This window comes from Nocardiopsis sp. CNZ308, from assembly GCF_004217075.1.
In genome coordinates, this window is record NZ_SHKJ01000001.1 from 5971590 (window position 1) to 6029058 (window position 57469).

The window sequence follows — 57469 nt, forward strand, 5'->3', positions numbered from 1 at the left end:
AGCGGTTGACCCTGACGCCGCGTCAGGCCCTAGCTTCGAGCACACGTCACCACCAGCGAGGAAGCACCAGGACAGATGGGACACACCGTCGGCGAGGCCGCCCGGATGAGCGGGCAGACCGTCCGGACCCTGCACCACTACGACCGGATCGGACTGCTCGTTCCCGCCGAACGCACCCAGGCGGGTTACCGCAGCTACAGCGACGAGGACCTGGAACGGCTCCGGCAGATCCTGACCTACCGGGAACTGGGCTTCGGCCTGGACCGGATCGCCGCCCTGCTCGACGACCCCGCCACCGACACCCGCGCCCACCTGGCCCGTCAGCACCGCCTGGTGACCGAACGCATCGAACGCCTGCGCACGATGGCGCGCGGCATCGAACGCCTGATGGAGGCCGACACCATGCAACTCGACCTGACCGCCGCCGAACGCCTCGAACTCTTCGGCGACTTCGACGTGGACGCCCACTCCGAGGAGGCCCGCCAGCGCTGGGGCGGCACCGAGGCCTACGCCCAGTCCCAGCGCCGGGTCAGCTCCTACACCAAGGCCGACTGGGAACGGCTCAACGCCGAGGGCGAGGAGATCTACCTGGCCCTGGCCGCGGCCATGAACGACGGGCAGGCGCCCGACAGCCCCGCCGTCATGGACCTGGCCGAGCGGCACCGCGCCCACATCACCCGCTGGTTCTACGACTGCACCACCTGTGTCCACCGGGGACTGGGGCGGCTGTACGTGGACGACGAGCGCTTCACCGCCACCGTCGACGCCCACGCCGAGGGGCTGAGCGTGTACCTGCGCGAGGCCTTCGCCGCCAACGCGGCACGTCAGGAGGCGTGAAACGGCGGAGGCCGGTGACCGGGCACCCGGTCACCGGCCTCCGCCGGATGAGCATGCGAGAGCGGGGTTCGCACGCTCCCCTGTCCGTTTGGGAACGGTCTGCTACCAGAGCTGGTCCACGATGATCTCGGCGTCGTCGACCTGGTGCTGGTACCGGTCGGGGTAGGCCGAGCGCTGGACGTCCTGGGCGACCCGGCCCAGCGGGTCGTCGTCCCAGCTGCCGTCGGGGTGGACGCGCTCAAGCTCGTCGAAGAAGGCGTTGGTGGCCCAGGTGGGGTCGAGCCGGTCCTCCTGCGAGCCGTAGTGGTCGCGCTGCTGGAACAGGCCGACGCTGTCACGGTCGCCCCAGTCGAGGTTGTCCAGGTGGGTCTCGACGATGGAGGTGGCGATCGCGAGGGCGGCGGCGTCCTCGCCCAGGTCGCGGTCCTTGGCCGCCTCGACCATCGCGCGGGCGTTCTCGACGTGCTCCTCGGTCATGTGACCGGCCATGTCATCGTTCAGCTTGTCGTTGAGGGTGCCGGCGATCTCCTTGGCGGAAGCCGTGTCCGCGGCTGCGGCGCCCGGTCCGGCCAGAAGCAGCCCGCCGGTGATGAGCAGGCTGGAGGTCGCGGTAAACGTCAACTTGGGTATCGATCGCATAAAGTTCACTCGTGCAACGTATGCGCTGGTCAGGGCTTTGAAAAGTGTTGGAAACCACTTGGGGCTGGTGGGAAAGACAACACCAAGCCCGAGCAACCCCCTGGTCAGGCGGCATGGGGCCGCTTCCGGGCCTCGTCGGCGTCCCGCGACGGGCCGGACCAGCGCGAACGTGACCGTGCCAACAGTGGGGCACACCCGGACCACACCGGCCGCCGAAGACGGAAGAGCCGCGTAGCCGCGCCGCTCGCGGCGGCCGGGGCGGCCGGGGCGGCCGGGAGAAACAGCGCGCCAGGACCCGGCCGGGCCGCACGAACCGACGGCCACGCGTGCACGCGGGGCCGTGCGGGTCGATGAGGTCGCTTCGCGGGCTCGGCGCCGACGACTTCGCGCGCACGCGGGGGCGTGCCAGTCTGGTGGTCTCGCCTCCCGCCAACGGAAAGGGCCGCCCGTGCGCTGGACCGTCCACTCCGAGAAGCCCCTGTACACCGATCCATGGATCGACGTGAGGGCCGCGGACGTCGAACTGCCCGACGGGCACCGGTTCGACCACCGGCTCATCCGCCGACCGCCCGGGGCCGGGGCCGTGGTGCTCGACGGACGGGGCCGGGCGCTGCTGCTGTGGCGGCACCGGTTCATCACCGACACCTGGGGTTACGAGATCCCCATGGGCGGGGTGCAGCCGGGGGAGAGCCCCGAACGGGCCGCCGCGCGCGAGGTGCTGGAGGAGACCGGGTGGCGGACGGGGCCGCTGCGCCCGCTGGTCTACGTCCAGCCCTCCAGCGGACTGACCGACAGCGAGCACCACGTCTTCATCGCCGACACGGCGGAGAGGGTCGGCCAACCCCAGGACGCCTGGGAGGCCGAGCGCGTGGAGTGGGTGGCGCTGGACCGGGTCCCCGAGCTGATCAGGCGACGTCAGCTGGTGAGCGGCACCTCCGTGAACGCGCTGCTGTACCTGTACGCCACCGGCCGGGACTGAAGGGGCGCACCGGCGGCGCCCCCGTGCGCCGCGCCGGGTGCGGCAAGCCGTCACGCGCGGTCGTTCTCGACCAGCGGCACACCCTCGAAGAGTCAGGTACAGGAGCACCGCGGCCCACTGCCGGGCGCTGAAGCCCCCGGGCAGCGCCACGTCGGGGGCACGGGGCGGGCGGCGCTCGGTAAACCCTTTTCCGTTCGTGCGGACCGGTTGCTACCGTGGCCGTATGCATCTTCCGCTGTACCTCTGATCCGAGCCCGAGCGCCCGCCCCGCCTCCGCGTGGCCGCGGGTGCCCGACGTGAGCACCGACCCGCTGCCCGGGTCTTTCCGTCAGCTCGAAGAGCTCCCGCACACCCCGCCGCCACCGCGCCGGGCGGAGCTCTGTTCGGAGGAACAGTGACCACCCTCAACCCCAGACTCGTACTGCCCGCAGGTGAGCGGGCGCAACTGACCGCGAACGGCGTCCACATCGACCGCGGCGGCCGCACGGTCCTCTCCGGCGTCGACATGACCGTCACACCGCGCTCCCGCTGGGGAGTCGTGGGCGAGAACGGCCGCGGCAAGTCCACGCTGCTGCACATCCTCGCCGGTGCGCTCGAACCCGACTCCGGGACCGTACAGCGCATCGGCACCCTCGGCGTCGCCGAACAGGAGATGCGGGCGACCGGCGGCCGCACCGTCGGGGACCTGATCGACATCGAACTCGCCGACGCCCGCGCGGCCCTGGCCGCGCTCGACGCCAGTGCCGGGGGACTGGCCGAGGGCGATCCCCGGGCCGCCGAGGAGTACACCGCGGCCCTGAACGCCGCCGAGGTGCTGGACGCCTGGGACGCCGACCGGCGCGTCGACCTCGCCCTGGAGAACCTGGGCGCCGTCACCGACCGGTCCCGGCCGCTGGCGGAGCTGTCGGTGGGCCAGCGCTACCGCGTCCGTCTGGCCTGCCTGCTGGGCGCCTCGCACGACTTCCTTCTGCTGGACGAGCCCACGAACCACCTCGACGCCGCCGGGCTCGACTTCCTGACCGCCCAACTGCGCGGGCACGGCAACGGCGTGGTGCTCGTCAGCCACGACCGCGCCCTGCTCTCGGACGTGGCCACGACGATGCTCGACCTCGACCCGAGCCGCGACGGCAGGCCCCGCGTGTACGGCGGCGGGTTCGCCGGGTACCAGGAGGGACGGCGCGCCGAGCGCGAACGCTGGGCCGCCGAGTACGAGCAGCAGCGGGCCGAGCACGCCCGCCTCACCCAGGACCTGTCCGAGGCGCAGAACCGGCTGGTCAGCGGCTGGCGGCCGGACAAGGGCACCGGCAAGCACCAGCGGGCGACCCGCGCGCCCGGACTCGTGCGCTCCGTCCACCGCCGGCGCGACGACCTGGAGGCGCACGCGGTCACCATGCCGCCGCCCCCGCTGCGGTTCCGGATGCCGGAACTGGCGGCGCTGCCCGGTGTGACCCTGGTCAGGGCCGACGAGGTCACCGTCGCGGGGCGGTTGGACCAGCCGGTCACCCTGACCCTCGACTCCGGTTCGCGGCTGGTGGTCACCGGGGCCAACGGGGCGGGCAAGTCGACGCTGCTGTCGGTGCTCGCCGGGCGGATCGAGCCGACCGGCGGCGGTGTGCGCACCGCGCGCACCGCCCGGGTGCGACTGCTGACCCAGGAGTCGCCGCGGGCGGGGGCACGCCGTGCTCGGGAGGTGTTCGCCGCCCGTCTGGGACGGCTCGTCAGCGAGGGCGTGCTCAGGGAGAGTGAGGCGGTCCCGCTGAGCTCTCTCGGGCTGCTCTCCTCGGCGGACGTCAACAAGCCGTTGCGTGAGTTGTCCATGGGGCAGCAGCGCAGGCTCGACCTGGCCCTGGCGCTGGCGTCCCGGCCGCACGTGCTGCTGCTGGACGAGCCGACGAACCACCTCTCGATCGCCCTCGTCGACGAGCTCACCGAGGGCCTCGGCGCCACCGGGGCGGCGGTGGTGCTCGCCACCCACGACCGGCAGCTCCAGCGCGACGTCGCCTCGTGGGACCGGCTCACGCTGGCCCCGAGGGCGTCCGCGTCCGATCTGGTCGGCCAGTCGGCCGCACACGGCGGCGGCTGACCCCGCCGGTCGACGTGACGGGTGGGTCCGGCGGCGTTCCGCCGGGCCCACCCGTGACCTGCGACTGGGAACGTTCGGGCACCCCTGGGAGCACACCCTGTGCGTGTTCGGCCGGGACCTGCTGGCGCGTGTCGAGGGCCGCCTCACCGCACTCCTGGGGGAGCCCACGCGCGGGGACGGCCGCGACACGGGGCGCGTGTGGACCTTCGGCCCCGGAGGCGGTTCCCGCTAGCGGTGCCGTCCGGTCCGGTGGGCGGGGAAGGACAGGGAAAACCCGTGGCACGCGAAGGTCCGAGCGGGTTAGCGTCCGGGATATGGCACCCACCCGCGACGGCTGGCGCACCCCGGAACTAGCCGAGACCATGCGCCTCATCCGCGCGGAGACCGACCGCGCCTGGGCCGAGGCGTGCACCGAGTGGGACGCCGAGCCGGGCGGCGACGCCGAACGCGACCTGGCCGAACTCGTGCTCTCCGAGCCCGGACGGTTCCCCTGGCGGGTGGTGGACGCGGCCATGGACCGCCTGGTCTGCCCCGAGTGCGGGCGGGCCCTGGGATCGGGCGAGCTGGGCTGCGCGCCCTGCGACCTGGCCGACGGACACCGCTACCTGGCCCGGGAGCCCGACCGCCCGAACGTTCCCCCGGGCAACGAACACGCGATCCGGGTCGGCTCGGTGGTCGTGCGCCAGTGGTACCGCTACCCGGCCAGGGCGGTGTGCGGCTGGGAGCTGGCCCTGCCCGGGATCCACCGGGGCCTGCTGCCCACGGGAGCGCAGGCGCGGGCGGCCAAGGCCCGGATCAACCGACTCACCGAGCGGCAGCTGCGCACGGTGTCCTCCTACCGGGAACTGGAGGAGCTCACCGGGGGCGCGTGACCGGCCCCCGTGCCCTCGTCCGTTCCGCCCCGCCGGTTCCCCGGCCGCGTGGCCACAGCAGGCACACCCGGCCGCCGGTGGTCCCGCCCGACGCCGCCTTCCTCCCGGGGTGAGGAGGCGCGGATCCCCTGCCCGTGCCTCCTCACCCCGTTTCGCCCCGTCACGCGAGGACCACCGGCCTCAACGCATCAGCGCCAGCTTGCCGGTGAGCTTGTTGACGGCGTTGCGCGCCCCGAAGACGGCCACCCCCACGTACTCCACGTCCTGCGGCTCGGTGGTCGCGAGGGCGTCCAGGTACTCCACGTAGTCGCGGGAGCGGCGGGCCACCTCGTTGAAGCCCACCACCGTCAGGTCGCGCTCGTCGGCCCCGGCCTTGAGCGCGCGCAACTGCTCCGCCGAGGCCACCAGGGTCGGCACCGGGTGCGGGTTGAGCCCGGCGTGCAAACCGCCGCCCGCGTCCTTGCCGTCGGCGGCCAGCGAGTTCTCCATCCGTCCGCCCAGCGCCAGGCCGAGCACCACCCCCGCGTTGGCGGCGAGCGCGGGCTCCAGGTCCTCGCGCAGGACGACGACGATCTTGGTGGACATCCCCATGATTACCCCGTTCATATGGCTTGTGAACGGTGCAGAACCTAGCCATACGAACGCACCCGTGGCCCTGGCGCCGAACACTATTCGCCCAGAGGGTTACCGTGGAGGTCATGGACGAACTTGATTCGGCGATCGTGCGCGAACTCCAACAGGACGCGCGGCAGACCAACCGCGCGCTCGCGCACAAGCTCGGCGTGGCGCCCTCCACCTGTCTGGAACGCGTGCGCCTGCTGCACCGGCGCGGGGTCATCCGGGGCTACCACGCCGACATCGACCCGGCCGCGCTCAACCGGGAGGTGGAGGCCTTCGTGTCGGTGCAGCTGCGCCCGCCCAGCCGCCAGGTCATCGAGGGCTTCAAGGGCGCGATGTTCGCCCTGCCCGAGGTGCTGGCGGTCTACGTCGTGGCGGGGGAGCAGGACTTCCTGGTGCACGTGTCCGTGCCCTCCCTGGACGCGCTGCACAGCTTCCTCATCGACCGGCTCACCCAGCGCCGCGAGGTGGCCAGCTTCCGCAGCCAGATCATCTACGACAGCGCCCGCAAGCACGTCGCCGCGCCCCTGGAGCCACCGCAGTGAGCCGGAGCCCTGTCACGGGGAACCGCGGACGGCGCCCCCGCGTCCAAGAACCGACACACGGCCACGAAGGGGACGCATGAACAAGGACAAGGACAAGAACAACCACCTCGCACTGGGGCTGGCGCTCGGCGTCTGCTTCGGCACCTCCTTCGGCCTGCTCATGGACAACCTCGCGCTCGGTGTGGCACTGGGCCTGTGCATGGGCGTCGCCTTCGGCGTGGCCAGCGGCAAGAAGACCACCGACAAGGGCGAATAGCCGTCGCCCGAGACCGCGCACCGGGCCTTCGGCCCCGGACGGGGCCGCCCTCACCCCTGGGCCGCGGTGTCCAGCAGCCAGTTGTAGCGCAGGCGCAGCGCGCGCTCCGTGCTGGCCGCCGCGGCGCCGAGCGTGAGCGCGGTGTTGAGCCACACGGGCAGGTGGACGGGCGAGGTGAACGTCCCGAAGCGCTCGGCCACGGGGGGCACTTGGAAGAGCACCTCGGCGAGCTGGGGGATGAGCAACAGCCCGGGGACGATGAGCAGGAGCAGCGAGAGGACACCGATCCAGCGGCTCAGTACGGGGTGCTCGTGGTCCAACCGCGCGCGGCGCCCCTCGCCGGAGCGGCGGTCCGGGACGAGCTGGTGCTCGGTCCCCTCGTCGGTGACGTAGTGGCAGCGCCTGAGACCGAAGGCCGTCGCCGCCACCTCGATCACCCCGCCCCGCACGGGGAAGACGGCGGGGAGCCGGGACTCGGCGTGGTGCCTGCCGTCGAGGTACAGGTGGGCCCTGCCCCTGCCGTCCTCCGAGAAGAACCGCTGCGTGTGGTCGACGTGGACGGCGTAGACCGTCCGCCGACCGTCGGCGTCGCCCAGCGCGAGGTAGAACAGGGCACGGGACGTCAGCTGCCACCAGCGGAAGGGCTTCAGCGGACGACCGTTCCCGGGCCCGACCCGTCGCGCGGCCCGACGCCGATGCCGTTCCTCGAACATCCAGGGCTCCCCGCCGTCTCGTGGACTGCCGTTCCGTGTTTCGAACCTAGGCCGGAGCGGGCCCGTGACGGAGTGTCGCGGGTCATGTGTTCCCCGTGCGGTCCGCACGGGTCGGGCATGACAGATGTCATGCGGCGCCGGGGTGCGGGACCGGGCCGGTCCCGCGCCCGGTACGGATCCGGACGTTGCCCGGCTTGCATCTCAAGCGGCTTGAGGTACCACAGTGGCTCCCATGCACGACCACGAGCTGTACCCCATCGGAGACGCCGCGCGCCGCAGCGGTCTGAGCGTCAGCGCCGTCCGCTTCTACGCCGACGCCGGAGTCGTCGAGCCCACGCGCCTGACCGAGGCGGGCCACCGCCTCTACGACATCGACACCATCGCCCGCCTGGAACTCGTCCGCACCCTGCGCGAACTGGACACCGACCTGGACGAGATCCGCCGCCTGCTCGAAGGCGGCACCACCCTGCACGACCTGCTCACCACCCACCTGGAGATCGTCGAGCGCCAGGAGCGCACCCTGCGGGCCAGGAGGGCGGTACTGCGGACCCTGATCAGACAGGGGGGCACGACCGCGCAGGCCGACCTGATGCACAAGCTCGTCTCGATGACCGACGAGGAGCGCGAACAGGTCATCGACGACTTCTGGAACGACGTCGGCGAGGACCTCGACGTCCCCGAGGGCTTCGTGGACCGGCTGCGCGCGATGCGCCCGGTCCTGCCCGCGGACCCCACGGCCGCCCAACTGGAGGCGTGGATCGAACTGGCCGACCTGGTGCGGGACCCGGGGTTCCGCGAGGCGGTCCGCACCTACCTGCGCGACACCTACTCCACGGACGTGGGCAGGAGCATCGCCAGCCCGCGGTTCCAGGACTTCATGTACGGGAGCGGGACCGCGCTCATGAAGGAGGTCCTGGCCGCGCACCACGCAGGCGAGTCCCCCCGGTCCCCCCGGTCGCAGGAGGCCATCACGCGCTTCATGGAGGCGGCCGCGGGGGTGTCCGACACCCCGGTCACCCCCGAGAGCCGCGACCGGATGGCCGAGGCGTTCCGGCGGATCCCCGATATCGAGCGCCAGATCGCCGAGGAGGACGCCGCCTCCGAGGACCCCGTCTACGACGACACCCACGGCCGGTACCTGTCCCTGGTGGCGGCGGTCAACGGAACCCCGCCCGAGGAGGACACGCTGCCCTACGCCTGGATCGCCGACGCCATGCGCGCCCCGGCCGCCGACTCCTGAGCCCCGCACCGCCCCGGGCACGGCGCCCGGGGCGGAGCCCTCACGCGTCAAGGAAGGAAAAGTAGGGAGTCCCGGCGTGAGGGTGCGGAACCGCGCCCGATCGATCGTTGCGAGCCGCTTCCGGGACATGGGCTCAGGCCGCGGGAGCGGGCGCCGCGCCGTCAGGGCGTGGTCACCGTCCTGGACGCGGCCACCGCCACCGTCGTGTACCGCATGGTGAACGCGCCTCCCATGCCGTCGACGGCGGCGCCGACACCTTCCAGCACCTGCTCCTGGAGGTCCGGCGGAACCCAGGTGAGGATGCCGAAGGTGGGCATCTGGTCCAGCCACGCGTCCCGGGTGTAGGACCACTCCCAGTCCCACCGCCACCACTCGGGCTCACCGAACCCGCCTGCCTCCCGGATACCGTCGGCCACCCCGGAGAGCAGTTCGGTGTAGTCCTTCCGGCCCTGCGCCGTCATCCCCCGAGGGTCGAACGGCGAGTCGGGCACCACCCGCTGGTAGACGTCGGCGAAGGCCTGCGCCACCTCGGGCGGGAGATCGAACACGTTCCAGAACGCCGCCAGCACACCGCCGGGGCGCAGCACCCGAGCAGCCTTGGCCGCTCCCGCGACCGGATCCGTCCAGTGCCAGGCCTGGGCGGCGACGACCGCGTCGAACTCCCGGCCGTCCGGGTCCCAGTCCTCCCAAGCGGCCACCTCCACCCCGACCCCGAGCCGACGCGCCAGCTCGGCCATCCGCTCGTCGGGGTCCACGCCCAGCACGCAGCAGCCCGCCGCCTGGAACTGCCGGGAGGCGATGCCGGTACCGCAGCCGACGTCGACGACGTCGGGCCCGGGTGCGGCGCTGGTGACGCGCTCCACCAGGGCGTCGGGATAGCGAGGCCGGGCGCGGTCGTAGCGTTCGGCGTCCGCACCGAAGGACTCCGCCATCCGTCGGTGCCGGTGGGGCTCGTGCGTGGAGGGCCGAGACCCTTCCGGTGGTAGAGTGGGCATATGCCCATTAATAGTGGGCATGTGCCCACTCGTCAACCGGGCGGGCTCGGGCGAGTCGGACGGAGGACACACGGTTATGCCCACAGGGACGGCCATGCGCGACGCGCGCGAGCGGCTGTTCGATGCCGCGGAACGCGTCCTGCTCAGGGACGGGCCGAGCGCGCTGACCAGCCGGGCGGTCACCGACGAGGCCGACTGCGCCAAGGGCGTCCTGCACCGGCACTTCGCCGACTTCGACGCCTTCCTCGCCGAACTCGTGGCCGACCGTATCGCCCGGGTCGAGGCCTGCTCCGCCTCCCTGTGCGACCGTGCGGGGACCGGCACCGTCGCCGACAACCTCGCTGGCGTGCTAACGGACCTGTTCGGGCCGGTCGCCGTGACGATCGTCGGCCTGGTGACCTCCCGGGACGGGCTGCGCGCCCGGCTGCGCCGGACCACGCCGACCGGTGTTCCGGTCCTGACCGAGGCCGCCGCTGGAATCGCCGCCTACCTCGCCCGCGAACGCGAACGGGGCCGCCTCGCGGACGAGGCCGACATCGACACACTCGCACCCACGCTGATCGGAGCCGGACACCTGCTCTTCGCCGACCGCGGGGGGACACCACCCGGCCCCGAAGCCGTCCACCGGGTCGTGACCGCGGTCATCGCCGATGTCGTGCGCGAACCTCCACCGTGACCGAGAGGGGAAGACGCGGCCCCGGGACGGTCACAGCAGGGGCCGCAGCTCGTCCTGGCACCAGGCGGCCAGGGTGGTCGGCGTCGTGGTCGCCGCGGTGCGCGGCTGCTCGGGTGTGAAGCCCTCACGCAGCCCGGTGGACATGCCCATGACCGCCTCGACGGAGCCCGGCCCCAGGCCCGCGCCCGCGAGCACCCCGCGCATGCGCTCGTCGGGAACGCGTTGGGCGCGCACCCGGCGCCCCGTCACCTCGGTGACCACGGCCGCGGCCCGCTCCCAGCTCAGGTCGGCGGGGCCGTGCACGGCCCGCACGGTCCGGCCCGCCAGATCGGGGTTGAGCAGCAGGCCCACGGCCGTGTCGGCGATGTCGCGCGGCGCCACCCAGGGCATCGGACGGTCCACGGGCAGCACCACCGAGACGGTGCCCGACCGTAGGGCGTCCAGTTCCATCAGCAGGTTGGTGAAGAAGAAGCCGCACCGCAGGTGCGCCACGGTCGCGCCGGTCTCCTCCAGCAGCTGCTCGGTGCGGGCCAGCCCGTCGATCTCCCCGGCCCCGCGGCGCCTCTCCGCGCCGACGCTGCTCTGGAAGACGACGCGGGAGATCCCGTTGGCGGTGACGGCGCGGGCGGCGTGCGCGCCCATCCGGGCGTGCTCGGCGACCGGGTCCTCGGCCGGGACCGGCGGGCTCACCCAGTACAGCGCGTCCACGCCCGCGGTCGCGGCCAGGACCGCGTCCGGGTCGCGCTGGTCCGCGGCCACCGGGTCGACCCAGTCGGCCAGCGCCGGGTCCAACCGGGCCGGGTCGCGCAGCAGCACACGCGGGCGCACACCCGCGCGGACCAGGCCGGCCACCACGTGGCGGCCGACGTTACCGGTGGGCGTGGTCACGGCGATACGCATCACGGACTCCTCGTGCTCGACGGAAGGTGTCCCCACGCTAGGGAGGAAAGCGGTCGGATTCCGGCCACAACCCACGCTTTCCGTTCCCTCGGCGGCGCGGATGTCCGATACCTTCCGAGGGCGGCGCCCGCTCACGGCGGTCCGCCGCGCCCGGGAGCCCCGGGACGGGAACGCCAGCGGGCGGCCCCGCCACCGGCGGTGATTCGCGCCACAACGCCCACCAGGAGGCCCGCCGCGCCACGAACGCCTCCACCCCCTCCCACCAGGCAGGACAGGGCTTCTCACCGCGGCCGCGCGCTCCGGGTGAGCCGACTGTTTCCCGCGTGTTACGGCTGGACACCTCCAGGCAACGCGGGCTCCCTACCTTCGGTTTCGTCAGCAGCCGTCGAGCAGGAAGGCACGGCCGTGGCCTCACAGACTGGCCCGCGCGCACCGCGCACCGGTAAGAGCTGGATCTCCGCCTGGGACCCCGAGGACGAAGGGTTCTGGAACGGCGGCGGACGACGCGTGGCCCGCCGCAACCTGTGGGCCTCCATCGCCTCCGAGCACATCGGCTTCTCGGTGTGGAGCATCTGGTCGGTACTCGTGCTCTTCATGATCCCCGAGCACGGCTTCTCCACCACCCCCGAGCAGAAGTTCCTGCTCCTGTCGGTGGTCACCCTGGTCGGCGCGATCCTGCGCGTGCCCTACACCCTGGCCGTGCCCGCCCTGGGCGGACGCAACTGGACGGTCATCTCCACCCTGACCCTGGCCGTCCCCACCGTCGCCGCCTTCTTCCTGGTCCGCGACCCCGACACCCCCTTCTGGCTGCTGCTGGTCCTGGCCGCGACCGCGGGCGTGGGCGGCGGCAACTTCTCCTCCTCCATGGCCAACATCAACTCCTACTTCCCCGAACGGGAGAAGGGGTGGGCGCTGGGCCTGAACGCGGGCGGCGGCAACATCGGCGTGGCCACCGTCCAACTCGTGGGCCTGGCCGTCATCGCCCTGTTCACCACCTCCGCCGGGCACCTGGTCCCGCTGTTCTACGCACCGCTGATCCTGCTGGCCGCCTGGTGGGCGTACCGGTCCATGAACAACCTGGTCCACGTGCGCAACGACGTCTCCGCGCAGCTGTCGGCCGTGCGCGACCGCCACTTCTGGATCATGTCGCTGCTGTACGTGGGCACCTTCGGCTCCTTCATCGGCACCGGGTTCGCCTTCGGCCTGCTGTTGCAGTCCCAGTTCGGGCTGGCGCCCGTGCAGTCCGCCGCGATCGCCGTGCTCGGCCCGGTCATCGGCTCCCTGATCCGCCCCGTGGGCGGCAGGATGGCCGACTCCCTGGGCGGGGCCCGCGTCACCCTGTGGGTCTTCCTGGCCATGGCCGCCTGCGCCGCCGTCCTGGTGCTCTCCGTCCAGGCCGCCCACCTGGTCCTGTTCATCGGCGCGTTCGCGGTGATGTTCGTCCTCACCGGCCTGGGCAACGGCTCCACCTACAAGATGATCCCCTCCCTGTACGCCGCCCGCGCCGAGGACGCCATCGCCGCCGGGGAACCCCGGGAACAGGCCCTGGCCCGCACCAAGCGCGTGGCCTCCTCCGTGCTCGGCCTCATCGGCGCGGTCGGCGCCCTGGGCGGGGTGGGCGTCAACATCGCCTTCCGGGAGTCCTTCGCCGCCACCGGCTCCACCGCCCCGGCCTTCGTCGTCTTCGGCGCCTTCTACCTGGTGTGCGCCGCCGTCACCTGGGCGGTCTACCTGCGCCGCCCCGCCGCCTCCCCGGTCGGCGCCGCCAGCGTGGAGAGCGCCGACCGATGACCACCACACACTGCCCCTACTGCGCGCTCCAGTGCGCCATGCACCTGGAGCCCGGCCCCGACGGGCGCCTGGCCGCCCGCCCCGCGCCCTTTCCCACCAACCGCGGCGGACTGTGCCGCAAGGGCTGGACCTCCGCCGAGGTCCTCACCGTCCCCGACCGCCTCACCCGCCCCCTGGTACGCAAGGACCGCGGCGCCGACCTGGTCGAGACCGACTGGGACACCGCCCTGGACCACGTCGCCGAACGCCTGCTGGCCCTGCGCGCCGAGTCCGGCCCCGACACCGTCGCGGTCTTCGGCAGCGGCGGCCTGACCAACGAGAAGTCCTACACCCTGGGCAAGTTCGCCCGCCTGGCCCTGGGCACCTCCCAGATCGACTACAACGGCCGGTTCTGCATGTCCTCGGCCGCGGCCGGGGGCACGCGGGCCTTCGGCCTGGACCGGGGGATGCCCTTCCCGCTGACCGACGTCGGAGAGGCCGAGGTGGTCCTGCTGGCCGGGGCCAACCCGGCCGAGACCATGCCGCCGATGATGGGCCACCTGTCCGCTCCCACCCTCATCGTCATCGACCCCCGCCGCTCGGCCACCGCCCAGGCCGCGCTCTCCGACGGCGGCACGCACCTGGCCCCCCGCCCCGGCACCGACCTGGCCCTGGCCCTGGGGCTGCTGCACGCCGCCCGCGTCCAGGGCTGGTGCGACGAGGAGTTCCTCGCCGAGCGCACCACCGGGTTCGAGGCCGCCTGGGAGCACGCCGCCGCCTGGTGGCCCGAACGCACCGAACAGGTCACCGGGGTCCCGGCCACCCGCATCCGCGCCGCCGCCGACCTGCTGGGCCGGGCCGCCCGCAACCGCTCCGCCTACGTCCTGACCGGACGCGGCGCCGAACAGCACGCCAAGGGCACCGACACCGTCTCGGCCTGGATCAACCTGGCCCTGGCGCTGGGCCTGCCCGGCCGCCGGGGCTCGGGGTACGGATGCATCACCGGCCAGGGCAACGGCCAGGGCGGGCGCGAACACGGCCAGAAGGCCGACCAGCTCCCCGGCTACCGCAGGATCGACGACCCCGCCGCCCGCGCCCACGTGGCCGGGGTGTGGGGCGTGGACCCCCACACCCTGCCCGGCCCGGGCCGCTCGGCCTTCGAACTCCTCGACGCCCTGGGCAGCGGCGGCGGACCGCGCGCGATGCTGCTGCTGGGCTCCAACCCCGTCGTCTCGGCCCCCGACACCGCGCGCGTACGCGCCCGCCTGGCCTCCCTGGACCTGCTGGTGGCCGCCGACTTCGTGCTCTCCGAGACCGCCGCCATGGCCGACGTCGTGCTGCCCGTGGCCCAGTGGGCCGAGGAGAGCGGCACCATGACCAACCTGGAGGGGCGCGTCCTGCGCCGGACCCGGGCCGCCGCCCCGCCCGAGGGGGTGCGCACCGACCTGGAGGTGCTCTCCGCGCTGGCGGTGCGCCTGGGCCAGCCCGCCGACCGCTTCCCCACCGACCCCGACGCCGTCCTGGCCGAACTGGGCCGGGCCTCGGCCGGGGGAGCCGCCGACTACTCCGGCGTCACCCCCGAGCGGCTGGCCTCGGGCGAGGCCCTGCACTGGCCCGTGCGCGCGCAGGAGCCGCCCACGCCCCGGCTGTTCCTGGACGCCTTCGCCCACCCCGACGGGCGCGCCCGCCTCGCCCCGGTCGCCCACCGCCCGCCCGCGGAGGACACCGACGCCGACTACCCCCTCGTGGCGACCACCGGACGGCTGATGGGCCACTACCAGTCCGGCGCCCAGACCCGCCGCGTCGGCGAACTGGCCCGGGCCGAACCGGAGGCGTACGTGGAGGTGCACCCCGACACCGCCGCGCGCGCCGGGCTCGCCGCGGGCGACTGGGCCCGCGTCACCTCCCGGCGCGGCCACACGCGCGCCCGGGTGCGGCTGGCGCCCACCGCCCGCCTGGACACGGTGTTCCTGCCCTTCCACTACGCGGGCGCCCAGTCCGCCAACAACCTGACGAACCCGGCGTTGGACCCCACCAGCCGCATGCCCGAGTTCAAGGTGAGCGCGGTGCGGCTGGAACCCGAGGACACCCACACACCAGGAGGCAGCAGTTGAGCACCGTGCAGGGCGCGCCCCCGCGTCAGATCGTGGTCGTGGGCAACGGAATGGTCGGCGCCCGCTTCGCCGAGGAGACCGCACGCCTGGACCCGAACGGAGAACGGGTCCACGTGAGCGTGGTCGGCGCCGAGCACCACCCCGCCTACAACCGGGTCCTGCTCTCGGGCGTGGTCGCCGGGGACTACACCCCCGAGCAGATCCGCCTGCCCGTGCCCGACACCCCCGGCGTCACCGTGCGCACCGGCACCACCGCCACCGCCCTGGACACCGAGCGGCGCACCGTCACCCTGGACGACGGCAGCGCGCTGCCCTACGACGAACTCGTCCTGGCCACCGGGGCGCGCGCCTCCTTCCCCCCGGTCACCGGGGTCGCCGGACCCGACGGCGCGCCCGGTGACGGGGTGACGGCCCTGCGCGACCTGGACGACTGCCAAAGACTGCTCGCCCTGGTCCGCCCGGGCGCCCCCGTGGTGGTCCTGGGCGGGGGCGTCCTGGGCCTGGAGGCCGCCCGCGGCCTGGTCGGACGCGGCATGCGCGTGTCGGTGGTGGAGTCCTCGCCCTGGATCATGCGCCGCCAGATCGACCAGCCCGCCGCGCGCATCCTGGCCGAACGCTACGCCGCCCTGGGCGTGACCGTGCACTCCTGGCGGGTGGCCGCCCGCTGGGTCCCGGGCACCGGCCTGGAACTGGACGACGGCCGCGTGCTGCCCGGCGACGCCCTGGTGGTCACCGCCGGTGTGCGCGGCAACATCGAACTGGCCAAGGACGCCGGTATCGAGGTCGAGCACGGCGTCATCGTGGACGACCGCCTCGCGACCTCCGACGCCCGCGTGCACGCCATCGGCGACTGCGCCCAGCACCCCGGCGGCGGAGCCGGACTCATCCAGCCCGGCTGGGAGCAGGCCGCCGTGCTGGCCAGGCGCCTGACCGGCGCCGCACCGCACGCCCTCTACTCCGGGGCCAGGCCGCTGACCCGGCTCAAGGCGGAGGGGATCGAGCTGACCGCGTTCGGGCGGGTGCACGAGGAGGACGCCGACGACCTGGAGACGGTGACCATCAGCGACCCCTACGGCGGACGCTACGCCAAGCTGTCGGTGCGCGAGGAGAAGGTGGTGGGCGCGGTGCTGCTGGGCTTCCCCGAGGCAGCCGCGACCCTGGCCCAGCTCTACGACACGGGCGCCCCGGTGCCCGCCGACCGGCTGGCGCTGCTCCAGGGGCTGCCGACCGCCGCCCCGGAGGAGGCCGACGGCGCGGCCGGCGACGCGCTGGTGTGCCGGTGCAACGCCGTCAGCCGCACCGAGATCGAACAGGCCTGGCTGGACGGGGCGCGCACCCGCGAGGCCATCGCCGAGCGGACCCGGGCCACGACGGGCTGCGGTGGGTGCGTGCGGGACGTCCGGGCGCTGCTGTCGGGGATGCAGGGCCAGGCCACCGCGGGGGTCTGACCCCGGGGGGACGCGGCCCGGAACCTCTCCGGGGCCGGGCCGGGCCGGACGGACCGTCCGGGGGAGCCGGGCGCGCGTGCCGGGCCCCGTACTGGGCGGCAGGGGGAGGACCGGTTGCCGCCGCGCCTGATCCGGGAGCCGGCTACTGGCCCCGGCGGCCGTCGATGCGCTCGCGCAGAAGGTCGGCGTGCCCGTTGTGGCGGGCGTACTCCTCCACCATGTGCACCAGGACCTGACGCAGGTCCCACACCCGGTCGTTGTGGAGGTCGGTCCAGGTGGGGCTCTCCAGGTCGGGGGCTCGGGCCACGAACGCGTCGGTGTGGGCGCACTCCTCCCGCCAGGTCGCCCAGGCCTCCTCCACCACGGCCGGATCGGCCACCGCCCCGTCGAAGTCCCCGTCGGGGTCGGACGCGCTGGCGTAGAGCAGGGGCGCCTGCTCGCGGCTCCGCCCGCCCAGGCGGCACCGGAACCAGGCCCGCTCCACCTCCGACATGTGCCGCACCAGCCCCAGCAGGGACATGGTGGAGGGGTGCACCGAGCGGCGGGCCAGCGCGTCGGCGTCCAGACCCGAGCACTTCAGCTCCAGGGTCATGCGTTGCAGGCGCAGGAACTCGACCAGGACGGCGCGTTCGCCGACGGGGCGGGGGCGGCCCTCGCGGGGATCCTCGTCCGGGGCCAGGAACATGTCCGCGCGCTGTGTGCTCATAAGGGGGAGCATCGTCCGCGCGCCGCCGGTGCGCAACGGGTTTTCCCGCCCCGCCCGGCCGCCGTCAGGGCTTCGGGGGCTCCGGCTGTCGGAGGGCGCCGATCCGGCCGGGCACGAGCGGGCGAGAGGCCTTCGGCGGTGGGCGCACGGCCGGGTCAGCGCAGTGCGATGACCACGCACAGGAGCGCGACCAGGGAGGCCAGGGTGCGCACGTTGTTCCAGCGCACCCACACCGGCTCGAAGGCGGCGCGCACGGCGGCCGGGTCCGCGATCCGCTCGGCCGGGCCCTGCCGGTCCAGGACGTTGTTGCGCGGGACGTTGACCGCGAAGGTGGACACCAGGGCCGCGACCAGGCACAGCAGCGCCGCCCCCGACCACACGGCGGAGGCGGTCGCGCCAACGCTGGCGTAGAGCACGGCGCAGGCCAGCACCGCCACCGGGGCGCCGATGAAGACCACGGCGAAGAACGGGTTGAGGATGGCGACGTTGATCCCCTGCATCGCCTCGATCATCGCCCGGTCCCCGGACCTGCGCAGACCCGGCATCACCGCGATCGAGAACGCGAAGAACAACCCGGCGAACAGACCGGTCGCCACCACGGCGAACACCGGAACGACCACGTGCACCATCTCCGCCACGCCACACCCCGGATTCTGTTGTCCTGCCCGCGTGTTATGGGCGGATTCTACGTGCCGGGCGCAGTGCCCACGGCGCTCTCGTCCCCCCTGTTCCGGACGCCCCCCTGTTCCAGGCGCCACCACCGGCCCGTCCGGCACATCCGCCGCACCAGGCGTCCCGCCCCCCTTCGGGCGACGCCTCGCACACCACTCGCGGAGGCCGCACCAGATCAGCCGTGCCACTCGCAGAAGAGCACCGTGGCGTCGTCGCCGAACCTGCCGTGGTGGTACTCCAGCACCGCGTGCACCAGGCGCCGCAGCGTCTCGGGAACCGGCATGTTGTCGGCCTGGTGGCGGATGACGAAGTCCACGAACCGCTCCACGCCGAACTCGCGCCCCTCGGAGTCGCGCGCCTCGATGATGCCGTCGGTGTACAGCAGCAGCCGGTCGCCGGGTTCGAGCTGTTCGCGGCACACCGTCACCGGCAGCCCCAGGTCCATCCCCAGCGGGTGGGAGGGCTCGCACTCCAGGTCGCGGACCTTCTCGCCCCGGATGAGCACCGGCGGCAGGTGCCCGCAGTTGACCCAGTACAGCTCCCCGGTGGCCATGTTCAGCTCGGCCAGGATCGCGGTGGCGAAGCGGGTGCGCACGAACTCCTGGATCAGGGTGTGCTCCACCCCCCGGCACACGTCGGCCAGCGGGGTGCCCTTGCGGCGCTCGTTGCGAAAGGCCCCCACGGCCAGGTTCGCGATGAGCCCGGCGGTGGTGTCGTGGCCCATGGCGTCGAACATCGCCAGGTGGGCGGTCTCCCTGTCCAGGGCGTAGTCGAAGGAGTCCCCGGCGTTGTCGTAGGCCGGTTCGGTGGCGGCCGAGATCGTCACCCGCGAGTCGGCGAAGGTGCCGGGCGGCATGAGCGTCCACTGCATCTCCGCCGAGACCGACATGGGTTTGGTGCGGATCAGCCGGGCGTAGGCGTCGCTGTTGGAGCGCTTGGCGATGACCAGCAGCGCCACCATGGAGGCCAGGTCGCGCATCGCCGAGCGGTCGGGGTCGCCCGGGTAGCTCACGTGCAGCACGCCCAGGCGCTCGGCGCCGTCCAGGACCGGCACCCAGTAGCGCTGCTCGTCCTCCATCCGCACGGTCACGCCCGTGACGTAGGCCTGACCGGCCGGGGAGTCGTCCACCAGCAGGTCCTCACCGCCCTGGTGGGCGTCGATGCCCTCTCCCGTGAACTCGCGCAGGACCTGCTGCTGGTGGTCGGCCAGGTAGACGCGCGCCTGGGAGAGCCCGGCGCTGTCGGCCTTCTTGGCCACGAGTGCGGGTAGTTCCTCGAAGGTGGCCAGGTGTCCGGCCCGCACGAGGGAGACCATCAGCTCGTTGGACGCGTGTTGCACCGTCATGGCAGCACCCCGGAATCCGGCACGACAGGCGTTCGCCTCACGACTTCCCACCCGCCGTGCCATCTTTCGACCAGAAAATACATCTTCGCACGTGAGAGCCTGACCGAACAGGCCACGGCCCTCACCGAAACCTCCCTCGGAGTGCCCGGTCCGAAACCGCTTCTCCGCCGGGAAGGGCGCCGACCCCGCTCCCGCTCACCGGTCGGCGGCGCGTTCCGCGCGTTTCTCCACCGCGTGTTCCTCCACCGTGCGGGCGCCCGGCGCGCGGGGGACGGTGTCCGCGAGCGCGAGTCCGGGGGACGTCCGCTGCCGGGGTCGCGGACGCCCTTCGCGGCCGACCGGCTCCCGCCCCCGCGGATCGTCCAGTGAGCGGAACACCGGGGCGACCAGGGCGGCGACCGCCGTGACGCCCGCCAGTACGGCGAGGACGGCCCCGGCGACGGGCAGCCCGGCCGCCGTGGCCACGGCCGCGAGCGGGGCGCTGGTGAAGGCCGTGCCGTCGCGGCGCACTCAAGCCCCCGCACCTGTGGCGTGGACCACCGCGCCGAAGCGAAACCGGCGATGCCCCGACCGAACCGAGGAAGGCCCGCACCCGGCGTGAGCCGGACACGGGCCCCGGTCGGGGACGCGGTCGTCAGGACGTGCGCGTGTCGGGCGCCGTAGGCGCCGCTCCGACTCAGCGGGCCCCGGGTGCCCTGAGGATGTCACCGGGCAGCACCTCGGGCAGCCCGCGCCCGCACCCCGCGCACTCCGCCCGGCGCCGCACCGCGTAGGCGGCCGTGGCCACCCCCAGCGCCGCGCCCCACACCGCCATCGACGCGAACGCCACCGTGTGCAGCGGCTCGGCGGTCAGCAGCGAACGCGCCTGCGCGTCCAGGAGCTCCACCACGACGCTGCGGCCCATCGCCACCAGCGCCACCGCCACCAGGGTCGCGGGCACCACCGCCAGCCCCACCGGCACCCGGCGACCGGCCAGACCGGCCGTCCACCACGGGAAGCGCACGCCCCAGCGCTGCACGAGCCCCAGCATCAGCACCACGCCCACCAGGCCGGCCGTGCCCAGCCCCACCCCGATGACGATCGTGCCGCCGTCGGCCGCCATGGCGTCGAACTGCTCCCGGCCGACCCCCACCGGGATCCCGAAGAGCCAGGGCAGGCGCAGCGACGGGTAGAACAGGGCCACCGCACAGGCCAGGGCCACCGCGATCCGGCCCACCCGCAGCGCCCGGGTCCGCGCCGCGCGCTCACGCCCGGCGTTCCACTCCGGCGCGCGCCCGCAGCGCTGGCAGGCGCCGCGCACCGCACGGCGGTGGGTAAGCGCCGCCGCCACCCACACCGCCACCCCCGCCGCGAAGAACAGGGTGGACAGGTGGGAGGCGGTGAAGGTCGCCTCCGCCCACAGCCGCAGCAGGTCGGGCACGGCCCACCCCGCCACCGGCAGGATCATCGAGTACCCCAGCCAGGACAGCAGCTGACTGTCCACGAACACCAGCAGCACCACCGCGCCCAGCGTCCAGCAGACCGCCTCGACCACACGGCCCCCGGCTCCCCGCGGGCGCAGCATGAGCACGGCGCACACCGCGCCCACCGCGCCCAGCAGCAGGGACACCGCCCCCGGGACCGTCCGGGCGTTCAGCGGTCCCGAGGCGTCCGGGGCGAGCAGGGAGAACAGCGAGCCGAACCCGCCCTGCCCGGGGACGCCCGCCGGGACCACCCCGCTCAGCCAGGCCAGTCCCAGGGCCAGGGCCACCGCCGACCAGGCCAGGGCCGTCCAGGGGGCGGCGGCGGGCCGCAGGTGTTCGTGGCGGGTCCGGGTGACAGATGGTGGGGCGGCCATGGCCTGCTCCTCGTCTCAGGTGCGGTCGTTACCACCCACACCCTCGCGCGCACGGCCCCGGGCGCACCTCACCGTGCAGCGGGATCCGCGTCCCCCGGGCGGGGGAGGTCGGACACCCCGCGCGGACGCCGCCCCGTGCCCGGCTCCGGTCGCGGCCCCGCCGTCGCGCCGGTCTATCCCCGACCGGCCTGGTGGGCCTTGTCCAGGGCGGACAGCACCACCTCCACGGACTGGGCCCCCGAGATGCCGACGGCGCGGTCCATGACGAAGAAGGGCACCCCGGTCGCGCCCAACCGGCGGGCCAGGGCGATGTCCTCGCGCACGTCCTCGGCGTGCTCCTCGCCCTCCAGCACCCGCCGCACCTCCTGGGGCTCCAGTCCGACCTCGGCCGCCACCTCCACCAGGACGGCGGCGTCGCTGAGGTCGCGGGCCTCCACCAGCTGGGCGCGCATGAACCGCTCCTGCGCCCGGGCCTCCAGATCGCGGGTCCGGGCCAGGTGGATCAGGCGGTGGACGTCGAAGGTGTTGACCATGACCCCGCCCGCGAAGTCGTAGTCCAGGCCCTCCTGGGCGGCCACCCGCGTGACCTGCTCGGTCATCGACCGCACCTGCTCGCGGGGCGCCCCCATCTTGCGCGAGAGCGAGTCGTAGACCGGCTCGCTCACCCCCGGCGGGAAGGAGGGGTCCAGCTGGAAGCTGCGCCAGCGCACCCGGACCCGGTCGGCGTGCTCGAACAGCTCCAGCGCCCTCTCCAGGCGCCGCTTGCCGATGTAGCACCACGGACAGACGACGTCGGACCACACCTCGACCTGCACAGGCCAACCCCCCGCTCACCCACACGTTCCCCAGCGCGTTTCCGCTCCGGCTCCGAGCCACCCTAACCGGGACCCGGTACCGGCTACGGCGCGCGGACCCCGCGGCCCCGCGGCACGACCCCTAACCGTCGAGGCCGCCGTCCGCCAGCGCCCAACCGGGCAGTTCCTCGGTGCGCTCGGCCCACTCGGCGGGAACCCCGCCCCCGGGCAGACCCGCACCCAGGATCCCCGCCACGATCGCGCAGGTGGTGTCCATGTCCCCGCCCGGAGCGACCGCCGCCCACATCGCCGAGGCGAAACTCCCGCCGCCCGCACGCTCCCCCGACAGGACCCCGCCGTGCCGGGCCGCCACCCACAGCGTGAACGGCACCGTGTCCAACGCGCTGACCCGGGAGCCGTTGCCCAGCTCGGCGGCCGCCCCCAGCGGGTCGGCGGCCACCAGCAGCCTGCGGGCGGCGCCCACCGCCTCGCGCACGCGCCCCGGCCGCAGACACTCGGCCACCCCGTCCAGGAAGGGCCCGGGCCCCATCGGCTCGCGCCGTGCCACCAGCGCGGCGGCCACCGCCACCGCGACCGCGCCGTCCACCGCCTCGGGGTGGGTGTGGGTCACCCGCGCGCTCACCGCCGCCTCCCGGGCGGCCCGGTCCGGATCGTCGGCGTACCAGGCGCCCAACGGGGCCACCCGCATCGCCGCCCCGTTGCCGAAGGAACCCGACCCCCCGAACAGCTCAGCGGCCAGCGTCCGCCAGTCCCCGCCCTCGCGCACCTGGCGCAGCAGCCGCCCGGTGGCCGGGCCGTAACCGCGGTCGAAGTCGTGGTGGCGGGCGAAGGAGCCCGCCAACCGGTCGGGGTCCACCCCCGGGCCGCGCACCGCCTCCGCGTACACCGACGCCGCCATCTCGGTGTCGTCCGTCCACTGCCACGGCCCCGGCGGCAACTCCCGCTCCTCCAAGAAGCGCCGGTTGGCCGGAACGAAGAACTGGGAGCCGAAGGCGTCACCCACGGCCAGGGCGGACAGACAGGACAGGGCGCGCGCGGGGCGCGGGGCGGCGAACGTGTGCATCAGCGCCCATCCTGGCCGACCCGGGGACCGCTGTCCACGCCCCGCCGCCCGCCACCGGGCACGGCAGGACGGAGGACGTGGCCGGACCCGCGCGGCCCCTCCGGTGTGACCAACCACCCAGACGGGGCCCGCCCGGCACCCACCCTGGCACTTCACCCCGCATCACGCACCCGCCACCTGCGGTGGCAGCACATCGAAACAAGCGCGACACATACGGCTGACCGTCGGGAAACACCCGGGAGGTTGCCTGAAACCTGTCCGACCCCGCAGCAGGAGGAGCCCATGGAAGAACTCGTCGTCATCGGCAACGGCATGGTCGGCCACCGCCTCGTCGAGGCCCTGCGCGACCGTGACACCGCCGGACACTGGCACATCACCGTCGTGGGCGAGGAGCCCCGCACCGCCTACGACCGGGTGGCCCTGTCCTCCTACTTCGACGGCGCCAGCGCCCAGGACCTGTCCCTGGGCGACCTGAGCGGCCCCCACGTGGACGTGCACGTCAACGAACGCGCCGTGGACATCGACCGCGCCAACCGCACCGTCACCACCGCGAGCGGACGCGTCCTGCCCTACGACCGGCTCGTCCTGGCCACCGGCTCCACACCCTTCGTGCCGCCCGTGCCCGGCCACGACCTGCCCGGCTGCCACGTCTACCGCACCATCGAGGACCTGGACGCCATCACCGCCTCCGCGCGCGGCGCGCGCACCGGCGTGGTCGTGGGCGGCGGCCTGCTGGGACTGGAGGCCGCCAACGCCCTGCGCCTGCTGGGCGTGCGGGCGCACGTGGTCGAACTCGCCCCCCACCTGATGCCCGCGCAGATCGACGAGGGCGCCGGAGGCCTGCTGCGCACCCTGATCACCGACCTGGGCGTGCGGGTCCACACCGGCTCGGCCTCCACCGCCGTGGAGGCCGGCCCCGACGGCCGCGTGGCCCGCCTGACCCTGGGCGAGGGCTCCCTGGACGCCGACCTGGTCGTGTTCTCCGTGGGCATCCGCCCCCGCGACGACCTCGCCCGCGCGATCGGGCTGGAGGTCGGCGAACGCGGCGGCATCGTCGTCGACGACACCTGCACCACCAGCGACGCCCACATCCACGCCGTGGGCGAGGCCGCCAACCACCGCGGCACCGTGTACGGCCTCATCGCCCCCGGCAACGCCATGGCCGAGGTCGTCGCCGACCGGCTCGTGGGCGGCCGGGCCACCTTCACCGGCGCCGACACCTCCACCAAACTCAAGCTCATGGGCGTGGACGTGGCCAGCTTCGGCGACGCCCACGGACGCACCCCCGGCGCCCTGGACGTGGTCGTCAACGACGCCGCCAGCGGCCGCTACGCCAAGCTCGTGGTCTCCGACGACGCCACCACGCTGCTCGGCGGCGTCCTGGTCGGCGACGCCTCGGCCTACGCCACCCTGCGTCCCCTGGTCGGCTCCCCCCTGCCCGGCGACCCCCTGTCGCTGATCACCCCCGAGGGCGCCACCCTGGGCGCCGACGCCCTGCCCGACACCGCCCAGATCTGCTCGTGCAACGCCGTCACCAAGGGCGAACTGACCGAGGCCATCTCCTGCGGCAACCACGACGTGCCCGCGCTCAAGGCCTGCACCAGGGCGGGCACCAGCTGCGGCTCGTGCGTGCCCATGCTCAAGCAGATCCTCGCCCAGGCGGGCATCGAGCAGTCCAAGGCCCTGTGCGAACACTTCCCCCAGTCGCGCGCCGAACTGGTCGAGATCGTGCGCGCCACCGGCACCACCACCTTCTCCGGGCTCATCGCCGCCCACGGCACCGGACACGGCTGCGACGTGTGCAAGCCCACGGTCGCCTCCATCCTGGCCTCCCTGGGCAACGGGCACATCCTGGAGGGCGAACAGGCCACCCTGCAGGACACCAACGACCGCTACCTGGCCAACATGCAGCGCAACGGCACCTACTCGGTCGTACCGCGCATCCCCGGCGGCGAGATCACCCCCGACAAGCTCATCGTCATCGGCGAGGTCGCACGCGACTTCAACCTCTACACCAAGATCACCGGCGGCCAGCGCATCGACCTGTTCGGCGCCCGCCTCGAACAGCTGCCCGTCATCTGGAAACGGCTGGTCGACGCCGGATTCGAGTCCGGACACGCCTACGGCAAGTCCCTGCGCACCGTCAAGTCGTGCGTGGGCACCACCTGGTGCCGCTTCGGCGTCCAGGACTCGGTGGGCCTGGCCATCCGCCTGGAGGAGCGCTACCGGGGCCTGCGCTCACCCCACAAGCTCAAGGCCGCCGTCTCCGGGTGCGCCCGCGAGTGCGCCGAGGCCCGCGGCAAGGACTTCGGCGTCATCGCCACCGACAAGGGCTGGAACCTGTACGTGGGCGGCAACGGCGGTTTCACCCCCCGCCACGCCGAACTCCTGGCCTCGGACCTGGACGAGGACACCCTCATCCGCTACGTCGACCGGTTCCTGATGTTCTACGTGCGCACCGCCGACCGCCTCCAGCGCACCGCCCCCTGGATCGAGTCCCTGGACGGCGGCCTGGACCACCTGCGCGACGTCGTCGTCCAGGACTCCCTGGGCATCGCCGCCGAACTGGAGGAGGCCATGGCCCGCCACGTGGACTCCTACGGCGACGAGTGGGCCGCCGTCCTGGCCGACCCCGACAAGCTCGCGCGCTTCGTCTCCTTCGCCAACGCCCCCGACACCCCCGACCCCACCATCAGCTTCACCACCACCCGCGACCAGCCGGTCCCCACCGCTCCCGTCAGCCTGGGCATGCCCGCCCGCCGACCCCAGGAGGCCACCCGATGACCGTCACCACCCAAGCCCAGCCCACCACCTGGATCGACGCCTGCGCTCCGGCGGGCCTGCGCGTGGAGGACGGGGTGGCCGTGCTGCTCCCCGACGGCCGCCAGGTCGCCGTGTTCCGCACCCGCGACCAGCACCTGTACGCCGTCGACAACATTGACCCCTACACCGGCGCCGCCGTCATCTCACGCGGCATCGTCGGCGACCGCGCGGGCGAGCCCACCGTCGCCTCACCCATGCTCAAGAACGTCTTCTCCCTGCGCACCGGCCAGAGCCTGGACGACGAGCACGTGCGCCTGACCACCTGGCCCGTGCGCCAGACCGACACCGCCGTGCAGATCGGCGCCCGCGCCCAGGAGGGCACACCGTGAACACCTCCCTGGACGACGACACCGCGGCCCCGCCCGCCCACCGCCCGGCCGAACCCGCCACCACCGCGCCGCTGGCCGGGTTCACCGTCGCCGTCACCGCCGCCCGCCGCGCCGAGGAGATCAGCGCCCTGCTGCGCCGCAAGGGCGCCCAGGTCCTGGCCGCACCGGCCCTGCGCATCGTGCCGCTCAGCGACGACCAGCGCCTGGCCGCGGTCTCTGAACAGCTCGCCCGCCGCCCCGCCGACGTCGTCGTGGCCACCACCGGCATCGGCTTCCGCGGCTGGGTGGAGGCGTGTGAGACCTGGGGCACCGTCGACCCGCTCCTGGAGAGCCTGCGCACCTCGCGCCTGCTGGCCCGCGGCCCCAAGGCCAAGGGCGCCATCCGCGCCGCCGGGCTCACCGAGGAGTGGTCGCCGCCCTCGGAGTCCTCCGCCGAGGTCCTGGACTACCTGCTCGCCCGGGGCGTGCGGGGGCTGCGCGTGGCCATCCAGCTGCACGGCGAACCCCTGCCCGACTTCACCGCCGCCCTGCGCCTGGCCGGAGCCGACGTCGTCGAGGTCCCCGTCTACCGCTGGACCCTGCCCGAGGACACCGCGCCCCTGGACCGCCTCATCGAGGCCGTCACCAGCGGGGGAGTGGACGCGGTCACCTTCACCAGCGCCCCGGCCGCGGCGGGGCTGCTGGCCCGCGCCCACACCACCGGCCACCAGGCCGCCCTGGTCCGGGCCCTGCGCGGCGACGTCCTGGCCATGTGCGTGGGGGCGGTCACCGCACGCCCCCTCATGGCCCACGACATCCCCACCGTGTGGCCCCAGCGCGCCCGCGTCGGCGCCCAGGTCCGCGCGCTCGCCGAGGAGCTGCCCGCACGCTTTCCGACCCTGTCCGTGGCCGGGCACCGCCTGCGCCTGCGCGGCCACGCCGTCCTGGTCGACGGCACCGTGCGCACCCTCTCGCCCACCCTGATGCGGGTGCTGCGCGAACTGGCGCGCAGGCCCGGCCAGGTCCTGGACCGCACCCGCCTGCTCACCTGCCTGGGCGAGGACGCCGACGCCCACGCCGTGGAGACGGCCGTGGCCCGGCTGCGCACCGCGCTGGGCGACCCCCGCATCATCCAGACCGTGGTCAAACGCGGCTACCGGCTGGCCCTGGACCCGGCCGAGCGCACCCTCTGACAGCGCACCGGCCCACCCTCCCGAGGGAAAGGAAGAAGCGGACCCCGGCCCCGGCCGTCCGCGCCACGCGATGCACCGACACCCCACCCTGCTGCTGGCCGTCCACGGCACCCGCGACCCCCACGGCACCGCCGTGGCCCACTCCCTGGCCCTGCGCGTGGCCGAGGTGACGGGCCAACCCACCCGCCTGGCCTTCGCCGACGTGCTCGCGCCCAGCGTCGGCGAGGTCGCCGCCCGCACCCCGGGGCCCCTGGTGGTCGTGCCCGCGTTCCTGGCCTCGGGCTACCACGTGCGCACCGACATCCCCCACCAGCTCGCCCGCGCCGGACGCGCCGACGCCGTCATCACCCCCGCCCTGGGCGATCACCCCGCGGTCCTGGACACCGCCGTGCGCCGCCTGGTCGGAGCCGGGTACCGGCCCGGGGACGCCGTCGTGCTGGCCTGCGCCGGGACCTCCGACCCCTTCGCGGGCGCCGAGCTGGAGCAGGCGGCCCAGCGCATGTCCCAGCGCCTGGGCACCCCCGTGGAGCTGGGGTTCATCGCCACCGGCGAACCCACCGTGGCCGAACGGGTGGCCCGCCTGCGCGAACGGGGGCACCGCAGGGTGGCCGTGGCCAGCTGGCTGCTGGCGCCGGGGCTCTTCCACGACCGCCTGGCCGGGGCGGGCGCGGACGTGGTGGCGCGCCCGCTGTGCCCGGACCCGGCCCTGGCCCACGCCGTGGCCGCGCGCTACCGCCAGGCCGCCATCGCCCAGCCCGTCTGAACCGGGGGCCGGACACCGGGACGGGGGAGCGGCACCCGCCGGGCCGGGCACCGGCCCGGCGGGGGAGGGACCCGTCGCACGGCACCGGCCCGCCCGGCCGTACGCTCCCCGGACATGGCCACAACCGGCCGCCGGGTGCGCGGGGCCGGCGGACGGGGAAGACCACCCGTGGGCTCCCCGCCCATCCCGGTCCGCACCGCCCCCGAGGACAGCCATGCCCGCAGTACCCGCCCCCCCGCTCGACTTCCACGACCCCGCCAGCGACCGGGCCGTCGGCGCCCTGTTCGGCGCCCCGACCGCCGCCGCCCTGGTCGGCACCCCGCCCTCCCTGGCCGCGCACACCACCGGACCCGGCACCGCCCACGCCCGTCTGGTCCGCGCCGCGCTCACCGACCTGGCCGGACCCGACCAGCCGCCCGGTCCCCCCGAGGACCCCCTCGAACGCGCCTGGGCCGCGGCGCTGCGCACCGCCGCCCGCACCGGCGCCCTGCCCTCCCGCGCCCCCGCCCTGGAGCACACCGCCGCCGACGACCCCCTGGGCGCCTCCTGGCGTGCGTTGACGCGCACCCGCCGCCCCGCCGAGGACCCCGCCCGCGGCTCCTTCGCCTGCACCCACCTGGTCGAGGCCGTCTGGTCGGCCTACGCCGCCGCCGGGGATCGGGCCGCCCTGCACACCGGCACCCTGGCCGCCGCCCTGTGGGGCGCCTCGGCCCTGCCCCTGCACGCCCTGCGCCGCCTGTCGGAGACCACCGACCCCCACGCCCTGACCACCACCGCCATGACCACCGCCCGCGGCCCCCACCCCACCCTGTGGCCCGAGCACCCCGTCCTGGTCGACGAACCCCGCCGCCTGCCGCCCTTCGCCGTCCCCCACCCCCTGGACCCGGGCGTCCTGCTGGGCAACCTCGACCACCTGCGCGCCCACCCCGAGACCGTGGACGCCGCGGTCTCGCTGTGCCGCACCCACCCCAGCGACGCGCCCCACCTGCCCGCCGCCGACTGGGTGCGGGTGTGGCTGCACGACCGACGGGGCGCCAACTCCCACCCGCACTTCACCCTGGACGAGGCGGCCGCCGCGGTCGCGGCCCTGCGCGCGGAGGGCAAACGCGTCCTGCTGCACTGCTGGGCGGGCGCCTCGCGCACCCCGGCCGTGGCCACCCGCTACGCCGTCGCCGCCCTGGGCGCCCCCGTCCTGCCCACCCTGGCCGCCATGATCCGCACCGTGGGCGGGCACCTGGACAACCCCAGCCTGTCCACCGCCGTCGCCCGGCTCAGCGGCGTGGACCTGCCCGACCCGGCCGCCACCCTCTTCCCCGAGGGCGTGCCGCCCCGGCGCCCCGAGCTGCCCGAACCCCACATCACCGGGTGACGAACACCACCGACCCTTCAGGTGACAAGTTCCACAAACCCTCCCTTTCCGGTACCGTTACCCTCGCGTTACCCCTAGGATCTGCGCCCAGAACCCGCGCACCATCCGGCGGCCCGCTCCAGGCGCCGCGCCCTCCCGCGACCCGGGGCGCCGCACCACCCGCGCACCCCACCCCGGAGCACCCGCGCCGCCACACCCTGTTCCCGTTCGAAGGACTATCCGTCGTGGGCACACACCAGCCCCAGAACCCGCCGGCCGACGAAGAGGCCACCCGCGCCGACGCGCCCGTGGGACCCCGCGTGGCCGCCAAACGCTCCCGCCGCAAGCGCACCCTCATCCTGGCCTCGGCCACCGGGGCCGCACTCCTGGTGGGCGGCACCGCCGCCGCGGCCGTCATCGCCACCGGCGCCGACCCGGGCAGCGCCACCAACGCCGCGGGCGTCCCCCAGGCCGACCCGGACCCGCTGGTCGCCGACGACGCCACGCCCAACGCCGGGCAGGAGCAGCAGCAGCTCGCCGAGGAGGCCGTCAGCTCCGCCACCCAGCGCTCCAGCACCGACGCCTCCGACATCCTCGAGGAGCCCGAGGAGGAGGAGACCGAGGAGGCCGAGGAACCCGCCGCCGACAGCGGCGGCGGCGACTCCGAGTCCACCGGCCAGGGCGGCACCTGCCAGGCCTCCTACTACGGAGCCGACTTCGCCGGACGCACCACCGCCAACGGTGAGACGTTCGACCCCAACGCCATGACCGCCGCGCACAAGACCCTGCCCTTCGGCACCCAGGTCCAGGTGACCAACCCGAGCAGCGGCGAGTCCGTGACCGTGCGCATCAACGACCGCGGCCCCTACGTCGACGGACGCTGCCTGGACCTGTCCACCGCGGCCTTCGACCAGATCATCGGCACCGGAGCCGGGGTGGGCCAGGTCGACTGGCAGGTCGTGGGGTAACACCCTCCCCACCCGCACGCGTGCGCGCCGCGGCGGCCCCCGAACGGGCCGCCGCGCCGCCGCCGCACGCGGCCCGCGTACCAGCGCGAAGACGGGCAACCCCCTCCACCCCCCCGGGGCGCACCGGCCACCGCCCGCTACGACGCGCACTCCCGGCGCGGGCCCACTGCCCGCACGAACCGGCCCCGCCAGCCCTTACGGCACGCACACGCCAACACCGCCGCACACCCCGGCACACGTTCGGCGACCAGCCCCGAGACGGCCCCGCCGAACCCTCACCGGCCCCTCGCACCGCATCCGCCGCGCGTGTGAGCCCCCACACGTCACCGCTTCGTGGCACAATCCCCAGCACCCACACCAACACCACACAGGGGAGCAGGGGCGTGTTCCGCACCACCACCGGTTGGGTCGTCTCACCCACCGACCTCGTCGACACCCTGGAGTGCGACCACCGCAGCGCCCTGAAGACCGCCCTGGCCGCCCGCGTCGAAGGCGCACCCGCCCCCACCGACATCGACCCGCTCGTGGCCCAGCACGGCCTGGCCCACGAACAGGCCGAACTCGAACGCCTCAGCGCCCTGGTCGAGGTCGTCCGCATGCCCGACCCCCGCCCCGAGGACGCCTCCCTGGCCGCGGCCGCCCAGGCCACCGCCGAGGCCATGGCCGCCGGGGTCCCCGTCATCTACCAGGGCAGCTTCCACCACCGCCTCACCGAACCCGACCCCGACGGGCGGACGGTGTCCTTCCACGGCCGCGCCGACTTCCTCATCCGCTCCGACCTGGACCCCGCCACCGGCCGCACCCGCACCCCCGCCCCCGCGAACTGGACCTACGAACCCTGGGACACCAAGCTCGCCCGCCGCCCCGGCCCCGGCGCCGTCGTCCAGCTCGCCGCCTACGCCCACGCCGTCAGCGTCGCCACCGGCCACACCCCCCAGCACATGCACCTGCTCACCGGTGACAACCACACCCACACCCTGCCCACCGCCGACTTCACCCCCATCCTGAGCACCGTCACCACCCGCCTGCTCACCCTCCTGGCCAGCGAACCCGCCCTGCCCGCCCCCACCTGGGGCCAGCCCCGCCCCGCCTGCGAGGGCTGCGGCTACCAGGCCTGGTGCTCCCAGGGGCGCACCGCCGCCCGCCACCTGTCCCTGGTCGCCGGACTGCGCACCGACCAGGCCGCCAAACTCACCGACTCCGGCCTGGACACCATCGACGCCCTCGCCCGTGCCGACGACGACCAGCGCCCCGCCACCCTGCCCCGCCGCTCCTTCGACCAGCTGCGCGCCCAGGCCGCCCTCCAGGTCCGCCAGGACCGCACCCGCACCCCCGACAACCCCCAGGGCACCGTCACCGCCGAGGTCTTCGCCCCCGACGGCCTGGCCAGCCTGCCCGCCCCCAGCCCCGGCGACGTCTTCTTCGACATGGAGGGTTACCCCTACCACTCCCGCGAGGGCGAACGCGGCCTGGAGTACCTCTTCGGCGCCACCACCGAGGACGCCCACGGCGCCGAGACCTTCCACGCCTTCTGGGCCCACGACCGCGCCCAGGAGAAGAAGGCCCTGGAGGACTTCGTCGACTTCGCCACCGCCCGCGTGGACGCCGACCCCGGCGCCCACGTCTACCACTACGCCTCCTACGAGGTGGACCGCCTCAAACACCTGAGCTCGGAGTTCGCCACCCGTGAGGAGGAGGTCAACCGGCTCCTGCGCGAGAACCGCCTGGTGGACCTGTACACCGTCGTACGCAAGAGCCTGCGCGTGTCCCAGCGCTCCTACTCCATCAAGTACCTCGAACCCCTCTACCTGTCCGCCGCCCGCTCCGGCGGCGTCACCACCGCCACCTCCAGCATCGACGCCTACGCCGCCTACCTGGCCGCCGCCGAGGCCGGCGACCACGACCGGGCCGCGCGGGTCCTGTCCGACATCGCCGCCTACAACCGCGACGACTGCCACTCCACCGCCCGCCTGCGCGACTGGCTGGAGGACCACCGCACCCACCAGGGCATCACCGACCGCCCCCTGGTCCAGCTCGAACTCACCGAGGCCGAGGCCGAACGCGCCCGCAAGCGCCAGGAGAAGGCCGCCCGCCACGCCGCCCTCACCGAACCCCTGCTCGACCAGGTCCCCGCCCAGGCCCAGGACCGCGAACCCGACCACCACACCCGCGCCCGACTGGCTGCCCTGGTCGGCTACTACCAGCGCGAGAACCTGCCCCCCTGGCGCGAGCACTACCGGCGCACCAGCGCGCCCCTGACCGACCTGGAGTCCGACACCGACTGCGCCGTGCCCTGGCAGGTGCGCGCGGGGGAGTGGATCGAACCCACCGGCCGCCAGCGCAAGTCCCGCCGCGAACTCTCCCTGCGCCTGGACACCGCCCACCCCCACCCCTTCACCTCCGGCCAGGACGTGCACCTGCTCTACCCCGGCGCCCCCGGACAGCCCGCCACCACCACCCAGGCCAAGGTCGCCGAGGCCGACGCCGACACCCTGGCCATCACCGAGACCTGCGACCCCGACTCCACCTACTCCCGGCCCCCCGTCGCCGTCCTGCCCGGCTCCCCGGTCAACCCCGCCCCCAAGGACGGCGCCCTGGAGACCGTGGCCCGCACCGCCCTGGACACCCTGCCCGAGTGGCCCCACCACCCCGGCCTGGACGTGCTGCGCCGCATCCCGCCGCGCCTGAGCACCCCCGGCCCGCTGCCCGACCCCGCCGACCACGACGGCGACCTCATCCAGGCCACCATCGCCGCCGTGGATCGCCTGGAGGGCTCCTACCTCGCCGTGCAGGGCCCGCCCGGCGCGGGCAAGACCTACCTGGCCGCCCAGCTCATCACCCACCTGGCCCGCCAGGGCAAGAGTGTGGGCGTGTGCTCCACCGGCCACAAGGCCGTGGAGAACGTCATGACCGCCGCCCTGCGCGCCGCCGAGGCCGCCGGGGTGGAGGTGGCCGCCGCCAAACGCGCCAAGGGGCGCGGCAAGGACACCGACCAGGACCTGCCCTGGGAGCAGCCCTCCAGCCCCCAGGCCCTGGCCAGCTGGCGCGACAAGCACACCGCCCAGGGCCACCCCGTCCTCATCGGCGGCACCGCCTGGGCCATGTCCAACGCCGCCATGCTCGCCGACCCCCTGGACGTGCTCATCATCGACGAGGCCGGACAGTTCGCCCTGGCCGACACCCTCGCGGTCTCCGCCGCCGCCCGCAACCTCGTCCTGCTGGGCGACCCCCAGCAGCTGCCCCAGGTCGTCCAGGGCACCCACGGCGAGGGCGCCGACGCCTCCGCCCTGCAACACCTCATGGCCGGACGCCAGATCATCGACCCCTCACGCGGCTACTTCCTCGACCAGACCCGCCGCATGCACCCGGCCGTGTGCGCCACCGTCTCCGCCCTGTCCTACCAGGGCCGCCTGCACGCCCACCCCAGCACCGCCGACCGTGCCCTGGCCACCCTGGCACCGGGCGTGTACACCCTGCCCACTCCCCACCAGGGCCGCACCACCCACAGTCCCGAGGAGGTCCAGGCGGTGGTGGAGGTGGCCACCCACCTGGTCACCGACAAGGTCACCGACGCCGCCGAGGCGCACCCGCGCCCCCTGACCGGCCACGACATCCTCGTGGTGGCCCCCTACAACCTCCAGGTGCGCGCCCTGCGCCGGGCCCTGGCCCGGGCCGCCGACGACCACCCCGCCCTGGAGGGGGTGCGCGTGGGCACCGTGGACAAGTTCCAGGGCCAGGAGGCCGCCGCCGTCATCTGCTCGATGACCACCTCCAACGCCGCCGAGGCCAGCCGCGGCACCGCCTTCGTCCTGGACCGCAACCGCCTCAACGTGGCCCTGTCGCGCGCCCAGCTCGTCGCGGCCGTGGTCTTCTCACCCGACCTGCTCACCACCGCCCCGCGCAGCATCGACGAACTGCGCCTGCTGTCCTCCTTCACCCGCCTGACCGAGGGCGCCCGCCCCTGGCCCGCCCGGCACTGACCGCCCCGCCCTGCGGTTTCGGAGCTGCCTGAGTCAGTGCTAGCTTGGTGAGCGTCGATTCGGATGAGAACCACGTCCGCATCGGCCTACCGCCGGGCTGGCGGGAAGTGATGTCTGTGGAGCTGATGTAAGACCGATGGGCGGTACTCCGCCCTCCGAACAGTTCGGTTCGGCGACCAGCGACGAAGCAGAAAGCTCGACCCGCGAGGGAAGAATCCCCCCGCTTTGGATGGGAGAGAGGTCAAACAGCACCGCACGCGCCCCGGGCCCCACACGCCGGGGCGGTGCCCTGCGTCTTCTGACGGCAAGAACCACCACCCGCACCCCGGTGCGGGCGTGCCCCCGCCCGCCCTGGACCGCCACCCGTTCTCGAAAGGCACCACGGCCCCCGTGTCTGACCGTCCCTCCGCCCCCGGCAACGGCCGCAACACCCGCCACCCCACCGGCATCCGCGTCGTCATCGCCCTGTTGGCCCTGATGTGCCTGGTGCTGGGGCCGGCCGGCTACCTCCGGGGACTCAGCGCCCAGGCCCACGCCGGCTCCGCGGCCGAGTGGTTCACCCTGGCCTTCGGCGCCGCCGTGGGCATCCCCCTGCTGGCCGCCGCCGTGGCCACCGTCGCCGGGGACCGCAAGGCCGCCCTGTGGTCGCTGGCCCTGCTGGCCTGGCCGGTGGTCTTCGTCGTGGCCATCCACCTGGCCCAGGCGCTGTGAACGCCGCCCGCCCGGCGCGACCCGGCCCCCGCCCGAACCGGCGGTAGGCTACCCACGTGTCACCCAAGAAACGCAAGCGCCGCAAGGCCCAGCGCCCCGACACCGCCCCGCACCAGCAGGAGAGCGCCGCGGAACCCGGCCCGCTCCCGGCCACCGCGAGCGTCAGCCGCACCCCGGTCGTCCTCACCGACCCGCCCGACCGCAGACTCACCGCCCTGTGGGTGGTGCTGGCCCTGGTGTGGCTGCTGGGCACCCCGCTGGCCCTGGCCAACCTGCTGTTCGTGTTCATGGACCTGCAGGAATCGGTGATCCACGCCGCCCCCCACGCCCCGGTGCCCCCCGAGAGCCTGGACCCGGTCGGCAACGCCCTGATCTGGGTCCTGGTCCTGGCCCTGGCCGTCCCTGCGGCCTCGGCCGTGGCCGCCCTGGTCCTGCGGCGCAGGATCGCCGCGATCGGGTTCACCGCGGCCCTGGTCGTCTCGGCCCTGCCCCTGCTGTGGGTCATGCCCCCGACCGAACTGTGGGACGCCCTGAGCGCCCACCTGTTCGGCTGACACCCCGCCCCGTCCGCTCCGCCGCCCCCCGGGCGCCCGCGCCGCCTGCCGCCTTCGCACGGGCCCCTGGGCCATCATGGATGACCGTGAACACACCCCAGCCCACCCCCGGCCCCGACCCCGCGCCCGCGCCCGCCCACGAGATCGCCCTGCCCGGGGCCGTGCGCGCCCGCCTGGAACAGGCCACCCCCAGCGTCCTGGTCGACACCCGCGCCCTGGCCCGGGTCCGCGAGCGCTTCGACACCGAACAGGCCCAGACCCTGGGCCGCTACCTGGCCAGCGCCCAGTCGCCCAACACCCTGCGCGCCTACCGCGCCGACTGGACCTCCTTCACCGCCTGGTGCCTGGCCCAGGAACGCCAGTCCCTGCCCGCCGACCCGGTGGACGTGGCCGTGTACCTGGCCGCCTGCGCCCAGGAGCGCACCCCCGACGACACCGGCTGGGCCCTGGCCCCCTCCAGCATCGAACGGCGCGCCGCCGCCATCGCCGCCGTGCACGGCGCCCACGGCCTGGACTCGCCCACCCGCGCCGAGGTCGTGCGCATGACCCTGCGCGGCATCCGCCGCACCCGCCGGGCCCGCCCGCGCCGCAAGGAACCGGTCGTCCTGCCCGTCCTGGAGGCGCTGCTGGCGGTGCGCCCGGGCCCCGAACACCCCCACGGGGTGGCCCGCAGACGCGACACCCTGCTGCTGCTGACCGGGTTCGGCGGGGCCCTGCGCCGCAGCGAACTGGCCGCGCTGACCTTCGACGACCTGACCCTGCACACCGACCCCGCCACCGGAGCCCCCGCCCTGGTGGTGGCGCTGGGCGCGACCAAGACCGACCAGGAGGGCCGCCACGGCCAACGGGTCGCCCTGCCCCGGGGACGGCACCGCCACACCTGCCCGGTGTGCGCCTACGCCGACTGGGCCGCCCTGGTCGAGACCCATCGCGCGGGCGGTGAGGAGGCGGTGGCCGCCCTGTTGGAGCACCCCCGCCCCGAGGGGTCCCTGGCCCACCTGTGCCAGGGCTGGCCGGGCACGGACCTGGCCGACGGCTCCGAGCGCCCCCTGCTGCCCGCCGTGGACCGCCACGGCCACATCGGGTCGCGCCCGATGTCGGGCCGGGCCGTGGGGGAGCTGGTCAAACGCTACGCCCGCCGTGCCGGGCTGGACCCCGACGACTTCGGCGGGCACTCCCTGCGGGCGGGGTTCGCCACCCAGGCCGCGCTGGGCGGGGCCAGCGACCGCGAGATCATGCGCCAGGGCCGCTGGACCAACCCGCGCACGGTCCACGACTACATCCGCACCGCCAACCCGCTGGAGGACAACGCCGTCACCCGGCTGGGCCTGTGACCCCGCGCCCGAGGGCCCCTTGGGCATCTCAGCTTGCCAACAAACGCACCAGTAGTACTCGAAATCACCAGTTAAAGTGCAATCCTTCCCTGATGAGACATTAGGTTGGTTCCGTGAGAAAGGGGACGGGCCCATGGTCGACGAGTTTCGCGCGGCGTTCCAAGAACTGATCGACGCCTCCGTCGCCACCGACCCCCAACACTTCCCCCCAGCCGTCCGCAAGGTCTACGTGCTGGCCTCCCAGATCCCCGCCTCCGAACGCGAACTCGCCCTGGAGGCCCTGGCCCCCCTGCTCTCGGGAGACCACGCCGCCCCCGGCATCATCGCCGACCTGTCCGTGGTCGCCGGAGCCCTGGTCGAGATGGGCACCGACCCCGGCCCCACCGGCATCGAGGTCCTGCGCCGCCTGCGCACCATGGGCCGGGGCGCCATCGTCTTCGTCCGCGCCTGGGAACGCACCGGCGCCGACGCCCCGCCCGACCCCGACGCCGTCACCGCCGACGCCGAGGCCCGCGTGAGCGCCGACCTGGGCAACGACGCCCCCGGCGCCACCATGTGCTGGTGGACCATCCGCCGCCACGGCCTGGCCGCCAGGACCATGCTCAGCGAGGCCCCCGTACGCGCCCACATGCGCCGCGACCCCTCCCTGCACGCCGAACTCCTGGCCATCGCCAACCAGCTCGCCGACCTGCTCACCGAGTTCGTCCAGGTCCGCGACCTGCTGCGCATGGCCGAGGCCACCGGCGCCCTGGTCCTGGACCGCGCCTCCGAGCGGGCCTTCCGCGTCCGCTTCGAGGGCATCGGCGACAACGCCCAGCTGCACACCCTGCTCGCCGACGCCCTCATCGGCCCCCGCCGCCAGGGCCTGCCCGGGGACCCGCCCGACCCGCGCTGGGTCGCCGCCTTCCGCGACAGCGCCCCCGACCCCGCAGCCCAGACCGTGCGCGGCTGGTGGAACCTGGTCGCCCACGACGGCACCTGGGTGTGGAACGAGGGCCTGCCCGCCGAGATCCCCACCCTGGAGGGCGAACACCTGCTGGTCCTGGACGAACAGCCCTACCCCCGCTCCTGGAACGCCGCCAGGCGCCACCCCCAGGTACGCGGCTGGCTGGAGGTGGAGTCCGAACTGCCCCCCGAGGAGGCCGCGCTGTGGTGGAAGCGCGTCGCCCCGGCCGAACCGGCCATCCCCACCGCCGACGAGGACCAGCACCCACCGCTGCCCGAACCGGTCGTACTCGGCACCGAGGAGGCCGAACCCCTCCGGATCCGCGGCTTCCTGCCCGAGGAACCCCCCGCACCCGAGCCGACAGCCCTGCCCGAACCCCAGAGCGCACCCCGCCCCGAACCCGACCCACCCCCGCACGCCCCGGCCCGGACCGCTCCCGCCGCACCCTCCGCGCGTCCGCAGCGGCCCGAACCGCCCCGCGCGCCCCGGCCTCCCGCCGAACCCACCGGCGGCAACGGCATCCTGCCGCCCCTGCCGCCCGGGGTGTCCAACAGCTCCGGCTGGGGGCCTACCTGGCGCTGACGGCCCGCACCGGACCCCGTCCGACCCGACCCGACCCCGGACGGCCCCGCCTCAGGCCCGGTGCCGGGGGGTGTGGGGCACCGACTCGGCCGCACCGCGCGCGCCCCGGGGATCCGGCTCGTCCTCGTACAGGCCCTCGAAGTACTCCTCCTCCTCGGTGGGGCCCTCATCATCCTCACGGCGCCAGCGCTGCCCCACGAACACCGGGGCCACCAGCACCACCACCAAGGGCACGAACACCCCCAACGGCAGCAGCACCAGGGCACCCTCGGTCCCGGGCAGCTGCGGCAACCGCTCCAGCAGGTACATCCGCCACACCGCCAGGCCGCTCAGCGCCCCCACCGCCAGCGCCGCGCCCAGCGGCAGCATCGGCGTCAACCGCGGCGGAACCGCCACCATCGCCACCAGCAGCCCCACACCCACCAGCCCGGCCACCGCCAGGGGCCCCGAACCCTGCAGGGCGCCCAGACCGACCGCGTGCAGGCCGCGCAGGTGGGTGAACGCCCAGCCCACCAGCAGGACCAGCAGCGGACCCAGGATCAGACCGGACAGGAAGCCGACGAAGTGTCGCACGGGGGTGCTCCTCTCAGAGGTTGCGCAGCACCCTAGCGACAAAAACCAGAAACGGCATCACATCGCCTCAAGACGGGCACCCGTTCCGGGGGAGGGAACCGTATCCACGACAACGGGGCCCCGCCCCCACCGGGAGCGGAACCCCACCAAGACCGCAGCGCCGACCGGCACCCGGGCCGGAACCGCCACCGCGCCCCCGCCCGAACACCGTCCCTCAGAGCACGCTAATCGGCGCCCGGGTGACGGCGCAGCGCCTCCGCGTCGGGCCGGCCGGGCACCGCCAGCACCCGGTCCGTGGGCGGCGTACGCCCCCACCGGCGCCGGAACTCATAGGCCACCAGCGCCACCACCACCGACCCCACCGACGCCAGCAGCGCCTGACGCTGGTCGGGAATGACCACCATCGCCACGAAGATCGTCACCAGACCCCCCAACACCACCCACGTCAGGTACGGAAACGCCCACATCCGCAGGGTCAGCCGCTGCGGCTCACGCCGACGCACCCGCGCCCCCACCACCAGCTGCGAGGCGCAGATGGTCAGGAACAGCACCAGCAGGATCGCGCCGATGGAGGCCACCAGGAACGGGAACACCCGGTCGGGCCACAGGTAGTCGGCCACCGCCGCCCCGTACCCCACCACGGTGCCGAGCAGGATCGCCCGCACCGGCACACCCCGCCGGTTGGTCCCGCGCAGCACCCGCGGGGCGTCCCCCTGCCGGGTCAGCGTGAACAGCATCCGCGAGGAGGTGTACATCGCCGCGTTCAACACGCTCAGCACCGCGATGAGGACCACGATCTCCATGATCAGCGCCGCCCCGGGCACACCCACGTGCTCCATCACCGCCACGAACGGGCTGCGCCCCGGATCCACGCTGTTCCACGGCAGCACCATCACCACCACCACGATCGAGGCCACGTAGAACAGCCCGATCCGCCAGAGCACGTTGGTCACCGCCGAGGCCACACCGCGCTCGGGCTCGGAGCTCTCACCCGCGGCCACGGTGATGATCTCCACCCCGCCGAAGGCGAACAGCACCACCACCGTGGCCGCCAGCACCGCGACCCACCCGTTGGGCGCCACCCCGCCGTGCTCCCACAGGTTGGCCACACTGGAGCCGTCCGCGCCGCTCCACAGACCCACCGCCCACAGGCCGCCGATCAACAGGAACGCCACGATCGTGGCCACCTTGACCAAAGAGAAGAACGACTCGGTCTCGGCGAACACCCGCACCGAGACCAGGTTGGCCACCGTCATCGACAACAGCACCAGCAGCGCCAGCGCCCACCCGGGCACACCCGGCACCCACTGGCCCAGGATCGCCGCACCGGCCACCGACTCCGCGGCCACCAGCACCGCGTACATCCACCAGTACACCCACCCGATGGTGAAACCGGCACGGGGCCCGAAGGCCAGTCGGGCGTAGTCGGAGAAGGAGCCCCCGGCCGGGACCGCCACCACCATCTCGCCCAGGGCGCGCAGGGTGAAGAACACCAGCGCGCCCGCCAGGACGTAGGAGAGCACCGCCGCCGGACCCGCCATCTGGATGACCGACCCGGAGCCGATGAAGAGTCCGGCGCCCACCGAACCGCCGATCGCGATCAGCGCCATGTGGCGGCGCCGGAGCGAGTGGGCCAGTCCGGCACCGGGGGACTGCGTTTGGTTGGCCGCGCTCGGAGGCGGCGTCGCACTGCTTGTCACCTGGCCAACCTTAGGGAGCATCCCCTTCCCTGGACAGAACCGGCCCCACCAAAAACAGCGGATGACCCCATCATGTGCCATAGGTAACAGTCAGCGACGGGCCACCACCCCCGCACGAACCCCGCCCTCACTCGCAGAACGCGCACCGCGGCCCCGCCCACCCCACACGCGGGGGAGGGGCGCCCCTCAGCACCGCACCGGACGACGCCCGGGCCGCGAACACACCCCACCCTCGAACACACCCCCAGCCTCACCCCGCCGGGGGAGGCGCCACCACCCCCGCCTGTGCCACGATCACCCACGTGCGCCACCTCACCCCGCTCCTGCGCCCGCTCACCAGCGCCCACACCTACCGGCGCTGGGCCTACCTCGTCATCGGCGGCGCACTCCTGATGCCCTACGCCATGGCCGCCCTCGTCCTGGCCACCCTCGTCAACCCCACCCCCGCACCCGCCGCCTTCGCCCTGACCCTCACCGCGGCCCTGGCCGCCATCGCCGCCACCGCCTACCTGCCCGGCACCCGCAGCGCCCAGACCCACCTGGCCCGCGCCCTGCTCCGCGGCCCCCTCACCTCCACACCCCGCCCCAACCCCACCTGGCGCAGCAACGCCCGCACCAGCCTGTGGCTGTGCCTGCACATGCTCACCGGCATGGCCGTGTGCCTGCTCACCATGATCGCCCTGACCGAGGCCGCCCTCCTGGCCGTCGCACCCCTGACCCGCGACGTCGCCACCATCGCCCAGGGCCCCCTGACCTTCATGGGCCAGACCGCCCTGACCCCCGCCCAGCGCGCCCTGGGCCCCCTCATCGGCCTCGCCCTGCTCGCCGCCCTGGTCTACACCACCGCCCTGGTCGGCCACCTGCTCACCCTGGCCGCACCCCGCCTGCTGGGCCCCTCACCCACCGAACGCCTGGCCGCCGCCCAGGCCCACGCCCACACCCTCGCCGAACGCAACCGCCTGGCCCGCGAACTCCACGACTCCCTGGGCCACGCCCTGTCCGTGGTCACCCTCCAAGCCGCCACCGCCGCCCGCCTGCTCGACACCGACCCCGACTTCGCCCGCCAGGCCCTCACCCACATCGCCGACCAGGCCCGCACCGCCACCGCCGACCTCGACCACGCACTGGGCATCCTGCGCGAGAACACCCCCACCCCACGCACCACACCCCCCGACCTGGCCCACCTGCCCCACCTGGCCCGCGCCACCCAACACACCGGCACCGACCTGACCCTGCACCTGAACGGCGACCCCGCACACGTCCCCGCCCTGCTCTCCCGCGAGACCTACCGCATCAGCCAAGAAGCCCTCACCAACGCCCTGCGCCACGCCCCCGGCCAACCCCTCACCCTCACCCTGGACATCACCCCCACCGCCCTGACCCTGACCCTCACCAACCCCCTCCCACCCACCCGCGCCCACCGCACCCCGCGACGGCGCGGCCACCACGGCATCACCGGCATGCGCGAACGAGCCCACCTGCTCGGCGGCACACTCACCGCCGGCCCCCACCACGGCACCTGGCACCTGACCTGCCGCCTGACCTGGAAAGAACAACCGTGATCGCCATCAACCTCGTCGACGACGAAGCCCTCATCCGCGCCGGACTGGCCGCCCTCATCAACGCCGAGGACGACATGCGGGTCACCGGCCAGGCCGACGACGGCGCCGACGTACCCGACCTGGTCCGACGCACCCGACCCGACCTGGTCCTGATGGACGTGCGCATGCCCCGCCTGGACGGCATCCAGGCCACCCGCACCCTGCACACCACCCTGACCCGCCCGCCCCGCGTCATCGTCCTCACCACCTTCGACAACGACGACTACGTCTGGGGCGCCCTACGCGCGGGCGCCCACGGATTCCTCCTCAAACGCACCCCGCCCGAGGACATCCTGGCCGCCATCCGCATCGCCCACCGCGGCGACACCCTGCTCTTTCCCACCGCCCTGCGCCACCTGGCCGCCACCCAACCCGCCGCCCCCACACCCGCCGCCCGCGCCGTGGCCACCCTCACCCAGCGCGAGTCCCAGACCCTCACCCTCATGGCCCAGGGGCTCACCAACGCCGAGATCGCCGACCGCCTCTTCCTGGGCACCGAGACCGTCAAGACCCACGTCTCCCACATCCTCACCAAGCTCGGCGTCCGCGACCGCACCCAGGCCGTGATCGCCGCCTACGACTCCGGCCTCATCCGCCCCAACACCGGCCGCTGAGCCCTCCCGCACACGACGACACACCCACCCCCAGATGAACACACGGCAACAACACTGCTACTTTCAGCAACCACACCGTGTCCACGCCACACCCGGGGAAACCACATGCCCACCGCCATCGACCTCGACCACGTCCGCCACCTCTACCGCACCCACCGCGACGACCTGGCCCGCGTCCGCGACCAGATGCGCCACCACCACACCGCCAACCCCCACCTGCGCCCCTGCACCGACGACATCGAAGCCGAGATCACCTACCTGCTCCTCCGCGAGAACACCCCCGCCCACACCGTCCAGATCGGCACCGACCACGGCTGGTCCACCACCTGGATCCTGTCCGCCCTACGCGACAACGGCACCGGCCACCTGCACTCCTTCGACACCCGCGACCACGCACCCCGCCACGTCCCCACCGACCTGGCCCGCACCCGCTGGACCTTCACCCACGGCGACATCCGCACCAGCACCGCCCACCTGCCCCCGCGCACCGACCACCTGCACATCAACGCCACCCACCAGGGCTGGTTCGCCCGCTGGTACCTGCACCACCTGCTGCCCACCCTGCCCCCGCACACCACCGTCACCGTCCACGACGTCTTCCGCCGCCACTCCACCCCGCCCTTCACCGAAGGCGCCCACGTCATGGCCTGGCTCACCACCCACACCACCGGCTTCTTCACCGCCTCCGCCGCCCGCGCACCCCACACCCACCGCGCCCTACGCGAACTCAAGGAAGAACTCGGCCTGACCACACCCCTGCACCCCGGCCACCACAACCCCGCCATCTACTTCCGCCTGCCCGCACCCACCCCCTGACACGCGAAAGGGGGGCGAAGGCACACCAGCCCCCGCCCCCCGTGGCCGCCGCGGCCTCAGCCCTCCCCGGCCTCCACCGCACGCCGCACACGCTCACGCCCCGACACCACATCAGCCGCGTCCGCGACAATCCGCGAAAAATTCACCGGCTGATCCAAACTCACCATGTGCCCCGCCCGCGGCACGTTCACCAACCGACCATCCACACACGAGTCGAAGAAACGCTTCTCATGGATCCGGAAGTGGTCCCGCGCCCCGTTGATCAACCACACCGGACCCTCATACGACGCCAACGCCGCCAACACGTCCATCTCCGAGACCGCGTCGATCACCGCCGTCGCCGCCTCCACCGCCAAACCACCCCCCAACACCGCGTCCGCCGCACCATCACGCAACGTCAACCGGTGGAACCGCTCGTTGACCGCCGCACCCTTGTCCGGCAGCCGATCCATCAACACCGCCGGAATCCGGTACACCTGCGCCAACAACTGCGCGGGCTTGGCCGTACACCCGGCCGCCACCAACCCCGCCACCTTCCCCGGAGCGGCGGCCGCCGTCGCGATCGAGACGAACCCGCCCAGGCTCAACCCCACCACCAGCGCACGACCACCCACACTGTCGACCGCCGCCAACACCGCGTCCACCGCACGCCCCAGCGAGAACTCCTCACCCCGCCGCGACCCGTGCCCAGGAAGGTCGGGGACCACCACCGTGCGTCCCTCGCTCTCCAACAACTCCACCTGCGGGCGCCACATACTCCCCGACACCCGCAACCCGTGCACCAGAACGATCGGCACACCCATGACCGCCTCCTCCTACCGCACCCGGTAGCGCACCGTCACCGGGGCGTGATCGGACCAACGCCCCGCATGCTCGGACGCACGCTCCACCCGCGCATCCACCGCACGCCCCGCCAACCCCGGAGTGGCCACCTGAAGATCGATCCGCCACCCCGCGTCGTTGTCGAAGGCACGACCACGGTAGGACCACCACGTGTAGGGCCCCTCCTGGTCCGGATGCAACGACCGCACCACGTCCACGAACCCCGCCTCACCCAGGACCCGCGACAACCACTCCCTCTCCTCGGGCAGGAACCCCGCGTTCTTACGGTTGGCCCGCCAGTTCTTCAGATCCACCTCGGCATGGGCGATGTTCCAGTCCCCGCACACCACCAGCTCACGACCACGCTCCTCCACCTCGGCCCGCCGCTTGACCAGGTACGGCAGGAACGCCTCCATGAAACGCTCCTTCTCCTCCTGACGCTCGGTGCCCACCTCACCCGAGGGCAGGTACAGGCTCGCCACCGTCACCTCACCCAGGTCCACCTCCACATACCGGCCCGCGTCCTCGAACTCGGCATGCCCGAACCCCACCCGCACCTCGTCGGGCTCACGCCGCGAGTACACCGCGACCCCCGCACGCCCCCGCGCCGCGGCCGGAGCCAACACCACGTGCCACCCCTCAGGCGCCACCACACCCGCCGGCAACTGCTCGGCCTCGGCCCGCGTCTCCTGAAGGCACACCACATCGGCGTCCGTGCCCGCCAACCACCCCACGAACCCCGGATCCTTCTTCGCCGCGGCCCGCAGCCCGTTCACGTTCACCGATGACACAGTCAAGTAAGTCGTATCCACAGGCAAAGCCTAGCCACACCCCGACTCAGCCGCCCCCGCCCTCGGCCACCAGCCGCCGCAGCACCCCGTACGTACGGTTCGACGACGCCGCCTCCCGCTGCGCCCGCGCCGTCACCTCGATGTAGGCCTGCGACGACGCCACCGACGCGTGCCCCAGAAGATGCATGATCTCCGACACCGACGCCCCGTCCTCCGCCAACCGCGTCGCGAAGGTGTGCCGCAACGCGTGCACCAGCGTCCCCCGCGCCACCCGGTCGTGCACACCCGCGTGCTTGTAACACTGCTGCACCAGGTACTGCAACCCGCCCCGGCGCAACCCCTCGCCCCGGTTGTCCACCAACAACGGATCCGACCCCCGCACCACCCCGAACCGCTCACGCCGCGAGACCAGATAGGCCTCCAACAACGCCTCCAACGGAACCTCGATCGGCAGGACCCGCTCACCCCCGCCCTTGCCCACCACCCGGATACGGCGCTCACCCGAACGCCCGCCCACCGACTCCACCCGAAGCGACAGCATCTCCGCCGACCGCATCCCCGTCAGCAGCGCCAACGCCAACACCGCCAGGTCCCGCTCCGGCCACGGATCACGCGCCTTGCGCGCACCCCGCGCCAACGCCTCCAACAACCGCTCCGGCGTGTCCTCGCCCATCAACGGCTTGGGCCCCGAAGGGCGCACCCGCGGCCGCGGCACCGCCGACATCGGATTGCCCGCCACCACCCCCTCCGACACCCAGAACCCGAAGAACCCGTTCCACGTCGACCACGCCCGCACCACACTGGAGGCCGCCCGCTCCCCGGCGAACTCCGCGAACGCCGCCCGCAGCACCCCCGCCTCCAGGTCCTGCCACCTCACCTGCTCAGGCTCCACACCCATCACCTGCGCCACACACCCCAACACCCCGCGCAGATCACGCCGGTAGGCGGCCACCGTGTGCGGGGAGGGCTTGGCCGCCCGACGCGCCACCAGGTACTGCTCCACAGCCTCGGCCACAGGCCCCGTCTGAGCACTCATACCCCCAGCATCCCCGATTCCGCGGGCGCTTCCACCGCCCGCCTCCACCGGGTGTCGAACACGTTCGAACCCGTTCGGCACCCGGCAGCGGGGGAGAGGTCACCGTTACCCTGTGCGCCCGATCCGTCACGGGTGACGCGGCGCGTGGCCGTCCGGCCCGGGGCGGGGGAGGGGCATGCGAGGTGGCGGCCCCGGGCGGGGCCGGACCCGAAGGTCCGAGCGGGGGAGCAGGGGGGAGAGCGGGCGGGGCGGGGTGAGCGCACACGGGCGCGGGGGTCCGGCGGGGCACAGGACCCGCGGCCGGACGCGGGGGGAAGGGACGGCGGTCGGGTCGGCGGACGCTGACCGTCGGCCAACCAACCGCCACGAAACTTCGCATAGAACTACAAAACCCTACAAAATCATGCATAACACGGTTTATGCATGAAACATGGAGGAATCGGGAGAGGGCCGTGTTCGCAGGGGACACCCCGTCGCCCACCAGCGCCTTCGCCCTGGCGCCGACCCGCCGCACCGGGACCTCGCGCCCCGCCTGGACGACCACCGCGGGGGAAGACGCCCAGGTGAGGGGCGGCCGTACGACGTCCGACACCGGGGCGAACGCGTCCTCCGGGACACCCACGCGAAGGCACCCGGCGCCGGTCCGGACAGTTCGAAGGGGCGGATCGGCCCCCGGGCGCCGGAGCGGCCAGCAGGCCAGGTCGCAGCCGCGCCGGGGGCAGCCAGCCAATCGGTCCTGTGCGCCAGCCTCCAGAACCGGGGCGCAACCGACGTCCGCGCGACGGCGTTGCCAGCGCCGGACCCGGACCGGCCGCGCACCGCCGCCCAGCCATGCCGTCGTCCGCGGGTCAGCAGCAGCGAGAGCGTGCCCGGGTCCGCCCGGACGGGCCCGGCGAGCCGACGCCCGCGCGCCCGGGGCGCACACACCTGCCGCGGAGCCGCGAACCCCTTCCCCGCAGGCATTCCCATATCGCCGATAATGCACATTATGTAAAGTAGAGCCGGAACAGCCCCTCTCCTGTCCACGCCCTCGTGCCCCACAGGCCTGAACGGCTCCCCCCGACCGGACGAAGACCTCACCTCCGTCCCGGCCGAGCCGCGCCCGACGAACCCTCTCGCCGCCCCGCACTCCCGGCACCCGCCTTCCCCGGGACCCGCGACCGCCGCGAACCCCGGGAAACGCACACACGGCTTCCTATCCGGGCAGCCGCAACCACCCCGTGCGCACCTGCCACGCACCCCCCGACTCCAACCGCTCCACCACCGCACGCTCCAACCGCGTACGCCGCCCGGCCGCGGCCACGTCCACCACCGGCATCCCGAACACGAACCGGAACACGTCCGACTCCCCCGGCTGCCCGCGCCCCACCAGCGTGAACCGCCGCTGGAACCCCACGATGTTGGAGCCCTCCCCCAACACCTCCTCCCACTGCGGGTCCAGCAACCACGACGTACACGTGGCCACCACCGGATCGAACCCCAGGTGCGCCCGCGCGAACCCCCGCGCCCGCCCCAGCGCGTCGTCCACCGACGCCGGATCCAGGCCCCCCGACGGGATGTGCAACCGCAGCGCCAGGTCCCCGCGACCCATACCCGGGCCCAGCCGCGCCGCCTCCTCCCGGGAGTACCACTCCACACCGCCCTGGTCGGTCAGCACCCCCGGCTCCAGCTGCAACCCGCCCACCCAGTACAGGCGTCCCCGGAACTGCGCCGCCACCCACGCCGCCGTCTCCACGCCCAACCGGCCGAACATCCGCCGCGACCGCGCCACCTGCACGCCCACGTCGGCCAGCGTCGCCGCCGTCACCGCCGGGTCCACGCCCAGCTTCGCGTGCGCCTCGAACTGGGCGGGCACCCGCGCCGCGAACGCCCACAGCGACGCCGCGCGCACCCGCGCGTCCTCGGCCTCCACCAGCGACGGCCAGTCCCGCCACTCCCCCAGGGCCAGGTCCGCGTCCGCGCACAGACGCCGGTACATGCACCCCACCAGGTACCACAGCTCCGGCGGCCACTCCCCCGACGCCGAACCCGAACCCGGCCAGAGCGCCGCCACCTCGGCCCGGTCCACCGCCTCCAGCGCGAACAGGTCCAACACCCGCTCCGCCTCAGCACCCACCGGAACCTCCAGAGCCCTCACCGGCTCCGGCAGCCGCTCCGCCTCCTCCAGCCACAGGCGCACATCCGCACCCAGACCGAAACGTTCCACCACCGCGACGCTATCCATCCCCACATCATGTCCCAGCGCCCACGCGACGCGCGAGTGAGGCCAGGCTCACAGGTGGGCATAGTGTTGACGTAACCCGCGAAAGCCCCACACCAACCGAAAATGAGGACCGCCACCGATGCCCGTGCCCGACCCGGAGCACCACGTCCGCGACTGGCTCGCCACTTACGACACACCCACCACATCGGTGGCCCACCTCCTCTGCGACCGCCACGACCCCCACGCCACCGCCACCACCGAGATCGGCCCCACCCTGGAGGCCACCACCCTCACCTTCGGCGAACTCGGCCGACGCTCCCGCGACCTGGCCACCGGCCTGGCCGACCTGGGCATCACCCGCGGGGACCGCGTCGCCACCCTCATCCCCAAGGGCGTGGACCTGACCGTCACCGCCCTGGCCGTGTGGCGTCTGGGCGCCGTCCTGGTCCCCCTGCTCTCCTCCTTCGCCCCCTCGGCCATCAACGAGCGCCTCACCGACTCCGGCGCCCGCCTGGTGGTGTGCGACGCCGAGTACCGCGCCAAGCTCGTCCCCGGCGCCGACCGCCCCTGGCACATCGCCACCACGGCCGCCGAGCCCGCCCACGCGGGCGACCACACCCTCACCGGCCTGGCCGCCCGCGCCGCCGCCGCGCCGTCCGTCCCCGACGCCGCCGTGGGCGGGGACGGTCTGCTGGCCGTCGTCTACGTCTCCGGGGTCATCGGCCCGCCCCGGGGCGTGCGGGTGCCCGTGCGCGCCCTGGCCGCCATGCACGCCTACCACCACTACGGCCTGGGCGTGCACGACGACGACGTCTACTGGAACACCGCCGACCCCGGCTCGGCCTACGGCCTCTACCACGGGCTCATCTCGCCGCTGCTGGCCGGGCACAACTCCCTGGCGCTGCGGGCCGGGTTCTTCGACCCGGAGCTGACCCTGGACGTGCTGGGCGTGCACGGCGTCACCAACCTGGCGGCCGATCCCACCACCTACCGCACGCTGCGCGCGGCCACCAAGACCCTGCCGCCCGAGGTGATGGTGCAGAGCCTGGCCAGTGCGGGAGAGCCGCTGGCCCCCGACGTCATCGACTGGGTCACCGACGTGTTCGGCGTCCCGGTGCGCGACCACTACGGGCAGACCGAGCTGGGCTGGTGTGTGGGCGTGCCCAACGGCGACACCGGTCAGGGGCCGACCGATCCGCCGCCGGGGGCGATCGGTCCCGCCCTGCCGGGCTGGCGGGTGCAGATCCTGGAGGCGATCTCCGACGACCCCGCTCCCCTGGGCGCCTACGGGCGTGTGGCGGTGGACCTGGCGCACAGTCCGCTGGCCTGGTTCGAGGGCTACGTCGGTCAGGAGGGGGCCTCGCAGGTCAGGTTCACCCCCGACCACGCCTACTACCTGACCGGGGACACCGGTATCCAGGACCGGCAGGGGTCGTTGTTCTTCTCCACCCGTGACGACGGCGCCATCTTGACCTACGGGTACCGGATCGGTCCGAGCGAGGTGGAGTCGGTGCTCAACGCCCACCCGGCGGTGGAGGAGTGCGGGGTGTACTCGATCCCCGACGAGCTCGCGGGGCAGGTGATCGGTGCGCGGGTGGTTCTGGGCGCCGGTCACGAGGCCACTCCGGAGCTGGCCGAGGAGCTCAAGGGGTGGGTGGGCGAGCGGTTCGCCGCGCACGCCGCGCCGCGGGTGGTGGACTTCGTGGAGGAGCTGCCGCGCACGGCCTCGGGCAAGATGCGCCGGGCGCGCCTGCGCTGAGGGTCCGCCCCTGCCCTTCCCGGTGGCCCGGGGCGCGTCGGCGCGGTCCTGTGTACTGCTCCCCCTGGGCCGGGGTCAGGGGACGAGTTCGTCCACGCGGGCGGCCAGGGACATGTCCTTGTCGGTGACGGCTCCCTCGGAGTGGGTGCTCAGCGCCAGGTGCAGGGTGTCGTAGCGGATGTCGATGTCGGGGTGGTGGTCGACCTGTTCGGCCGCCTGGGCGATCTCGTTGACCAGGGCGATGGCGGCCGGGAAGTCGGGCAGGCGCACGGTGCGGCGGATGGCGGGTGCGGCGGGGTCCAGTTCCCAGTCGGTGAGGCGGGTCAGGCCGTCGCGGATCTGTTCCTCGGTGAGTCGCATGGCGGGTCCTCTCCCCCGGTGGCGGTCGTACGCGCCGGTGCGCGTACGGGTGGCTGTTGGGGGCTACGTACCCGTGTGCGGTGTAGGGGTCACCTGCGGTACGCGTGTTCTGTGAGGTCGGCCCCTTGTGGTGGTCGGTGCGGCGAAGCCGCTCCTTCTTGTTTTTGGGGGTTTGAGGAAACCGAAGGCTCGACTGTACGACGTAGATTTTAATGTACTTAGTAGCTTAGTAGTTCGCGTTACCAAGCTGAGGCCAGCCTCCCTACCTGCGCAGATCCTCCCCGTATGGGCCACTGTGTCCCCCTCAGGCTTGCGCAATCCCCCGTTGAGCGGTTCACTCTGGGGAACTCCGACCCCTCCCCCACCCCGGCGGACCCCCGCAGGTAGCCTCCGCCGCTCTCCCCCCAAAGCGAGCCCATGCCCCACAACAAGCGCCGTTCGCTTCGCGCCCGCATGATCACGCTGGTCCTGTTCCCCAGCACCGTGCTGCTGGCCCTGTGGGCCGCCTTCACCGCCCTGCTCGTCGGCGACATCGGTGAACTGCGCACCACCGCCACCTTCACCGAACAGGTCGGCGTCCCCGTCGAGGAGACCATCAGCGCGCTCCAGCGCGAACGCCGCGCCACCATGGACGCGGCCTGGGGCACCGAGCGCACCGCCCTGTACCTGACCTACTCGCGCCAGCGCACCGACGAGGCCGTGGACGCCTTCAGCCAGAGCCTGGACGCCTTCGACGTGCAGGACCTGCCCGAACAGGCCCTGGCCTTCCGCGCCGCCGTCAACCGCGTCGACACCCTGCGCGCCCGGGTGGACGCCTCCTCCCCCACCGAGATCGACCTGGAGGAGACCTCCACCGTCTACGACGAGGTCATCGAACAGGGCCTGCGCGTGTGGGACGGCCAGGTCGAGCGCGCCGACCCCGCCCAGGCCCCGCACCTGCGCTCCCTGACCTCGCTGATGCGCACCCGCGAACTCCTCAACCAGCAGGACACCGTCCTGGCCCACGCGGTGGCCACCAACTCCTTCCCCGTCCAGGCCCACGCCCAGTTCGCCGCCGCGGCCGGAGCCCAGCACTACACCTGGGACCGGGTCGTGGTCGAGATGAGCGAGGAGGACAGCCAGGACTACATCGAGCTGGAGTCCTACACCGAGGTGCAGCGCATCTACCAGCTCCAGGAGAGCATCATCTCCATGCCCGTGCGGGGCGGGGCCACCGTGCCGGTCAACGCCACCGCCTGGCAGGGCGCCGCCGAGGCCGTGGACGCGCGCATGCGCGACGTCGAACAGGGCCAGATCGACCGGGTCATCGCCTTCAGCCGCACGCAGTCGGCCGAACTGCGCACCAGCGTCCTGCTGGTGAGCGTGCCCGCCCTGGTGGCCGCCCTGGTCTCCTCCGCGGTCGCGGTGGGCGCCACCCAGCGCCTGGGCAGGCGCCTGCAGGACCTGCGCACGGCCACCCTGGAGCACGCCCGGGTGCGCCTGCCGGAGGTGACCGCACGGCTGCGCGCGGGCGGCAGCGTGGACGTGGACGCCGAGGTGCCGCGGCTGCGGGTGGAGAGCACCGACGAGGTCGGGCAGGTCGCCGAGGCCTTCAACGACGCCCAGCGCGCGGCCGTGGCGGCGGCGGTGGAGGAGGCGCAGGTGCGCGCGGGCGTGCGCAACATGTTCCGCAACATCGCCCGGCGCACGCAGGCGCTGGTGCACCGGCAGCTGGGGCTGTTGGACGCGCTGGAGCGCGCCGAGACCGACCCCAAGGTGCTGGAGTCGCTCTTTCGCATCGACCACTTCAGCACGCAGATGCGGCGCAACGCCGAGAACCTGATGCTGCTCAGCGGGGACGCCCCGGTGCGTCGGGGGCTGGCGCCGGTGCGCCTGCACGAGGCCGTGCGGGCCGCGGCCAGCGAGATCGAGGACTACGTGCGGGTGCGGGTGCTGGCGGTGCCGGCGGTGGCGCTGCGCGGCGAGGTCGGCGCGGACACCGTGCGGCTGCTGGCGGAGCTGCTGGAGAACGCCACGTCCTTCTCGCCCCCGGGCACGGAGGTGACGGTGAGCGGCCGGGCCGGGGAGGCGGGCGGGTGCGTGCTGGAGGTGCGCGACCGGGGGCTGGGGATGACGCGGGAGCAGCTGGAGGCGTCCAACGCGCTGCTGCGCGACCCGCCGCGCTTCGATCTGGCCCGGATGCGCGAGGACTCCCAGCTGGGGCTGTTCGTGGTGGCCACCATCGCCGCGCGCCACGGCCTGGAGGTGACGCTGAGCGCCGGGCCCGAGCGCGGCACGTGCGCGGTCGTGGCCGTTCCCGCCGACGCGCTGGCAGCCGAGGACGCGGGCGGCGCGGAGCCGGGCGGTGGCCGGGAGGCGGCGCCCGCGCAGGCGGCCGAGCGGTCGCGGCCGCTGGTCCTGACGGGCGGCCCCCCGGCCGAAACGGGCGGGGTCCAGGAGCGGGCGGCGCGGGAGGGCGGGGACCGGACCGCGCCCGAGACCCCGGACGCGGCTGCGGACGGGGACGGGGAGGACACCTACAAGGGTCTGCCCCGGCGGCGGCGCAAGGGCCTGCGGCCCTCCCCCGCGCCCGCCCCGGCCGCACCCGGGGAGCCCGGGGGCCGGGAGGCGGCGGCCGAGCGGTCGCTGACCGAGATCCGGTCGATGATGAGTGCTTTCCAGTCCGGGAGCCTGCGCGGGCGCGCACAGCCCCTGGACGGGGATGGAGACGGCGTGCGCGGTGCGCGCCCCGGTGAGAGCTCGGAAGGGTGATGTCGATGACGGCGGACGCTGCGGCGGGAGACAGGACGGCCGAGGCGGTGGAGGGGCAGTCCCCGGCCAGGACGCTGGACTGGCTGCTGGGCGACCTGGTGCGGCGGGTGGCGGGGGCGCGGCACGCGCTGTTGCTGTCGGCGGACGGGTTGCTGCTCTCGTGCTCGGACGACCTGGGGCGTGAGCAGGGTGAGCGGCTGGCCGCGATCGCGTCCGGTTTCGCGAGCCTGGCCCGTGGCGCGCGGGGGCAACTGGGCGCCGCGGAGGTGCGTCAGACGGTGGTGGAGATGGACAACGTGTTCTTCTTCGTGCTGGCCGCCGGTCAGGGCGCGTCGCTGGCGCTGGTGGCCGAGTCCACGTGCGACATGGGCCAGGCGGCGTTCGAGGTGAACCGTCTGGTGCGCCAGGTGGGCCCGCACCTGTCGGCGCTGCCGCGGCGCGGGAGTGTGAGGAGGTGAGGGCGTGGACGCTGAGCCGTCCGGTGGGGCGCCGGGACGGGAGTGGTCGTTCGAGTCGAGTCTGATCCGGCCGTACTCGTTGACGGGTGGGCGCACGCGTCCTTCGCGTACGGACTTTTCGATGACCTCGCAGGTGGTCGCGGTCTCCCCGGCTCCCGCCGGGGAGGTGGACCCGGAACTGGAGCTGATCCTGTCGCTGTGCGCGGGACCGGTGTCGGTGGCCGAGGTGGCCTCGCGGTCGGGGTTCCCGCTGGGGGTGACGCGGATCCTGCTGGCGGACCTGTTGGACCAGGGCCGTGTGGTGGTGCGCACCTCCGACTGGGAGCAGCACCGGCCCGACGCCGGGACGCTGCGCTCGGTGCTGGAGCGCATCCGTCAGCTGTGAGGGGCAAGGGTGGTGTCGAGGTGGAGTGGATGTGTCGTTGGTCGTGATGGACGCCGAGGGTGCGGGGCCGGTTCCCGACACCCTCAAGATCGTGGTCGCGGGGGGTTTCGGGGCGGGTAAGACCACCCTGGTCTCGGCGGTGAGCGAGGTGGAGTCGCTGCACACCGAGGAGGTCATGACCTCCGAGAGTGTGGGCGTGGACGATCTGGACGGGGTGGAGGCCAAGGCGACCACGACGGTGGCCCTGGACTTCGGCCGGATCACGCTGGACGGGACGACGGTGGTGTACCTGTTCGGTACGCCGGGTCAGCGGCGGTTCTCGTTCATGTGGGAGGAGTTGACCGAGGGCGCCCTGGGGGCGGTGGTGCTGGCCGACACCCGGCGGTTGGCGGACTCCTTCGACGCGATCGACTTCTTCGAGTCGCGCGGGGTCCCGTTCGTGGTGGCGGTGAACTGCTTCGACGGCCAGCGCACGCACCGGGCGGACGACGTGCGGGTGGCGCTGGACCTGGAGGAGCGGGTGCCTTTGCTGTTGTGCGACGCCCGGGACCGGGAGTCGGTCAAGGAGGTGTTGGTGGAGCTGGTGGCTCTGGTGTTGCGCCTGGAGCTGTCGGGGGCCTGAGAGGGGACGCCCCGGGCAGGGGCGCGGTGGGGTCCGGGGCGTGTGGTGCGGCCCGGGCCCCACCGCGCGGTCCAGGGGTCCGCCGCGGTGCCGGACCCGGGTATCCGTGGGCGGGGTCGTGCGCGGGGCGGCTCCCCTCCCCGCCGACTGCGGCGCCGACGACGCCCGCGCGCCGCGGAGCGGGGGCAGGGCCCCTTGCGGCGGTAGCGGGGTCAGCGGGCGCCGCGGCGGTCCACGGGCACGATCATCGGGGTGTCGGTCTCGGGGTCGGGGATGATGCGCACGGGCAGGCCGAAGACCTCCTCGACCAGGGAGGCGGTGACCACGGTGGAGGGGTCGCCCTCGGCGACGATGGCGCCCTCCTTCATCACGATCAGGTGGGTGGCGTAGCGGCAGGCGTGGTTGAGGTCGTGCAGGACCGCGACCAGGGTGTAGTCGCGTTCGGCGTGCAGTTGCGCGCACAGGTCGAGCATGTCCATCTGGTGGGCGATGTCGAGGTAGGTGGTGGGCTCGTCCAGCAGCAGCAGGGGTGTCTGCTGGGCCAGGACCATGGCCAGCCACACGCGCTGGCGCTGCCCTCCTGAGAGCTCGTCCACCGACCGCTCGGCCAGTTCGGCCACGCCGGTGGAGGCCATGGCCTCGGCCACGACCGCCTCGTCCTGCTTGGACCACTGGCGCAGGAACCCCTGGTGGGGGAAGCGGCCGCGGGCCACCAGGTCGGCCACGCCGATGCCGTCGGGGGCGATGGAGGTCTGCGGCAGCAGCCCCAGGCGGCGGGCGACCTCCTTGGCGGGGTAGGAGCTGATGGCCTTGCCGTCCAGGTGCACGTGGCCGTGCGCGGGCTTGAGGGTGCGCGACAGGGCCCGCAGCAGGGTGGACTTGCCGCAGGCGTTGGGTCCCACGATCACCGTGAAGGAGTTGTCGGGGATGGTGACGGCCAGGTCCCGGGAGATGACGCGCTGCTCGTAGGCCAGGGTGAGGTCGCGGCCGTTGAGGCGGGAGGCGGAGTGGTCGGCGATGGTCAACGTTCTTCCTCGGTTTCGGTCAGGCACGTCCGCCGCGCCATTCGGTGTAGAGCAACCAGATCAGGTAGCTGCCGCCGATGACGGCGGTGACCACGCCCACGGGCAGCTGGGTGGGGGCCAGGGCGCGCAGCGCGACCAGGTCGGCCACCGCCAGCAGGGCGGCTCCCATGAGCGCGGATCCGGCCAGGGTGGTGCCGCCGGTGCGCATCAGGCGCCGGGCCAGCTGGGGCGCGGCCAGGGCGACGAAGCCGATGGGGCCCGAGACGGCGATGGCGGCGCCGGTCAGGGCGCTGGCGGCGGCCAGGGCGATCAGCTGGGTGGAGCGGGTGGGCACGCCCAGGCCGCGCGCGGTGTCGTCCCCCAGTTCCATGAAGCGCAGGCGCCGGCCCAGCGCGAGCAGGACCGGTCCCAGCAGGGCCAGGCAGATCCACACGGCCGCGACCTCGGCCCAGCCGCGGCCGTTGAGGCTGCCGATCATCCAGATCTGGGCGCTGAGGGCGTCGGTGAGTTCGGCGCGGGTGAGCAGGTAGTCGCGGACGGCGCCGAGCATGGCGGCCATGCCGATGCCGACCAGGACCAGCCGGTAGCCCTGGACGCCGTTCTTGGTGGAGAGCAGGTACACGGCGGCTGCGGTGAGCATGCCCCCGGCGATGGCGCCCAGGGACACGCCCAGGCGTCCGGCGCCGAAGAGCAGGATGACGGCGACGGCTCCGGTGGCGGCGCCGCCGGTGAAGCCGATGATGTCGGGGCTGCCCAGGGCGTTGCGCGACAGGCTCTGGAAGACGGCTCCGGCGAGCCCTAAGGCGGCGCCAACGCCGATGGCGGTCAGGGCGCGGGGCAGGCGCACGCCCTGGACGAAGAACACGTCCAGGCGTTCGCCGTAGCCCCAGATCGCGGCGGGCACGGCGCCGAGCGGGATCTCGTAGTCGCCCACGGCCACCGAGACGACGAGGGCGGCGGCGCTGAGCGCGGTCAGGACGGCGGCGACGACGAGGGGGCGCGGGCGCACCAGCAGGGACAGGCGTTCGCCGAACAGGCGCAGGGCGAAGGAGCCGCGGGGTGTGGCGCGGGCGCGCTCTCGCGGGCGGCGGGGTGTCAGGGTGCGGCTCACAGGTGGGCCATTCTCGTGCTGCGGACCAGGGCGATGAACAGGGGGGCGCCGACGAAGGCGGTGATGATGCCGACCTCCAGTTCGGCGTCTGGCACGATGACGCGGCCCAGGGTGTCGGCGGCGGTGAGCAGGACGGCGCCCAGGACCGCGGAGTAGGGCAGCAGCCAGCGCTGGTCGGGGCCGGTGACCAGGCGTGCGGCGTGGGGGAT

At 73.8% G+C, this 57469-nt stretch carries 53 protein-coding genes (1 of these 53 running past the window's edge); 31 read left to right on the plus strand and 22 right to left on the minus strand.

Annotated elements, in window-relative coordinates:
* The first annotated feature begins 75 nt into the window (after positions 1–75).
* On the plus strand, positions 76–837 hold the full coding sequence (locus tag EV372_RS25765; protein ID WP_130398165.1) for a MerR family transcriptional regulator: 762 nt from the start codon (positions 76–78) through the stop codon (positions 835–837).
* Positions 838–939: 102 nt separating this feature from the next.
* Here the strand turns inward: EV372_RS25765 and EV372_RS25770 are convergent, their stop codons facing one another.
* On the minus strand, positions 940–1476 hold the full coding sequence (locus EV372_RS25770) for a hypothetical protein (RefSeq protein WP_130398166.1): 537 nt from the start codon (positions 1474–1476) through the stop codon (positions 940–942).
* Positions 1477–1924: 448 nt separating this feature from the next.
* Here EV372_RS25770 and EV372_RS25775 point away from each other — a divergent pair, with 448 nt between their 5' ends.
* The 4 genes from EV372_RS25775 (at position 1925) to EV372_RS25790 (ending at position 5410) form a co-directional block, all read left to right on the plus strand.
* Positions 1925–2455: an NUDIX hydrolase gene (locus tag EV372_RS25775; RefSeq protein ID WP_130398167.1), complete on the plus strand. Its 531-nt coding sequence runs from the start codon at positions 1925–1927 to the stop codon at positions 2453–2455.
* Between the two features lie 394 nt (positions 2456–2849).
* Positions 2850–4538, plus strand: a complete 1689-nt coding sequence (locus EV372_RS25780) for an ABC-F family ATP-binding cassette domain-containing protein (RefSeq protein WP_130398168.1) — start codon at positions 2850–2852, stop codon at positions 4536–4538.
* A gap of 58 nt (positions 4539–4596) precedes the next feature.
* Positions 4597–4770 carry a DUF2716 domain-containing protein gene (locus tag EV372_RS29575; protein WP_275101361.1) on the plus strand — a complete coding sequence of 58 codons (174 nt, stop codon included), beginning with the start codon at positions 4597–4599 and terminating at the stop codon, positions 4768–4770.
* An 82-nt stretch (positions 4771–4852) separates the two neighbouring features.
* Entirely contained in the window at positions 4853–5410 is a 558-nt protein-coding gene (locus EV372_RS25790; RefSeq protein ID WP_130398169.1) for a hypothetical protein, read from the plus strand.
* Between the two features lie 180 nt (positions 5411–5590).
* Here EV372_RS25790 and EV372_RS25795 read toward each other — a convergent pair whose 3' ends face one another.
* Positions 5591–6001 (minus strand): DUF2000 domain-containing protein, encoded by a 411-nt coding sequence (locus EV372_RS25795; RefSeq protein WP_130398170.1) that lies wholly within the window; start codon positions 5999–6001, stop codon positions 5591–5593.
* A 107-nt stretch (positions 6002–6108) separates the two neighbouring features.
* Between EV372_RS25795 and EV372_RS25800 the strand changes: the two genes are divergently transcribed.
* Both EV372_RS25800 and EV372_RS25805 read left to right on the plus strand, forming a co-directional pair.
* Positions 6109–6573, plus strand: coding sequence for an Lrp/AsnC family transcriptional regulator (locus EV372_RS25800; RefSeq protein WP_036552214.1), 465 nt, complete (start codon positions 6109–6111; stop codon positions 6571–6573).
* Positions 6574–6649: 76 nt separating this feature from the next.
* A complete protein-coding gene (locus tag EV372_RS25805; RefSeq protein ID WP_130398171.1) occupies positions 6650–6829 on the plus strand; it encodes a glycine zipper domain-containing protein in 180 nt (59 codons plus the stop codon).
* A 50-nt stretch (positions 6830–6879) separates the two neighbouring features.
* Here the strand turns inward: EV372_RS25805 and EV372_RS25810 are convergent, their stop codons facing one another.
* Positions 6880–7542, minus strand: coding sequence for a hypothetical protein (locus EV372_RS25810; RefSeq protein ID WP_130398172.1), 663 nt, complete (start codon positions 7540–7542; stop codon positions 6880–6882).
* A gap of 232 nt (positions 7543–7774) precedes the next feature.
* Here EV372_RS25810 and EV372_RS25815 point away from each other — a divergent pair, with 232 nt between their 5' ends.
* Complete coding sequence (locus EV372_RS25815) at positions 7775–8782, plus strand: MerR family transcriptional regulator (RefSeq protein WP_130398173.1); 1008 nt, start codon at positions 7775–7777, stop codon at positions 8780–8782.
* Between the two features lie 161 nt (positions 8783–8943).
* Here EV372_RS25815 and EV372_RS25820 read toward each other — a convergent pair whose 3' ends face one another.
* Positions 8944–9777: a class I SAM-dependent methyltransferase gene (locus EV372_RS25820; RefSeq protein WP_165436038.1), complete on the minus strand. Its 834-nt coding sequence runs from the start codon at positions 9775–9777 to the stop codon at positions 8944–8946.
* Between the two features lie 76 nt (positions 9778–9853).
* On the opposite strand from EV372_RS25820, the gene EV372_RS25825 reads away from it, so the two are divergent.
* A complete protein-coding gene (locus tag EV372_RS25825; protein WP_130398175.1) occupies positions 9854–10453 on the plus strand; it encodes a TetR/AcrR family transcriptional regulator in 600 nt (199 codons plus the stop codon).
* A gap of 30 nt (positions 10454–10483) precedes the next feature.
* Here the strand turns inward: EV372_RS25825 and EV372_RS25830 are convergent, their stop codons facing one another.
* Entirely contained in the window at positions 10484–11353 is an 870-nt protein-coding gene (locus EV372_RS25830) for an NmrA family NAD(P)-binding protein (protein WP_130398176.1), read from the minus strand.
* 405 nt (positions 11354–11758) lie between these two features.
* Here EV372_RS25830 and EV372_RS25835 point away from each other — a divergent pair, with 405 nt between their 5' ends.
* Genes EV372_RS25835 through EV372_RS25845 form a run of 3 tightly spaced genes read left to right on the plus strand, consistent with a single transcriptional unit; the run spans position 11759 to position 16685 of the window.
* Positions 11759–13144, plus strand: a complete 1386-nt coding sequence (locus EV372_RS25835) for an MFS transporter (protein WP_130398177.1) — start codon at positions 11759–11761, stop codon at positions 13142–13144.
* A complete protein-coding gene (locus EV372_RS25840) occupies positions 13141–15237 on the plus strand; it encodes a molybdopterin oxidoreductase family protein (protein WP_130398178.1) in 2097 nt (698 codons plus the stop codon). Before EV372_RS25835 ends, EV372_RS25840 begins: the two co-directional genes overlap by 4 nt.
* On the plus strand, positions 15234–16685 hold the full coding sequence (locus EV372_RS25845; RefSeq protein WP_130398179.1) for an FAD-dependent oxidoreductase: 1452 nt from the start codon (positions 15234–15236) through the stop codon (positions 16683–16685). Before EV372_RS25840 ends, EV372_RS25845 begins: the two co-directional genes overlap by 4 nt.
* A 142-nt stretch (positions 16686–16827) precedes the next feature.
* On the opposite strand, the gene EV372_RS25850 is transcribed toward EV372_RS25845, so the two are convergent.
* From EV372_RS25850 to EV372_RS25880, 7 genes are all read right to left on the minus strand, one after another.
* Entirely contained in the window at positions 16828–17391 is a 564-nt protein-coding gene (locus EV372_RS25850) for a DinB family protein (protein ID WP_130398180.1), read from the minus strand.
* 155 nt (positions 17392–17546) lie between these two features.
* Entirely contained in the window at positions 17547–18029 is a 483-nt protein-coding gene (locus EV372_RS25855; RefSeq protein ID WP_130398181.1) for an anthrone oxygenase family protein, read from the minus strand.
* Between the two features lie 209 nt (positions 18030–18238).
* On the minus strand, positions 18239–19408 hold the full coding sequence (locus EV372_RS25860) for a PP2C family protein-serine/threonine phosphatase (RefSeq protein WP_130398182.1): 1170 nt from the start codon (positions 19406–19408) through the stop codon (positions 18239–18241).
* 195 nt (positions 19409–19603) lie between these two features.
* Positions 19604–19918, minus strand: coding sequence for a hypothetical protein (locus EV372_RS25865; RefSeq protein WP_253793577.1), 315 nt, complete (start codon positions 19916–19918; stop codon positions 19604–19606).
* Between the two features lie 166 nt (positions 19919–20084).
* Positions 20085–21245 (minus strand): hypothetical protein, encoded by a 1161-nt coding sequence (locus EV372_RS25870; RefSeq protein ID WP_130398183.1) that lies wholly within the window; start codon positions 21243–21245, stop codon positions 20085–20087.
* 173 nt (positions 21246–21418) lie between these two features.
* The gene (locus tag EV372_RS25875) at positions 21419–22060 is read right to left on the minus strand and encodes a DsbA family oxidoreductase (protein ID WP_130398184.1); all 642 of its coding nucleotides are present in this window, start codon (positions 22058–22060) and stop codon (positions 21419–21421) included.
* Between the two features lie 121 nt (positions 22061–22181).
* The gene (locus tag EV372_RS25880) at positions 22182–23123 is read right to left on the minus strand and encodes an ADP-ribosylglycohydrolase family protein (RefSeq protein WP_130398185.1); all 942 of its coding nucleotides are present in this window, start codon (positions 23121–23123) and stop codon (positions 22182–22184) included.
* A gap of 282 nt (positions 23124–23405) precedes the next feature.
* Between EV372_RS25880 and nirB the strand changes: the two genes are divergently transcribed.
* The 11 genes from nirB to EV372_RS25935 all read left to right on the plus strand — a co-directional run bounded on the left by nirB (position 23406) and on the right by EV372_RS25935 (position 38633).
* Positions 23406–25907, plus strand: coding sequence for a nitrite reductase large subunit NirB (gene nirB / locus EV372_RS25885; RefSeq protein ID WP_130398186.1), 2502 nt, complete (start codon positions 23406–23408; stop codon positions 25905–25907).
* On the plus strand, positions 25904–26275 hold the full coding sequence (nirD, locus tag EV372_RS25890; protein ID WP_130398187.1) for a nitrite reductase small subunit NirD: 372 nt from the start codon (positions 25904–25906) through the stop codon (positions 26273–26275). Before nirB ends, nirD begins: the two co-directional genes overlap by 4 nt.
* Positions 26272–27447, plus strand: a complete 1176-nt coding sequence (locus tag EV372_RS25895; protein WP_130398188.1) for a uroporphyrinogen-III synthase — start codon at positions 26272–26274, stop codon at positions 27445–27447. Before nirD ends, EV372_RS25895 begins: the two co-directional genes overlap by 4 nt.
* 70 nt (positions 27448–27517) lie before the next feature.
* Positions 27518–28210: a sirohydrochlorin chelatase gene (locus tag EV372_RS25900; RefSeq protein ID WP_130398189.1), complete on the plus strand. Its 693-nt coding sequence runs from the start codon at positions 27518–27520 to the stop codon at positions 28208–28210.
* Between the two features lie 214 nt (positions 28211–28424).
* Complete coding sequence (locus EV372_RS25905) at positions 28425–29579, plus strand: protein-tyrosine phosphatase family protein (RefSeq protein ID WP_130398190.1); 1155 nt, start codon at positions 28425–28427, stop codon at positions 29577–29579.
* Positions 29580–29803: 224 nt separating this feature from the next.
* Complete coding sequence (locus tag EV372_RS25910; protein WP_165436039.1) at positions 29804–30526, plus strand: septal ring lytic transglycosylase RlpA family protein; 723 nt, start codon at positions 29804–29806, stop codon at positions 30524–30526.
* Between the two features lie 383 nt (positions 30527–30909).
* Entirely contained in the window at positions 30910–34506 is a 3597-nt protein-coding gene (locus tag EV372_RS25915) for a TM0106 family RecB-like putative nuclease (protein ID WP_130398191.1), read from the plus strand.
* A gap of 390 nt (positions 34507–34896) precedes the next feature.
* Positions 34897–35217 carry a hypothetical protein gene (locus EV372_RS25920; RefSeq protein ID WP_130398192.1) on the plus strand — a complete coding sequence of 107 codons (321 nt, stop codon included), beginning with the start codon at positions 34897–34899 and terminating at the stop codon, positions 35215–35217.
* 56 nt (positions 35218–35273) lie between these two features.
* Complete coding sequence (locus EV372_RS25925; RefSeq protein ID WP_130398193.1) at positions 35274–35771, plus strand: hypothetical protein; 498 nt, start codon at positions 35274–35276, stop codon at positions 35769–35771.
* Between the two features lie 80 nt (positions 35772–35851).
* Positions 35852–37105: a site-specific integrase gene (locus tag EV372_RS25930; RefSeq protein WP_197044320.1), complete on the plus strand. Its 1254-nt coding sequence runs from the start codon at positions 35852–35854 to the stop codon at positions 37103–37105.
* 133 nt (positions 37106–37238) lie between these two features.
* Positions 37239–38633, plus strand: a complete 1395-nt coding sequence (locus tag EV372_RS25935) for a hypothetical protein (RefSeq protein ID WP_130398195.1) — start codon at positions 37239–37241, stop codon at positions 38631–38633.
* 51 nt (positions 38634–38684) lie between these two features.
* On the opposite strand, the gene EV372_RS25940 is transcribed toward EV372_RS25935, so the two are convergent.
* Entirely contained in the window at positions 38685–39206 is a 522-nt protein-coding gene (locus EV372_RS25940) for a hypothetical protein (protein ID WP_130398196.1), read from the minus strand.
* Positions 39207–39430: 224 nt separating this feature from the next.
* Positions 39431–40816 (minus strand): amino acid permease, encoded by a 1386-nt coding sequence (locus tag EV372_RS25945; RefSeq protein WP_130399120.1) that lies wholly within the window; start codon positions 40814–40816, stop codon positions 39431–39433.
* 392 nt (positions 40817–41208) lie between these two features.
* Here EV372_RS25945 and EV372_RS25950 point away from each other — a divergent pair, with 392 nt between their 5' ends.
* The 3 genes from EV372_RS25950 (at position 41209) to EV372_RS25960 (ending at position 43937) form a co-directional block, all read left to right on the plus strand.
* Positions 41209–42468 (plus strand): sensor histidine kinase, encoded by a 1260-nt coding sequence (locus EV372_RS25950; protein WP_130398197.1) that lies wholly within the window; start codon positions 41209–41211, stop codon positions 42466–42468.
* Positions 42465–43121 (plus strand): response regulator, encoded by a 657-nt coding sequence (locus EV372_RS25955; RefSeq protein WP_130398198.1) that lies wholly within the window; start codon positions 42465–42467, stop codon positions 43119–43121. The genes EV372_RS25950 and EV372_RS25955 overlap by 4 nt, the downstream gene beginning before the upstream one ends.
* 105 nt (positions 43122–43226) lie before the next feature.
* Positions 43227–43937: a class I SAM-dependent methyltransferase gene (locus tag EV372_RS25960; RefSeq protein WP_130398199.1), complete on the plus strand. Its 711-nt coding sequence runs from the start codon at positions 43227–43229 to the stop codon at positions 43935–43937.
* A 56-nt stretch (positions 43938–43993) separates the two neighbouring features.
* Here EV372_RS25960 and EV372_RS25965 read toward each other — a convergent pair whose 3' ends face one another.
* The 4 genes from EV372_RS25965 to EV372_RS25980 all read right to left on the minus strand — a co-directional run bounded on the left by EV372_RS25965 (position 43994) and on the right by EV372_RS25980 (position 48810).
* The gene (locus tag EV372_RS25965) at positions 43994–44740 is read right to left on the minus strand and encodes an alpha/beta fold hydrolase (protein ID WP_019607154.1); all 747 of its coding nucleotides are present in this window, start codon (positions 44738–44740) and stop codon (positions 43994–43996) included.
* 12 nt (positions 44741–44752) lie between these two features.
* Positions 44753–45571: an exodeoxyribonuclease III gene (locus EV372_RS25970; protein ID WP_094803079.1), complete on the minus strand. Its 819-nt coding sequence runs from the start codon at positions 45569–45571 to the stop codon at positions 44753–44755.
* Positions 45572–45596: 25 nt separating this feature from the next.
* Positions 45597–46586, minus strand: coding sequence for a tyrosine-type recombinase/integrase (locus EV372_RS25975; protein WP_130398200.1), 990 nt, complete (start codon positions 46584–46586; stop codon positions 45597–45599).
* A gap of 1195 nt (positions 46587–47781) precedes the next feature.
* Entirely contained in the window at positions 47782–48810 is a 1029-nt protein-coding gene (locus EV372_RS25980) for an acyltransferase domain-containing protein (protein WP_130398201.1), read from the minus strand.
* Between the two features lie 118 nt (positions 48811–48928).
* Here EV372_RS25980 and EV372_RS25985 point away from each other — a divergent pair, with 118 nt between their 5' ends.
* The gene (locus tag EV372_RS25985) at positions 48929–50548 is read left to right on the plus strand and encodes an AMP-binding protein (RefSeq protein WP_130398202.1); all 1620 of its coding nucleotides are present in this window, start codon (positions 48929–48931) and stop codon (positions 50546–50548) included.
* 75 nt (positions 50549–50623) lie between these two features.
* Here EV372_RS25985 and EV372_RS25990 read toward each other — a convergent pair whose 3' ends face one another.
* Positions 50624–50908: a 4a-hydroxytetrahydrobiopterin dehydratase gene (locus tag EV372_RS25990; protein WP_047871301.1), complete on the minus strand. Its 285-nt coding sequence runs from the start codon at positions 50906–50908 to the stop codon at positions 50624–50626.
* 417 nt (positions 50909–51325) lie between these two features.
* Here EV372_RS25990 and EV372_RS25995 point away from each other — a divergent pair, with 417 nt between their 5' ends.
* Genes EV372_RS25995 through EV372_RS26010 form a run of 4 tightly spaced genes read left to right on the plus strand, consistent with a single transcriptional unit; the run spans position 51326 to position 55124 of the window.
* Positions 51326–53659, plus strand: coding sequence for a sensor histidine kinase (locus tag EV372_RS25995; RefSeq protein ID WP_130398203.1), 2334 nt, complete (start codon positions 51326–51328; stop codon positions 53657–53659).
* Complete coding sequence (locus EV372_RS26000; RefSeq protein WP_013153230.1) at positions 53659–54117, plus strand: roadblock/LC7 domain-containing protein; 459 nt, start codon at positions 53659–53661, stop codon at positions 54115–54117. Before EV372_RS25995 ends, EV372_RS26000 begins: the two co-directional genes overlap by 1 nt.
* A gap of 4 nt (positions 54118–54121) precedes the next feature.
* A complete protein-coding gene (locus EV372_RS26005; RefSeq protein WP_197044321.1) occupies positions 54122–54502 on the plus strand; it encodes a DUF742 domain-containing protein in 381 nt (126 codons plus the stop codon).
* Positions 54503–54548: 46 nt separating this feature from the next.
* Positions 54549–55124, plus strand: a complete 576-nt coding sequence (locus EV372_RS26010) for a GTP-binding protein (protein ID WP_165436090.1) — start codon at positions 54549–54551, stop codon at positions 55122–55124.
* A gap of 212 nt (positions 55125–55336) precedes the next feature.
* Here the strand turns inward: EV372_RS26010 and EV372_RS26015 are convergent, their stop codons facing one another.
* The 3 genes in view from EV372_RS26015 to EV372_RS26025 are tightly spaced (at most 19 nt apart) and all read right to left on the minus strand, a layout consistent with a single transcriptional unit that may run on beyond the window.
* On the minus strand, positions 55337–56149 hold the full coding sequence (locus EV372_RS26015) for an ABC transporter ATP-binding protein (RefSeq protein ID WP_130398204.1): 813 nt from the start codon (positions 56147–56149) through the stop codon (positions 55337–55339).
* A gap of 19 nt (positions 56150–56168) precedes the next feature.
* Positions 56169–57260 (minus strand): FecCD family ABC transporter permease, encoded by a 1092-nt coding sequence (locus EV372_RS26020; RefSeq protein ID WP_130398205.1) that lies wholly within the window; start codon positions 57258–57260, stop codon positions 56169–56171.
* A protein-coding gene (locus EV372_RS26025; protein WP_130398206.1) for a FecCD family ABC transporter permease crosses the window boundary here: on the minus strand, positions 57257–57469 show its final stretch. Its footprint extends 822 nt past the window's final position; 213 of the gene's 1035 nt are visible here — the last part of the coding sequence; its start codon lies off the right edge, out of view; its stop codon occupies positions 57257–57259. Before EV372_RS26025 ends, EV372_RS26020 begins: the two co-directional genes overlap by 4 nt.

Excerpts from the sequence above, each read along its gene's own strand:
- EV372_RS25765 (WP_130398165.1), top strand. The coding sequence starts at position 76 with ATGGGACACACCGTCGGCGAGGCCGCCCGGATGAGCGGGCAGACCGTC.
- EV372_RS25770 (WP_130398166.1), bottom strand. The coding sequence starts at position 1,476 with ATGCGATCGATACCCAAGTTGACGTTTACCGCGACCTCCAGCCTGCTC.
- EV372_RS25790 (WP_130398169.1), top strand. The coding sequence starts at position 4,853 with ATGGCACCCACCCGCGACGGCTGGCGCACCCCGGAACTAGCCGAGACC.
- EV372_RS25795 (WP_130398170.1), bottom strand. The coding sequence starts at position 6,001 with ATGGGGATGTCCACCAAGATCGTCGTCGTCCTGCGCGAGGACCTGGAG.
- EV372_RS25800 (WP_036552214.1), top strand. The coding sequence starts at position 6,109 with ATGGACGAACTTGATTCGGCGATCGTGCGCGAACTCCAACAGGACGCG.
- EV372_RS25805 (WP_130398171.1), top strand. The coding sequence starts at position 6,650 with ATGAACAAGGACAAGGACAAGAACAACCACCTCGCACTGGGGCTGGCG.
- EV372_RS25810 (WP_130398172.1), bottom strand. The coding sequence starts at position 7,542 with ATGTTCGAGGAACGGCATCGGCGTCGGGCCGCGCGACGGGTCGGGCCC.
- EV372_RS25815 (WP_130398173.1), top strand. The coding sequence starts at position 7,775 with ATGCACGACCACGAGCTGTACCCCATCGGAGACGCCGCGCGCCGCAGC.
- EV372_RS25820 (WP_165436038.1), bottom strand. The coding sequence starts at position 9,777 with ATGCCCACTCTACCACCGGAAGGGTCTCGGCCCTCCACGCACGAGCCC.
- EV372_RS25825 (WP_130398175.1), top strand. The coding sequence starts at position 9,854 with ATGCCCACAGGGACGGCCATGCGCGACGCGCGCGAGCGGCTGTTCGAT.
- EV372_RS25830 (WP_130398176.1), bottom strand. The coding sequence starts at position 11,353 with ATGCGTATCGCCGTGACCACGCCCACCGGTAACGTCGGCCGCCACGTG.
- EV372_RS25840 (WP_130398178.1), top strand. The coding sequence starts at position 13,141 with ATGACCACCACACACTGCCCCTACTGCGCGCTCCAGTGCGCCATGCAC.
- EV372_RS25850 (WP_130398180.1), bottom strand. The coding sequence starts at position 17,391 with ATGAGCACACAGCGCGCGGACATGTTCCTGGCCCCGGACGAGGATCCC.
- EV372_RS25860 (WP_130398182.1), bottom strand. The coding sequence starts at position 19,408 with ATGACGGTGCAACACGCGTCCAACGAGCTGATGGTCTCCCTCGTGCGG.
- EV372_RS25870 (WP_130398183.1), bottom strand. The coding sequence starts at position 21,245 with ATGGCCGCCCCACCATCTGTCACCCGGACCCGCCACGAACACCTGCGG.
- EV372_RS25880 (WP_130398185.1), bottom strand. The coding sequence starts at position 23,123 with ATGCACACGTTCGCCGCCCCGCGCCCCGCGCGCGCCCTGTCCTGTCTG.
- nirB (WP_130398186.1), top strand. The coding sequence starts at position 23,406 with ATGGAAGAACTCGTCGTCATCGGCAACGGCATGGTCGGCCACCGCCTC.
- nirD (WP_130398187.1), top strand. The coding sequence starts at position 25,904 with ATGACCGTCACCACCCAAGCCCAGCCCACCACCTGGATCGACGCCTGC.
- EV372_RS25900 (WP_130398189.1), top strand. The coding sequence starts at position 27,518 with ATGCACCGACACCCCACCCTGCTGCTGGCCGTCCACGGCACCCGCGAC.
- EV372_RS25905 (WP_130398190.1), top strand. The coding sequence starts at position 28,425 with ATGCCCGCAGTACCCGCCCCCCCGCTCGACTTCCACGACCCCGCCAGC.
- EV372_RS25930 (WP_197044320.1), top strand. The coding sequence starts at position 35,852 with ATGACCGTGAACACACCCCAGCCCACCCCCGGCCCCGACCCCGCGCCC.
- EV372_RS25935 (WP_130398195.1), top strand. The coding sequence starts at position 37,239 with ATGGTCGACGAGTTTCGCGCGGCGTTCCAAGAACTGATCGACGCCTCC.
- EV372_RS25945 (WP_130399120.1), bottom strand. The coding sequence starts at position 40,816 with ATGGCGCTGATCGCGATCGGCGGTTCGGTGGGCGCCGGACTCTTCATC.
- EV372_RS25960 (WP_130398199.1), top strand. The coding sequence starts at position 43,227 with ATGCCCACCGCCATCGACCTCGACCACGTCCGCCACCTCTACCGCACC.
- EV372_RS25965 (WP_019607154.1), bottom strand. The coding sequence starts at position 44,740 with ATGGGTGTGCCGATCGTTCTGGTGCACGGGTTGCGGGTGTCGGGGAGT.
- EV372_RS25975 (WP_130398200.1), bottom strand. The coding sequence starts at position 46,586 with ATGAGTGCTCAGACGGGGCCTGTGGCCGAGGCTGTGGAGCAGTACCTG.
- EV372_RS25980 (WP_130398201.1), bottom strand. The coding sequence starts at position 48,810 with ATGGATAGCGTCGCGGTGGTGGAACGTTTCGGTCTGGGTGCGGATGTG.
- EV372_RS25985 (WP_130398202.1), top strand. The coding sequence starts at position 48,929 with ATGCCCGTGCCCGACCCGGAGCACCACGTCCGCGACTGGCTCGCCACT.
- EV372_RS25990 (WP_047871301.1), bottom strand. The coding sequence starts at position 50,908 with ATGCGACTCACCGAGGAACAGATCCGCGACGGCCTGACCCGCCTCACC.
- EV372_RS25995 (WP_130398203.1), top strand. The coding sequence starts at position 51,326 with ATGCCCCACAACAAGCGCCGTTCGCTTCGCGCCCGCATGATCACGCTG.
- EV372_RS26000 (WP_013153230.1), top strand. The coding sequence starts at position 53,659 with ATGTCGATGACGGCGGACGCTGCGGCGGGAGACAGGACGGCCGAGGCG.
- EV372_RS26010 (WP_165436090.1), top strand. The coding sequence starts at position 54,549 with ATGGACGCCGAGGGTGCGGGGCCGGTTCCCGACACCCTCAAGATCGTG.